The sequence below is a fragment of the Dyadobacter tibetensis Y620-1 genome (assembly GCF_000566685.1).
Lineage (GTDB): Bacteria > Bacteroidota > Bacteroidia > Cytophagales > Spirosomataceae > Dyadobacter > Dyadobacter tibetensis.
The window spans coordinates 461,372-519,042 of the sequence record NZ_AZQN01000003.1 but is presented as its reverse complement, the minus strand read 5'-3'; the positions used below and the strand labels follow the sequence as shown (position 1 = coordinate 519,042).

The window sequence follows — 57,671 nt, the reverse complement described above, 5'->3', positions numbered from 1 at the left end:
TTGCGCATCCTGCAAGGTTCCTCCATAAACCCCTATCTTCCTGAATCCTTCTAAAAAGTGTGTCAAGGGAATGACTTGGGCAAAGCTATCCACCCAGGCAGGCATGGCCGAGCGCGGCCAAGTGAACCCACTCAGTACAAATGCCGGAGTCGAGATAACCATCAACAACTCAGTAGCCTTTAGCTGGCTGGGAATGAGAATAGAAAATAGCATTCCTATAAACATGGCTGCCGTCGACAGGAGAATCACTAATACCAGCATGGCAGGATTAAACACGTTCACTTCCACTCTAAAAAATGGGAAGAAGCTACCTACTATTGTCCACATTATTGGAATAAACAAAAGGAATGGAGCTACCTTGAGAAATACATGATAAAAAGAGGACTTGCTCACGCCCACCAACTTAGAAAAATAGCGGTCTTCGAAATCGCGCGCAAAGACGAGCGCAAATGCAAGAAAAATTACCTGCTGCATTATCCCGGCAATCAATCCCGGCAACATAAAAGTCACATAGTTTCCTGTGGAATTATAGAGTTTATTAAAGTTCACCTTAAAGGGTTCATAACTTTGCTGAGCGCGCTCTGGAGAATACCCTTGTTTCTGCAAGCCCTGTATTTCCACGCCTGCATTAATGGTAGCCAAAACGGTCTGAATGCTCTTACTTGCAAAGTTAGCATTGAGTATATTCCCCATATTAAGGTCAACATGCAATTCCGGATAACGCTTTTGTAATAACTCAGCCTCAAAATTAGAAGGAATGGTCACCACAGCAGCATAACCCATGCCAGGCATCTCCTGAGCTAGCCCCTCCGGGCTTTTGCGCAAAGACACAATTTCCAAGGTTTCCGTATCTCCCAGGGCGTCTATAATCTTGTCGGAAGTAGGGCTTCCATCCTGGTCGACGACTACGATGGGCAAATCGAGTACCTTCGCTTGCTGGTAAACATATCCAAACAGAATACCGTAGAGGATGGGAGCACCAAAAAAAATGGCTACCAGCACATTATTGGAAAATATTCTTTTAAATTCTTGACCTAAAAGGCCTATAAAAGTCTTCATAATCGCTCATTTACTTCAGTAATACGGTAGAATTGATATACAGATTATCAGTAGACTCCGGTTTTAAGGGCAGCAACTTCAACTCATAAATAGCCTCCGTCAACCCATAAGTTGGGGAAGTAGTAGATACATCGGCATAGCGTGCCAGCTGCTTGATGGCAATCACTTTGGCAGCCACCTCCTGCTTGGTATAGGGATTCACCACAACCAGATCCTGGCCCGTTTTATACGCATTGATCTTAGACTCACTTACCGTAAACCGGAAATAGAGGGTGTTCGTCTGATATCCATTAAATAGGGTATATCCAGGGGTGGCCAATTCACCTTTATGAAGCGTAATGGTTTCTATAGACATGTCTGCCGGTGCAAGTATATACTTCTCATCAGCCGCGATGGTCACTTCGGACCGAGCCCCTCTGGCTCGAGACACCTGACCCTTAGCCTGTTCGATAAGCTCCTTTCGGGTCCCCCCTGCTACTTCTTTCTTCTTCGCTTGCAGGGCGCTCACCTGCGCCTTGGCCATATTAAGTTTCATTTTGGCCTCGTCATATTTTTGGGCTGGAATCAGCGAATCTTTAAACATATTTCCTACCCTCTGAAATGACTCCTCAGCAAAAGATAGCTGAGCTTTAGCCGCTTCCAGTTGACCATCAATCTGACCAACCTGATCGGAGGTAGCCCCATTATAGGCCATTTCTAACTGCGCCTGGGCCGCCTGTAAGGCACCGTCAGCCTGCAATAATTTCGCCCCTACCTCGGGAACATCCAGAAAGGCCAGGGTGTCTCCCGTTTTTACCTTTTGCCCTTCTACCACATAAAGCTCGGCGATGCGGCCCGTAACCTTACTCGTAACTGAAATGGTTTCAAATTTTACCTTTCCCTGAAGGTCTGTAACCCTATTGTCTTTGTTACCACAACTTACAAGAATAGTGGCAAGTGAGGCTGCCAGAACGGTCTTTTGTATCTTATGCATGGAATGATGTATCATGATTGAAATAGAATTCTTATTGAGAAATTGTTTGTAAGAGCCCCTTGGCTTGCATCAGATCTACTCCGGCTTTGCGCTGCTCATAGTAGGCCGTATAAAGATTAAACTCTGCCTTTTCGACATCATTAAGGGCTTCCACTACTTCCGTAACCGTGGTCAGACCGTTACGGTACTGCTTGTCCACAAATTCGTACATCTGTCTGGTTAATGAAACCTCTTCTTCGTTCATCTCAATCTTCTTATTGGCAGATGCTAATGAAAGCTTCGCCTTGGTCTGGCTAAGGGCGATCATTTCCTCGGCTTCCAGAAGCTGCTGCTCATATTTCATTTTCTCTGCGGTGGCCTTTCTGGCCTTATTTCTGGCCTCATTTCCGTCAAATAAATTCCATTTGACTCCTACCCCTACGTACCAATTGGGATCGAGAAGCGAAAGGTCGTTTTTTAATATTTCATAATGTCCGCGTGCTGCCACAGCCGGAATGTATTGACTCTTTTCCATTTTGATTTGATAATCGGTGGCCTTGATTACCTCTTCGAGTGCTAGTAGTTCCGAACGTCTGGAATCCTCGGCTTGCATGTCTACATACATCTTTTCGATTCGCGGTTCCAAACCCGTCAAGGTTGCCAGATTCTCTCCGGTTAACTGCTCTAAGGCCGCCAGAAGAAGACTCTTATTATTCTGCACGCCTACCCGCTTGGTCTCCAGCTGATGCCTGGCCAAGGCGACCTTGCGACGATCTAATGGCGTTGCCAATCCGTTTTCTACGGCACCATTTACAAATTTCTCCTGCTCTTTCAGATAGGCCTCTGAGCTATTCAATACCTTTTCTGATGCTACCACTAGCCCCAACTTGTCATAGGTATCAATAATCTTCATAACCAGCCCATTCTCTTCTTTGGTATTGGCATATTGCAGGGCTTTTTCCTTATGCTGGGTGGCCTTTAATGCATTACTAACTTTGGTCCCGCTAAATAGCACCCAGTCCATGTCCACAGCACTTTTGAAAACATTTCTGTCGAGCAAGGCCGGAATTTCGGAAGTAGGAACCCCTGCAGGAAGGGCCGTATTAAAGGGGACTCCTTTCGCTTCCTTAATAAGGAGCTTCTCAGTACCCGTCAGCAATTGTTCCAGGTTACTGTCAAATCGTATGTCCTGATCCAGGCGTGTATAACTCCCACTAACCGAAAATTTGGGCAAAAATGTATTCTTTGCCATTTGGGCATCCAGTTTATTCTGTTCGATGCTCAGATCATTTATTTTTATGGCATGGCTTTTGGTCTTCGCTCTGTCGATAAGCATAATGAGTTCCGGGTCCAGACTCTGGCCCTGCAGCTCAGTCCAGAGCGAACAGCTTATCAGGAGTGCCGAGGCCCAAATTGATACTTTTTTACTTTTCATCCTTTTCCAATTTAGTTTTTGGCTTCTGTTGATTACAAAAGTATAGCATAGCCTCACCATGTCTTTTGACCTAGATCAAAAAATGGATTGGAAACGAAAAGCGGAGACAGCCCCTCGTAGGCAGTCAAGGACAATGGATATCGATCCGAAGTAATAATAAGGAATCAATGTCCCTCAGGGAATACGCCCATTTCAAGCGAAACCCACGGGGACCGGATTTTACGGAACCAGATCCTAACGGTTGTGAAGGAGCATGTAATTATGTAGCGCGTCTATGAGCCACGATTCATGCATTTGAGCTAAATTATGGGGAAGTGCATCAATGGCAAAAAATTTCAATGCCAGAGTCTCTTCACTGGAAAATCTCTCTGGTAGGCTATGCTCCAGACGAGCCAAAAAATAAGTGGTAATATATTGAACAGTTCGTTCTCCGTAATGATAAGTCTGAGACTCAGGTGCAGAGTAGACCCCGATAAGGCTTAATATCTTGGCCTGATCCACTCCCGTTTCTTCATAAATTTCTCGGAGAACAGCCTCTTCTACACTTTCACCAAATTCTACGTGTCCGGAGATGACACCCCATTGGCCCACATCTCTGCGGTGCTGCAACAATATCTCGCCTTTCTCATTAAAAATCGCTACGGCAATTGCCGGAAGAATCACTTGAGTTCCTTGGGATGGGACAGGCATGGTAAATCAGGGTGTAAAGTATTCCTTATAGCAGTTTAAGATAGAGAACTCAATATAGTTAAAACCGGGAAAGAATCCCGGTTTTAACCTATGAAAACTTATAAACCATGGTTTACTAAATCGTCCTCGAAGAAAGTAACCTTTCCTGTAGCAATTTCGTGCATGCCTCCTATGATTCCTACTGAGCCGTCCTGAATCATTTCTTTCAGTATGGGGCTCCGTTCCATGATGGCCTCAACAGTTTGTCTGACATTGATTTCAGAAACCTTCTCTACAAATGCACTATTTTTCGAATTCCGGTTTTCCTTCTCCGTTTTTTCCGCTTCTACCGCTGGCTCAATTTTAGCCAATAAGCCTGTCAAATTTCCAAGTTCTACATGGTCACAGGCACCCTTTACAGCTCCACAGCTGGTATGACCCAATACTACAATAATCTTGGATCCGGCTACTTTACAACCAAATTCCATGCTACCTAATATATCCTCGTTGATTATATTTCCTGCAATCCGAACACTAAAAATGTCTCCTAGCCCCTGGTCAAAAATAAGTTCAGCGGAGGTCCGGCTATCGATACAGCTTAAAATCACCGCAAAAGGATGTTGCCCATCGGAGGTCTCGTTAGCCTGTTGCAGCAAATTACGGTTCAGTTTCAAATTTTCAACAAAACGCGTATTCCCCGATTTTAGTAATTCCAGGGCCATGGCTGGGGTGATGGCTTCCTGAGCTTCTTTGGTTAAGGTTTTCATATTTAATATTTTAAAATTTATGTGAGTAGTACCTACTAGCAAAGATAGCAACCGAATCGTTAATAATAGCATTACTATTACAAGTGAGGGATATCCTTTAATTAGATTTCTTTCAAACAGACTTTTGACGCTGGCGCAGTTACAAAAATAATTTAGCTTTGTGGCACCATTCTCTTACAGAACATTTGAAAAACGCCCAAGTCATGAACATAGTAGTACTCGACGGACATACCCTCAACCCAGGTGATTTGGACTGGGCACCTATCGAACGGTTGGGTAATGTTCAAATATACGAACGCAGCACCAAATTCCAGATTGGCGACCGCGCAAAAAATGCCAAAGCCATATTGGTCAATAAGGTGGTGATCAACGAGGAAATACTCTCGCAGCTACCCCAGTTGGAATATATAGGTGTAATGGCCACGGGATACAATAATATTGACATCGAAGCGGCCAAAGCCCGGGAAATTGTTGTCACCAATGTAAAGGCCTATGGACCCGCTTCCGTAGCTCAACATACTTTCGGCTTATTACTGGCTCTTTCCAATCATATCGAATTGCACAGTCAGAGTGTAAAGAGGGGTGACTGGGAGGATGCTGAAGATTTTTGTTACTGGAAAACTCCACTTACAGAATTATCAGGGAAGACAATGGGCCTGATAGGTCTGGGAGACATTGGATCGAGGGTAGCAGCTATAGCCAAGGCAATGGAGATGAAAGTAATTGCCTACCGGAAGACTCCTTCAAAAACTGATGAGAGCTTCATTGAAATGGTTACTCTAGACCGTCTTTTTGAGCAAAGCGACGTGGTCAGCCTGCATTGTCCTTTAACTGAAGCTACCACTGGTATCATTAATAAAGCACGCCTCGCTTCAATGAAGCCGAATGCCGTAGTACTTAATACCGGTAGGGGCCCCTTAATTAACGAGCAAGATTTGGCCGATGCACTCCGGGAGGGGCTAATAGCCGGAGCTGGACTAGATGTACTTTCTGCAGAACCACCCAAAACCGGAAATCCTCTCCTTACCGCTCCTAATTGCATCATTACGCCTCATAACGCCTGGGCATCTTTTGAGGCTCGCAAGCGTCTTATGTCTATGGTTGCCGATAATCTTTCCGCTTTTCAGAAGGGGGAGCCCATTAATCAGGTATAATCCTAAAGGCTCCCTCCACGATTTATTTTCTAAACTTTTTGATTCTGTGAAAGGTCATAAAGTTGGCATCATGATTATTATGTGCGCCGCCAAGTCCGTCATCAAAAGCGGTTCGAGACAAAAATAAGATGTCTTTTCCATCGAACAGCCAATCGATGTATTGGAACCCGTGGTGTTTTATATCTGGATGTTGCAATAATACGCGTTTATGATCCCAGCTATGTAAATCTGTAGAGAAATAGAGGGAGAGAGTATTTCGGATAGAAGCAGGGTTCCCTACCCCTACCTTTGTTTTTACCTCTGCGGGGATATTATTGGTGATCATCCAATACCCCTTGGATAATGGGTCATATCGGATCATAAATTTTTTGCTGCCACCCGGTAAAGGACGAAAATCGGAGGTCGGATCGAAGGTAGCCGTTTTCCCGTCCGGGGATACTTTTACAAATGCGGCTTTTTCTTCTAAGGAAGATCGGTCATCCACCCTTAAAATGTCCCATATAGTTCCATCCGGTTGGATCACCACGTTTCCTTCCAGCCACCCGCCAAAGTCCCCCCCCAAATAAGTGGAGTCGTAGCGTAAAATATTAGTGGAAGTCCAGTTGGAAGCCTTCAAAGGGTCCTTATCCAGTGGTATAGACATTACAAAAGGGCTGTAACGCTTACCCCATTTCAAGGGTGGCCCCGCTGCGTCTTCCATGGCCCGCCAAAGCTTTCCATCGTGGGATATAAATTGCATGGGCGCACAATGATATTGCCCCTCTTTCAAAAGGCCATTCTCCTCATCGACAGGATTGGTCCAGCTCCTACCCCCATCGGAGGACCGGCGTATGATCGTGTTTCCATGATGGCGGTTGGTTCCCATCAGAAACAACTGCCCCTGATGTACAAAGAGTTTGGACCAGAACTGTCCGTCAATTTCGGCAACCTGCTTCCAGGACTTACCTTTATCAGAAGAGCGAAAAATTCGCGAAATGGCGCTTACATGTTCTGTTGAGTTGGGTCCAAAAAAGTCATGAGAGGCTACATAATCCCCATTCGGAAGAATAGCCAGGCTAGGAGATCCTATATATTGGCCCGATGAGGCTGGGCTATGGGTCACTACTATGCCCGGAACTTTAGACAAATCAGGATCCTGAGCTTGTAAAGGGCCATAAATTAATCCAATCAATATTCCTAAGCAAGTGATAAATCGTAAATTCATGGGTTACTAATTTCCGTTAAACAAATATCAGCGCACCCTACCGACTCTGGCTGAGGGTAAGACCGCTACCAACTGTACGCTCGGCATAAGAGAATAGACTAAGAAAAAAACATAAATTTCGCTTCTGCCCTTTTAAGCTTTTAGGGTTTTCTTCCGGATCAGGTAATAAACAGGGATGCCTAATAATACGATTATTAATCCGGGCCAGGTGTATTCGGGTTTGTAAATAATGAGTAAAGTACAAAAGGCAGTCCCCATGACCATATAGATCAGGGGTAAAAATGGATAGCCAAAAGCCTTGTAGGGCCGTGGAGCATCGGGTTTCTGTTTTCTCAGGATAAAAATACCCGCAATAGTAAGCATATAGAAAAATACGACTACGAAGGATATCATATCGAGCAAATCGCCATATTTCCCACTGAGACACCAGGCGCAGGCGATAATGCATTGCACCCAGAGTCCAAAACCCGGAACAGAATTCTTATTGAGATCTCCCACTTTTTTAAAAAACAACCCATCTTTCGCCATAGAGTAGTAAACCCTAGCTCCCGACATGATCAGTCCATTATTACAGCCAAAGGTCGATATCATAATCATGAGGGCAATTACAACGGTGCCTGCCGTCCCGAATATCTCATTGGCCGCCGAAATGGCCACCCGGTCCTTATTAGCAGAGGCAATATCGGTCATACTGAGAAGGCCGGTGTAAGTAATGTTGGTAAGCACATAAATCACCGTAACAATGAGCGTGCCTAAACCCAAGGCCAATCCTATATTCCTTTGGGGATTTTTGATCTCTCCCGCAATGAAGGTGACATTATTCCAGGCATCGCTACTAAAAATCGACCCGACCATAGCGGCAGCGATGGCCCCGAGTGCGGCAATAACTGTATAAGAGGCGATGGTACCATCACGGTCCAGGCCTTGCAGCTCCCAGCTAGCCCGACTGTGCCAGTTGGCATCCCAAATTTCAGGCTTCATATATAATAGCCCAAACAAGATCAGCCCTAAAAGGCTAAGAATTTTGGTAAGTGTAAAAGTGGTTTGAATGACCTTCCCTCCATGGACACCTCGGGTATTGATATAGGTAAGCAGGGCTATGACGACAATGGACAGGAGCTGGGCCGATGAAACCTGCAAAATACCTAAATCGAAGGCGATCAGATCTTCGCTAAAAACAGGAAAGATATAGGCCGTAAACTTTGCAAACGCTACTCCCACGGCGGCAATGGTTGCCGTTTGAATTACTGTAAAAAAACTCCAACCATAAAGAAAGCTTACCAATGGATTGTACGCCTCCTTCAAATAGACATATTGCCCCCCAGCTTTAGGGTACATAGCACTAAGCTCGCCATAGCTCAGTGCCGCTGTGAGGGTCATAAATCCAGTGATGATCCATACCAGAACCAGCCAACCGGCACTACCGGTATTTCGAGCTATGTCTGAACTGACAATAAAAATACCAGAGCCAATCATACTTCCTGCCACAAGCATTGTGGCATCGAAAAGACCTAAGGTAGGCTTGAAGGACGGGTTAGGTTCGACCATAAGTTTATTTAGAATTTAGGATATCAAAGGGATGCCTTAAACTACACAATATTCTTGTAATGCCCATACACGATCGTAAAACCAGGACAAGCAAAAGCGTTTACTGGAATCGCCCGGGGTTATATATATCCAGACTAATGCAGGTAGAACGCCCGGCCGCCAGCTCGGCTACCAATTTACCCGTTGCCGGTCCCAGGCTTATGCCCATCATACCATGTCCGCCTGCAACAATCAAATTATTAATTCCTTTGGCTCGCCCTAAATAAGGGAGCCCATCCGGGGAACAAGGGCGGTAGCCATACCATATCTTTTCTGGGGCCGGAACCTCAGGATTAAGCTCTGGGTAGTAATGGGGCACGGCTTGCACGATCCCTTCTACACGACGCATATTGATGCGATGGTCCATAGCGCCCAACTCCATGGTTCCCCCATAGCGTATCCATCCGCCCAAGGGAGTTACGGCCACCTTGGCTTCTACCAGCAAGGCAGGATGTACCAGGGCAGGCCCTACCACGGGTTCGGTAATTGAATAGCCCTTGCCAGGCATTACGGGAATGTTCAACCCAGCCATGCGGGCAAGTGCCGGAAGCCATGCCCCTCCGGTCATGACCAGCAGATCGGTGTCATAGTTAGAATCGGCGGTGCTAACCTGCGTAACCCTTCCGCGATCTATCCGCACGCCCGCTACCTCAGCATGCGATAGTAACATAGCCCCTTTGCGCTCTAGATAAGCCCTCAGCTGGCTAGTCAGCACAGCAGGATTGAGATGTGCATCACAGCGATAATGCACCGCACCTAATACGTCGAGTTTCAGATGCGGCTCCAAAACCTGAACCTCTTTCCCATTCAGGATATCGATGTCCAGACCAAGCGCTCTGGCCTTTGCTCCAACTTGCAGTTCCTCCTGTGCAGCATGATCTGTTTTATAGAGCATAAGAATACCCTTGTTTTGTAAACTAAAGTCAAAATCGGGCTCAGCTTGCAAGTCCCGATACAAGCGCTGACTAAGCAAATGGTAATCTCGTAAGGGAGCTGAGGCTCTTTCAACCTTTGCTGCTGTAGCACTCCGCAAAAACCGCATCCCCCAAGTAAATAATGACCAATCCAGAGCGGGTTTTACATAAAAGGGACTTCTACTATCGAACATCCATCGGATACCCTTCGACACCATTCCAGGTGCTGCCAGGGGTATAAAATGACTCGGCACCAGCATCCCGGCATTACCTTGTGAGGCATTATCATCAAAGTCTCCCTTATCCATTAAGATTATCTGCCAACCATCCTTCAAGAGGTAGTAAGCAGAACTTAACCCTATAATGCCTCCGCCTATTACCAGTGCAGTGCCTTTGCTACTCATTCTCTTAGTTATATAATCGTTACTAAAGTACCTGAAAACCTAATGCATAGGGATCCTGCTCTTCATCGATAAAAATGGTGTTATATCCCGTCACCACGGCCCAGCCTTCTATAGCGGGCACGATGGCCTTCTTACCTCCCACGGTAGCCTCATTTTCTATGGTTCCCACGAACTTGGAGCCAATGATGCTCTCATGAATGAAATGGTCGCCGACATTCAACCTGCCCTGCGCATGCCACTGGGCCATACGCGCTGAGGTTCCCGTTCCACAGGGCGACCGGTCAATAGCCTTGTCACCGTAAAATACTGCATTCCGGGCAGTCGAAAGCGGGTCGATGACCGCCCCGGTCCATAACAGATGACTCAGACCATTAATATGCTTATTTTCTGGATGAACAAAGGAGTACGCTTCATTAAGTCTCTGGCGACATATTCTGCTCCAGCTTATGAGCTGGTCGGCCGTATAATCCTGAATACCCGAAAAATTACACTGTGGATCTACAATGGCATAAAAATTCCCCCCATAGGCTACATCGACGGTAAGCATTCCTAAGTCTGGGCACTCTACCGACAATTTTTCTGCGGCCAAATATGATTTTACATTTACTAATTTTACCGATTTAACTTTTTTTCCCTCCTGCTGATATTCCACCAGCACCAAGCCGGCCGGTGTTTCAAGACGCAATTTCCCCTGCACTTTCGGTGTCACGAGCCCCTCTTCGATTGCGATCGTGACGGTCCCTATCGTACCATGCCCACACATGGGCAGGCAGCCACTGGTTTCTATAAAGAGCACACCGATATCATTTTCCGGATCACTTGGCGGGAATAATATACTCCCACTCATCATATCGTGGCCTCGCGGCTCGAACATAAGGCCTTTCCTGATCCAGTCGAACTCCTTTAAAAAATGTAGCCTACGCTCCATCATATTAGCACCTAACAGCAGGGGGCCACCACCCGCTACCACCCTTACGGGATTGCCACAGGTATGAGCATCAATACAAAAAAAAGTTTTACGCATCTGTTCAAACGGGTTGCACGACTTATAGGTCAGTGATAAAGCCTTTCATTTTTACACTAAAACAAACCTTAAAAAGGGGCATAAAGTCTGCTTGTTCCAGCAAGCTTTATGCCCCCGATCAATCCGCCTCATCCAGCCTACTAGAAAGCTATCATCCTTAGCGCTTAACCGGCGATTGGGTTCGTTCATTATTTATGGTTCTAAAAATGCCTAAAGGATTGGCATCCTTCAGCTCTTCTGGCAACAAGGAGTCGGGCCAGTTCTGATAGCTGAATGGTCGGGTAAAACGCTTAATGGCATCGGCTCCTACGCTAGTAAACCGGCTGTCGCTGGCAGCGGGAAAAGGTCCGCCATGATGCATAGACTTAACCACTTCTACACCCGTGGGGAAGTTATTGAAAAGTATACGGCCGCATTTTACCTGAATTTGTGACACCAACTTTTCATGAGCTGAGAGGTCCGTCTCGGTACCGAATAGGCTACTGGTAAGCTGCCCTTTCAGACGACTAGCTACCTGCTCCATTTCCGCATTATCTTTACAGCTGACGATCAGAGCAAAGGGACCAAAAACTTCTTCCTGAAGATGGTCGTTATGCAGAAATTCGGCACCCATTACACGGGCCACCAAAGGCTTTCCCTGGCCCTGAGCAGCTTCGGAGGTCGCTTCGGCCACCACTTCCACCCCATCTTGGCTGGTTACCAACTCTTTATTATGAAGGTAATTTTTCGCGATCCCCTCATTTAGCATAGGGGCGGGTACCGAGCCCTGAATCTGTATGGTAAGCGCAGCTACGAAGGACGTAAGTTCAGGGCCATCAACGGCGACCACCAAACCCGGATTGGTACAAAACTGCCCTACCCCCAGGGTGAGTGAGCCTGCATAAGCAGATGCTAGTCCTTCCGGATCTTGCTTTAATTTTTCTGAAAGCAAAAATACGGGATTGATGCTACCCATTTCGGCAAATACAGGGATAGGGTCGGGGCGGTTGTTTCCCAGCTCAACCAAGGCCATTCCACCTTGATAGGAACCCGTAAAACCGACCGCTTTAATTACAGGATGGGTTACCAATAACTGCCCGGTTTCGTAGGAATTACTTAATAAATGAGCGAACATCCCTTTCGGATACCCTCCTTTTTCTACCCCTTTCAAGATGGCTTCAGCCATCAAAGTAGAGGTTTTGGGATGACCGGGATGGGCTTTAACGACCACCGGACAGCCGGCAGCGAACGCACTGGCGGTATCGCCTCCTGCTGTGGAAAATGCAAAAGGAAAGTTACTGGCACCAAAAACGGCTACAGGGCCCAGTGGGATGCTGGTCTTGCGCAAATCGGGCTTTGGTGGGGTTCGGTCGGCATTGGCGGTATCGATGCTGGCATCCAGGGCATCCCCCCGCTCCAAGGCATCTGCATAGCTTCTCCATTGAAATACAGTCCGTCCCTTTTCCCCTGTTAACCTACCCTCAGGCAGATTGGATTCGGCACCGGCAGCCTCGATTAGCTCAGGCCCTAGGGCCTCTATCTCCGCTGCTATGGCGCGCATCATAGCCACTCTTTTGCCTATGCTATAGCTTTTGCTCTCCATGAATGCCTCTTGGGAAGCTTGCAATATCATTTCTATTTCGTCTTTTCCAGGATTCATCTGAATATTCATTTTAGGTATTGTTAAAATAACCGTGACCATAATTAAAAGAGAAAACCACTCCTTAATTACCGCTCATTCTGGTTTCACTTCTAATATTACCTATAATTAACGTTTCGGACTACCACATCGTTCTTTGGTTTTGCACGCAGTGGGCAGCAAAAACTCGCAGCTAAGGTAAATTTAAATATGCCGGAAGTTTGGGCTGAGTTTTTATAGCTTCCTCGATGATAGCCATTACTGCCGCTCTTTCACGGCCCACCAGTGGCAAGCGAGGAACTCTTACTGCCTCATTGCCTATCCCCATGGCCTGAGCAGCCAGTTTGATATTTTGGACTAATTTAGGGTGAATATCCAGTTCGAGCAAGGGCAGATACCAACGATATATTTCCAGAGCTTCCTGAATTCGGCCCGCTTTCACCAAATTAAAGATGGCGACTGTTTCATTGGGGAAGGCATCTACAAGGCCCCCTACTACGCCATGAGCACCAAGCATCACCTCTTCCATGATCAGGGTATCTACCCCACAAAATATCTGGAAGCGGTCGCCAAAACGGTTGATCAGGCGTGTAACGTTGCTCACATCGCGGGTAGACTCCTTAATTGCTACCACGTTTCCTAGTTCTGCCAATTCCTCAAACATAGGTAAGGTAACTTCTATCTTATAATCTACAGGATTATTATAAATCATTATTGGTAAAGATGTAGCCTGCGCAATGGCTTTAAAATAGGCCACGGTCTCTTCATCATCCGCCTTATAACGCATAGGTGGCAGCACCATTAGCCCATCTGCTCCGTGCAATGGTGCCTGTTGGGCTATGGTTATCGCCTGAGCCGTCGACTGTTCTGCTATGCATAATACCACAGGTAGCCCCTTCAACACTTTTTTTGCCGTACTAACCAGCTCAAACTTCTCCTCATTGCTGAGCGTACTGGCCTCCCCTAGAGAACCAGCCACGATCACGCCCGAGATGCCGGCCTGCATCTGGGCCAGCAAATTTTTTTTAAACATGGCCAAATCCAGGCGATCGGCATCATCAAACGGGGTCAATAAGGCGGGGAAAATCCCCTGCCACTGGTGCTTTTGCATGTTCGTATGGTTTAGCTTCTGTTTATAATATCTTTCTTTGCAAATCTACGAGGTAGGCGGGTGATCAGAAAGGCTGGAATTAATCGATTCTTTACCGATTTTAACATCATGCCATATGGGGACTTAAAGGAGGCTTTTGCCTGTAAATCATTAATTATCCTTAATTTTGCCTATAGCTACCCGAAGGTGGTGCATACTATTCCTTACTTTTTTAAAAAATTTAAAGATTGATTATGTCAACTGAAATGAAATCTGGCCCGGTACGGGTGCTCGTAGTAGGAGCTGGAAACATGGGTGCGTCTCACGCCACTGCCTATCATACCCAAGAGGGGTTCGAGATCTGTGGCATCGTGACGCCCGGAAAGAGCAAAGAACTATTGAATAATAAACTGGGGGGAGGATACGCTCTTTTCAACGATTATGAAGCGGCCCTAACCGAAACCAAGCCTGATGCCGTATGTATCTCTACCTACCCTGACACCCATGAGGCTTACGCCATCATGGCTTTAGAAAGTGGAGCTCATGTGTTTATAGAAAAGCCCTTAGCAGCAACAGTTGAAGGGGCACAACGGGTGGTAGATGCGGCTAATAAAGCCGGAAAGAAATTGGTAATCGGTTATATCCTAAGACACCATCCCTCATGGGAGCGCTTTGTTGAAGAGTCGCATAAATTAGGCAAACCCCTGGTAATGCGTATGAACCTGAACCAACAGAGCCATGGATATATGTGGGGAGTTCATAAGAATCTTATGAAAAGCCTGAGTCCTATTGTTGACTGCGGCGTACATTATATCGATGTCATGTGCCAGATGACGCGCTCGAAGCCCCTGCGTGTCAATGCCATTGGGGCTCGATTAACAGAGGAAATCCCTCAGGGCAACTATAATTATGGCCAACTACAAATCTGGTTTGAAGATGGTTCGGTAGGATGGTATGAAGCTGGCTGGGGCCCCATGATCAGCGAGACAGCCTTCTTCGTAAAGGATGTAATCGGGCCTAAGGGTTCCGTATCCATTGTAGCCAAAGATGCTGGCGGAACCGGTAAATCATCTTCCGTAGAAGCACATACTAAAACAGAATCGATCAGGGTGCACCATGCTAAATTAAATCAGGCTGATGAATTCATGCAAGAAGACAGCTGGATTAACCTGGAAGATGAACCAGACCACCAGGAACTTTGTAACCGTGAACAAAATTACTTCTTAAAGGCTATCCAGGAAAATCTGGACCTTACAGACCATATGCAGGATGCAGTAACCAGCCTACAAATAGCATTTGCTTGCGACGAATCAGTACGCACGGGAAGAACGGTAGACCTAGTTTAAACAGATCATTAGCACAAAAGTAATAAGCCAATTCTCATCGCTCCTTCTTCCGTGAAGGAGTAACGGGAATTGGCTAATTTATTGGGCCCATTTCCTTTCCTAATCGGTAAGTCAAGCACATTGGAATCCCTAAAATAAAAGAAGTCACTTGGACTCCAATTCGGCCTGAGGGGCTATACTTCAATTAAAAAGAGTCGAGAGTAAGTTAGGTTCTCGATTTTTTGCTCTCATATCATCGACAAGAAACTAAAACATCTTGAAATTTTCCTAAAAAATTGATTATTACTCTAGGACTTGGTTACTTTGCCTTCTTGATTTTCTCGCAAGTGTGGCACAGAAAATAGACTTACCCTTGTAATTAACATACCATTATCACTTGCTTTTTAGTCCAGCACACTATTCAAAAGGACCCATCACCCGACCAATAATGCAAGAAGCAGAACTGGAATATTGGAGAGAGACTTGCAAAGGGAATTCCCTTGCTTTTGAAAAACTGTATAATTTTTATGCAGCCGATCTCTTCCGCTTTGGTTATAGGATATCATCGGATTATGATCTGGTTCAGGATAGTGTTCAAGATTTATTTTTACATCTATGGAGCAAACGCCATAGATTAAAGGAAGTGCAGTCACCCCGTTTTTATTTATATCGCTCCTTAAGGAACAAACTCATCCGTGCTTCCGAGTCCGATCGCTTCTTATTCAGCAAGGATGGCGAATTATCGGAAAAATGGTTTCCCAATGAAATGGATTTGTTGAGTAGCTGGATATCAGACGAGACCAGTCAATTTAATATTCAACGCCTTCAGGAGGCACTGCTACGACTGCCTATCCGACAGCAGGAAGCCATCCAATTACGCTACTATCATGATTTTAGTGCCGAAGAGATCGGAAAAATCATGGATATTAATGTCCAGTCGGTGCGTAACTTACTCAATCGGGCCATGCAACAATTGCGTGCCGACCTCCCCTTTTTCCCTATTTCCCTTTTGACTCTGGCCTTTTCCTAACCATGTGCCAGTTGAGAGCAAAACGGATGGGTGCACGGTGGACTTTGATTCTATTACAGGTAAATAGCAAAATATAACGACATTTACTTCTGTGATTTTCAGTCTTCCGGGAACAGCCGGTCATCTCCAATTATTTCCCGTCAATCTTACACTGAGGTAAGAACTGCAGTACACAAATCAAACTATTTTAATATTTTTTAATACTTTACTGAGTATGTTTTTAGAATTGGTGTATCTGTCTGTTTGTAGCAAACAGAAAAATGGATCGATTCGCAAACTTCACTTTACGGGATTTTATACAGGATGAGGACTTTATTCAGTGGGTCAAATATCCCACTGCCGAACGCAATGCTTTCTGGGAGGCCGTAAGAGTAGCGCACCCACAGCAGTCGCCAGTAATAGACAGGGCCATACTTTTGGTAGAAGGCCTTGCCACTTTTTATCCCGATGTACCCGAAACTGAGGTCGATAAAGGGCGACAGCAGGTACTGTCTCAGCTTCATGCTTCCCCGGTTTCGCCCATCCCGAGCAGACTCATTTATATGGCTCTTGCCGCGTCTATCGTCCTTTTCCTAGGCATATGGTGGCAGGGACAAGACCGAACTATACCTCTTCAAGATCAAATTACAAGGCTTTATCATGGCAGGAATGTAATCTTGAACGAAGGAACTGCACCTAAAACGGTGACTTTACCCGAAGGAAGTAAGGTCATTCTATCGGCAAATAGTAGGATTAATTACGAAATAAATAAAAAAGGGCAGCGGCAGGTATCACTGGAGGGGGAGGCCATTTTCGATGTTACCAAAAATCCAAATCAACCATTTCTGGTATATGCCAACGGCCTCATTACAAAGGTAATTGGGACCCGATTCAAAGTTTCAGCTTATAACGATGGCGCCGAGGTAAAAGTTGAAGTGAATTCAGGTCGGGTAAAGGTATATTCTTCGGAGCGAAGCAAGGGTGATCCCGAATCAGACGGTATTATTCTTACGCCCAATCAAAGCGTTATTTACCGCAAAAAGGATATGAGCCTTACCAGACAACTGGTAGAACGGCCTCAGATCCTGATCACACCAGACCTTCCTGGTAATTTCACTTATACCGATACGCCAATCTCCGAAGTTTTTGAAGGCTTGGAGAAGGCCTACGGCATAAAGGTTCATTACGACCCGGAGGTATTCAAGAATTGTCGGCTGAATATGGCACTCACCGATGAATCCTTATACGAAAAACTTGAATTAATAGGAAAGATTGTAGAAGGTCGCTATAACATTCTGGATGGCCAGGTCTATTTCATTGGTGCTGGCTGCAATGAAAATTAAAAATCAACAACATTTTAAAATCAAACGAAGCCTATGACAAAAAACTAAACTAAAAAAAGAACCGGCTATGCAGCAACATAACCGGTTCTGGAATTTTTGCGGAATAACAGGCAGCAACCAATTATTCCTAGCGATTAGTATTTTCCTAACACCAAATCTATTTCAATAAATGAAAAAAAAATTTCTAATCCAAGCCTTTCTATACCAGCTTATGAAAAGGTCACTACTCCAATTTACCCTAGCGGTAATATGCTCGGGTATAGCGCTCGCTCACACGATGAAAGCCCAGGGGGTACTCAGCCGCCCCGTGAAATTACACATCGAAAATCGCTCCTTTGACCGGACACTTCTCGCGATTGAGAAACAGGCGAAGGTGAAATTCGCCTATAGATCTACCCTGGCTAAGCCAGGCAATAAGTTTAGCCTATCGGCAACTGGAGAGCCTTTGTCCGAACTTCTGGATACTTTCCTAACCCCCCTTAACATGACCTATGAGGTAGCTGGAGAGCATATCGTCCTACGGAAAAAAAAGGTGGACAAGGAGGAAGCCCCATCGAAGCCTCTGCTTCAGGAACGTAGCCTGACAGGGACCATCACCGATGACAAAGGTGAGGTGCTCCCGGGTGTAAGTATACTGGTAAAAGGCACGCAGAGAGGCACACTTAGCAATGTGGATGGAAGCTATTCCATAGCCCTGCCTGATGGAGAAGTCACGCTGGTATTCTCATTTGTAGGTTACCTTAATTTCGAAACTCCTGTTAATAATAGGACAGTATTAGACGTTACCCTGAAACCCGACACCAAGTCCCTGGACGAAGTTATTGTAGTAGGGTATGGAACACAGAAAAAACGGGATGTATCTACGGCAATATCCTCGGTGTCCAGCAAAGAACTCAAAGACAAACCCTTGGCGAACTTTGCCTCAGCAATGGCGGGAAAAATGGCCGGAGTGAAAATTTCTAATTCTAATACTGCACCAGGAGGGGGAACGAGTATTCGTATCAGAGGAGTAAGTTCCATCAATGCCAGCAATAACCCGCTGATTGTAATCGATGGATTTCCCTTAAAAGATGGATTTAGCAAAGATGAGAACCCCTTAAATGGAATTAATGTAGCAGATATAGAATCAATTGAAGTATTAAAGGATGCCTCATCAAGTGCCATCTATGGGACACAAGCAGCCAATGGAGTCATCTTGATTACTACTAAAAAAGGAAAAAAAGGGAAACCCACTCTCAATATCAATGTTAGCCAGGGTTTCGACCGCATGATCAATAAAATCGACGTTCTGAAAGGGGATGACTTCTTACAGTATCTGGACGAAGCTCGGGCTAATGCCTATACCCTGGAAGACCCGAACTTTGGAACCAATAGTTTAGACGCTCCTTTATGGAAGTGGTCGGACAGTCCAGAAACACGGCTGGAAAATTGGAAAAAATATTCTAGCCATGCAGCGGCTATGGCCGCTCCCGGCAACCTCTTTCCTCGATGGATCACCGTAATCGATACCATATACAAAATGCCTTATAATACTGACTGGCAAGACTTGATCACCCGTACCGGAAAGGTAACGGATGTTCAGTTATCAGCATCAGGTGGAACCGACAATGTCAATTACATGATATCAGGCGGGTATTTTAACCAGAAAGGCATTGTCATGAATTCGGATTATAACCGGATTTCCTTCAGAGCAAATATCGATCTGAAACTCACCAATCGAATCCGCGCGGGAATGCTCTTAGCACCGACTCTGGAAAACTCAAATGTCCTTCCCAATATAGAAGGCAGCAGCAATACCAATCCTTTCTATAATGCCGTGGCCATGCCCCCCATTTGGAACCCCCGAGACGAAAATGGAGATCCGGTTTACTACGGAAACACCTTGCTCAATCCCTGGGACTGGAACTTCGCTTTCTATGTTAACCCTTTGCACCTTTTTATGAAGAAAGATGAAAGGAGAAATTTCAAAAACCTGTCCACCCTCTATACCGAAATCGACATCATTAAAGGCTTGAAATTCCGGTCGGAATTCCATACCGAATATCGCTATCGCGAACGAGACTTTTTCAATCCTAGTTCGGTGCCCACAGCTTCTCAAACTTTCTCTCGATCTCAGGGGATAAATCAAACCAACCACCGATTGTACTGGAACTCCCAAAACTTCCTTACCTACCAGAAAGAAATTAAAAAACACTCAATATCAGCAGTGGCTGGTTACTCGGTGGAAGAATCCAATTACCGCGATTCATATCTTAACAAATATGACTATCCAACCGACCTTATTCCTACCTTAAACCAAGCTCTCACCATACTGAATGCGCAAACCGACGCGCGCACCAACCGCTCCAGCGAGTCAATGATCGGTAGCTTTGGTAGGGTAATGTATAATTTTGCTGGAAAATATTATTTTACAGGAAGTATTCGCCGAGATGGATCATCTAAATTTGGGATGGATAAAAAATGGGGTGTATTCCCATCCGTATCCACAGCGTGGCGTATTTCGGACGAACCATTCTTCAAGCCCTTGCAGCGCTATATCAGCGACCTGAAAATTAGAGGAGGATGGGGAATAATTGGTAATGCCGGAATATCGAATTATCAGGCGCTAAGCACCCTTAGCTCTTCATCCTATGTATTGGGAGGCGGACCAGGCGTGGCCCCATCCTATACTGAGGGTAAAATTGCCAACCCTGCTCTGGGCTGGGAGTCTACTACAGACTGGGGCGCAGGAATCGATGCCGAATTACTAGGCAATCGCATCAGCCTTAGCGTCGATTACTTCTATCGTCTGACCGAAAATATGTTATTCAACATGCCTCTTCCTACCTTAACGGGTTTCGGTTCTTATATGGCCAATATCGGTGCCATGCGCAACAGGGGTTACGAATATTCAATTATGACGAGAAATATGGTCGGGGAACTCAAGTGGACTACCAGCGCCAACTTATCGTATTACCGCAACCGTGTGCTGGATATCGGGAAGGATAAGCGACCTCTGATAAATAACGATGGCTATACCACTGAAGGCCGCCCTATTGCAGGCATTTACGGGGCCAGTTTCCTGGGGCCTTACCGCGACTGGCAGGATGTAAAAACATCGCCCATTGTCAACGCTAATAACCCAGACTGGAGATACAGATCGAGCCCCGGAACGGCCAAACTTGCCGATGTCAATGGTGACGGGATTATCGATGGGAGCGACAACACCATTATAGGCTCAGCGATACCCGATTTCGTTTGGGGGATAACCAATAATCTGGAATATAAGGGCATCGACCTCAGCATTCAGGTAAATGGCACCCAAGGCGGAGATATTTCGATGCGGCAAATGGAGGCAATCTATGGAAGAGCCACCGGGCAAAACAATACTACCGTAGATTATTTCCAAAATTACTGGAGACCAGACAATATGGATGCAAAATATACCGCTCCGAGCCGTAAATCTTACGATGGTACCAATATGAGTGGCTCTCTGCTCTACAAAGGAACCTTCGTCAATATTCAGAATATTGCCTTGGGCTATACCCTCCCGCAACATATCATTCAGAAATTATCCATGTCTCGAATTCGGGTGTATACATCTATTATTAATGCCCTGTATATCACCAAATTTCCAGGCTACAATCCTGAAGCTAATTTTCAGGGAGACAATGCATTGTCTCAGGGTATCAACCGCGACTCTTATCCTATGGCCCGGTCCATTTCGTTTGGTGTGAACTTATCTTTTTAATTGATAAAGAAATGAAAAAAATATTCTCAATTATAGCCCTGTCTTTTTTGCTATTATCTTGTTCCGAAGATTTTTTGGACCGGCAACCAGAAGATACGCTGTCGCCAGGCACTTTTTATAGGAATCCGGCAGAAATTAAATCTGGTCTCGTAGGCTGTTATAAGGTACTTCAAAACATTTATAACCAGACTGACCTTCCCCTGATCATCGAACTGATGTCCGACGATGGAAAGGATCGGTTCCGGACAGGCGTTTGGCAGACCTTCAAGAAAACTAACTCTGATTCCCAGCCGGGCATATGGAATAACAACTTTAAAATGATAGCCAACTGCAATACGATTATTGGTATCATTGATAGGTATACTCCTAAAAATGCAGAAGAAGAAAAATTAGTAAAAGCCTATAAAGCGGAGGCCTCTTTTCTGCGTGCCTTAGCCTATTTTAATTTAGTAAGGATTTATGGTCCGGTTCCCATGGTTTCAGAAACCTTTACGGATCTCACAAAAGCATTTGGAATAGGTCGAACGCCTGTCAACGAGATTTATAATAATTTAATTATTCCCGATCTGGAATATGCTACGATAAATTGTCTGACCAAAACAGCACTGAAAGGAGAAGAAGCTAGGGCTTCCAAGGGAGCAGCATTAACGATGCTGGGCAAGGTTTATTTAACAATGAATAACCATCCAAAAGCGTCGGAAACCCTTAAAAGGCTCATCGTAGACAAAGAAGCGGGCGCTTATGCTCTGCTACCCGATTTCAAAAATGTTTTTCAGTCGACCAATAAATTCCATAATGAATCCATCTTCGAAGTGAACTTTAATATTGCGGCCGGTCAGCCCAGCTACTGGTTCCGCTGGGTCAATAATGACGTTGGCCTGATCTGGGGAGTGGGTGGAGCTACTAATTTACTGGTAGAGCATAACTTGATGAGAGAATTTGTGGATAATGGAGAGTCTGTTCGCTACAGCACGGCCATAGATTCAGGCTATATCGCTTCCAGTACTATTCCGGTGCAAGGCTGGGTGATCAAACATACCCCTCCTCCTGCCCAATTAAAGCAGTATAATAATACCGGTACCGATAACAACTATATTATCACCCGCTATGCTGACGCCTTGTTAATGTATGCCGAAGCCTTAATGGTTACAGGTAAAAAGGACGAGGCCTTAATTTATCTCAATCAGGTGCGTTCAAGGGTGAATATGCCCGCTGTGAAGGTAGAAGATTTAAATATGGACACCATTCTTCACGAAAGAAGAGTGGAACTAGCCTACGAAGGTCATAGATACTTCGACCTGGTAAGAACTGGAAAAGCGATCGATGTCCTGACGAAGGTACTGATGACCAAGGTAGATTACGACACGAATATTACCATTTCAGCCCCTATTCCACAAGAACAGCTGCTTTTACCTATTCCGGTGGCGGAAATCGAAAAAGACCAAACCTTACCACAAAATCCTGGCTATTAATATTTGTAAAGTAATAGATATGAAAAATAACTCGTTCAAAGCAGTCATAATGCTCCTGGGAGCAGTGATTTTCTCCTCCTGTCTGAGGGAAGACATCGTGGCCACTCCAGGTATCAAAAGCGTCAAGTACTATATGAATGATGCGCAAGGGAAGGACTCACTTATTGGCTCACCTGTAAAAGGGAAAACAGTAAAAATTGTAGTGGATACCGATGCTGACATGTGTTCAGTATGGCCCGGAGGCATCCGGGAAATCATGAAAAAGAAAATAAGCAGTGATGGAGGTGTAACCTTTGCCGACTCGATTGACATGTTTAACAATCCTGTCCTGGTGAAGAGTGATAGGTATACAGACTATGGTTTGATTGGGGCCCGGGGATTAAAAACTACCCTCTCCAGCGATGGATGGTACTGTAATTACACCTATCCCGATGCCGGAGATTTCAATCTGGTAGTTGTAGTGACCAATCATGGATATCAGGACAAACAATTTAAGCCGGCAGTAATAGATTTTGGCATGCTTTCCGTAAAGTAATCCATTACCAGCCCATAGCCCTGAACGGTAGACAGGGTTATGGGCTCTTCAAAATGGCATTAGGCCGAACATCAGAATACTGGCTAATGAGGTGTTGAGGGGCTATCTAATTGCCGGATTGAGCTGAATTAGCCCTACTACGTCTAAGTCCTGTAAAATACATCGATCTACTTATTATTTCTTCTTTTATAACCCGCATCTCTCCCCTGTGCCAGTCAGTACCTCTGCCTTCTCGGCAGAGCTAATAGACCATAATTGAAAATGAGAATTTAACATTTATATCATATTGCGCAAAACCGATCCTCCACAGTACATTCTCCTCAGCAAATAAAGCTTATCTCTTATAAATTCTTTATAAAACCTCAGAAAAGCCCGATTAATTCAGAGTTTTTATTTCATGCAAACGTTTGCAATAAAACGGTAAAATCATTCGGGTTTTGTTTTTGAAAATATTTTAGTTTATTTGGCACTATTCTTTAATTTTACTTAAAATTCTACCAATGAAACTTCCAATTATTCATTTAAACGTAGGATTTTAGTGCTAAAATTATAATGAAGACAAATACCATTAGCTTTTCTCAATCTAAATTTCTGTAAATTAATTATTCTCTCAATCCTAAATACCACCTTATGCTAAAACCTTTTTGCTAAACAGCTTTTGCTGCATTGAATCTTTAAAAAAATTTACTAACCATTACCTAACTATGACAAAAAAAATTACGCACAACTACTGGGGGGGAAGTCAGTTCATAAGGAGCAAATTTCTGCCGGCCATGCTGCTACTAGCCAGCCCGCTTTACGCAGCTCCCAGCCTTACACCCGCATCGGGAACTACGCTGACAACCAAGGCCATCGATAAAATAATTACAGGTAAGGTTACCGACTCCTCTACGGGAGACGCCTTACCGGGGGTAAATGTAGTGGTGAAAGGTACCAGCCAAGGTACTACCACTGGGGTAGATGGCACCTATAGACTCGATGTAGCGGACAACAGTACCACGCTCGTATTCAGCTTTGTAGGCTTCCTTAGCAAAGAGGTTACGATCGGCTCCAGATCAGTGATCAACCTGGCCCTGGACTCCGACACGAAGGCCTTGAGTGAAGTAGTCGTGATCGGGTACGGTACGGCTAAGAAGTCGGACCTTACCGGATCGGTAGGCACTGTAAAGGAAGATCAGCTTAAGGAGCGCCCGGCCCCTTCATTAAACCAGGCATTACAAGGTAAAATATCCGGGGTGCAGGTTAACGTCAACTCAGGACGTCCCGGGGGGCGCGGTAACGTGCGTATCCGTGGGTTTAGCTCCATCAACTCCTCCAACAACCCTTTATATGTTGTGGATGGTGTGATGTTACCTCAGGGAAATCAAAATCAGCAAAGTCAGGCCATCGATTTCATCAATCCGAACGACATCGTATCGGTGGAGGTCCTTAAAGATGCCTCCTCAACGGCCATATATGGTGCAAGGGGAGCCAACGGGGTAATCCTAGTGACGACCAAAAAAGGAAAATCGGGGGAAGGTTCGATTACCTATGGGGTCGACTTTAGTGTAGCCACTCCTGGCCCAAAAAGAGCAAAAGTACTCAATGCCCAGGAATATCTGGAGGTAGAAGATATTGCCTATAAAAATATGGAAAAATTTGACCCGTCAGGATGGGCAGCGGGCAAGTACTTGACGCATAATCCACAAGTAAGGCGTGCCGCTCTGCAAGCAAAATATCCTGAAATCTTCACCGTGCGTCCAGACGGGACTTACGCTCCCAATTATGATACGGATTGGTTCAAAGAAGCTACTCAGAGTAAACTTTCCCAAAATCATCAACTTGGTTTTAGCGGAGGAAACGAAAGGACTACGTATGCTTTATCTCTCAATTACCGGGATGATCAAGGGTTGATCAAAACTTCTTATTTAAAGCGATATTCTACCCGGTTTAGCATTGACGACCAGGTAAAGAAATGGTTAAAAATAGGAGCTACGCTCAGCTATAATAACCAAGCTGAAAATCTGGTAGATATCAATGATGCAGTTCCTCGTCAGATGGTGGAAGATTTCCCTTTCTTACCCGTAAAATACAAAGACGGAACATATGCTAATAACAGAGATTACCCAGGAGCGGAAGGTTCGTTCAGCTCAGTACACCGCCTCATGGGTCGCCAGTATATCCAGAATACCCAAACCACTTTAGGAAGTATCTATTCTAATATCACCCTGGCCCCCGGCCTTGAAATGCGCTCTGTATTAGGGGTAAATATTTTAAATCAAGAAATCAACCAGTCGGAAACTAGGACCCTGCGTATTGGTGAATCAGGATTAGCCAGTAAAAACAACCGCAAGGAACAGTTTTGGTCGTTTGAAAATTATTTGACTTATAATAAAACTTTCGACGGCATACACGCTTTAAATGCCTTACTAGGGATATCCTGGCAAGAAACCAATATAGCCACCACCGGGGCAAGCGTTAGGAATTTTTCTACTGATTATTTCGGATTTGACAACCTGGGTGCAGGAGCCACACTACCCGGCGTTTCTTCAGGAGCATCGCGGTTTGCTTTTAACTCCTATTTCGGTCGTATCAACTATACGCTTCTGGACAAATATCTGCTGACGGTAACAGGGCGGGCCGATGGCTCTTCCAAATTCGGAAACAATCATAAATATGCTTTCTTCCCTTCTGCAGCTTTAGCATGGAAAGTTTCAGATGAAGATTTTTTAAAAAGCAGTTCATTGATTTCCAACCTGAAATTGAGAACCAGTTACGGTTTGACCGGAAACTCAGAAATACCATCCTATTCGTCTCTGTCCCTGTTAAGCTCTAATTATGCTACTGTTTATGGGGATGCCAGAGTAAATGGTACAGGTATCAACAGGCTTGCCAATAATGACCTGAAATGGGAGAAGACAGCCCAGACCGATGCTGGTATAGAAATCAGCTTCCTAAAAGGCCGTATAGCCATTGAAGCCGACTATTATTACAGAAAAACCACTGATATGCTTCTGGATGCGCCCGTACCACGTACGAGCGGTTACGCGGTTATCCGCAAGAACATTGGCTCTATGGAGAACAAGGGATTTGAATTCACCTTAAATACCGTCAATATTGAAAGGGGCGCTTTTAGCTGGAACACAAGCTTTAATATCTCTCTAAACAAAAGTAAGGTACTTTCTCTGGCCACTCCCGCAGACATATTTGGAGTAGGTGGACCCGGAATTACCAACCAAACCAGTGTGATCCGTATTGGAGAACCGGTAGGAGCTTTCTGGGGGCTTACGCGTTTGGGAACCTGGAGCGAAGCGGAAAAAGATGAGGCAGCCAAGTTTACCAGCTATCGCGCTAGTCTTACCATGCTGCCAGGAGACATCAAATATAAGGATGTTAATAACGATGGCGTAATCACTGACGCCGACCGCAGTATTATTGGAAATGGAAGTCCAAAAGGCTGGGGATCCCTTACCAACACGATTCGTTATGGCAATTTTGACTTGATGCTCGATCTGCAATATTCCTATGGTAACGATGTAATGGACATGAACCTTCACGCTAGCGAAGACCGTGTATCTCTTGCCAACAGCTATGCCACGGTTCTGGACGCCTGGACTCCTACCAATCAGGACACTCCTATTGCACAACTTCGTGATACCAAAGCGGGTTATGTTACCAATGTAGACACCCGATGGATATTTGACGGCTCATTCCTGCGTGGTAGAAACCTCGTGTTGGGATATACCTTCCCATCCGACATGATCAATAAGATTAAGCTAAGCAGACTTAAGGTGTATGTATCGGCTCAGAATTTCTTCCTATTAACAAAATATCCTCATGGAGACCCTGAAATGACACCGATTCGTGGTGGAGACGGAGACAACGTATTTTCGCAAGGTATGATCTGGCACGGATACCCAAAACCATCCACCTTCACAGGGGGCTTACAAATCACTTTGTAAGAGGCTGATTTACTTATTTCAATAAAGACATATAATATGAAATTATACCATATCAAAAAACTTGGACTGGCCATGATCTCTGGGGTTATGATGCTGGCTCCTACGAGCTGCTCCGACTTCCTAGATGAAAAGGATCCTTCTAACCTGACACCCGATAGTTTTTATACTATCCCCGATCATGCCGAAGCTGCTATTGCCGCTACTTATTCCGACCTTCGGTTTTATGGAAGTGGGGCAGGAATCTTCTCGGCTAACTGGCAAATGCTGGAGGCTGTAACCGGTACGGCCACCACCGAAACCGGACAAAATTCCAATCTAAACAATTTGTACTCTCTGAGCTACGATGGTAATACTGAGCATATCAGCAACTGGTGGAACGGTTTGTACAAAATCATTGCGAATGCCAACCTGGCACTGGAGAAAATACCTGGTATTAAATTTGTTGCGCCGGCTACGGAAGCACAAAAAACCAAGTTAATAGGGGAAGCAAAATTTTTGAGAGCCTGGGCATACTTCAATGTGGTCAGACTATGGGGAGATGCCCCTCTTATTACTAAGCCTCAATCTGCTTCTTCCGAAGATTTCTTTCCACAAAGAACGCCTCAGGAACAGGTGTACAACCTTATCGTAGAGGACCTAAAAGCAGCGGAGGCTGCTGGATTGCCCGTCTTTGAAACCAGTGGACGTGCTTCGCAAATGGCAGTAAAAGCACTTCTTTCGAAAGTTTACCTAACCATGGCCGGTTTCCCTCTTAGTAAAGGAGCCTCTCATTACACTTTGGCGGCTGCCAAGGCGAAGGAGGTAATAGACTATTCGAAAGCGAATCCGTCGACTGTCAATTTGTTTGATAACTACAAGAAAATTCATGATGAGACGCAGAAAAATAAATTAGAGCATCTCTTTCAGATCCAGTACAATTCAACTGTGGCAAGTTTTCCGCTAAACGACTTTTTTCCCAATTTCAAGCCTGTCACTTTTGCAGGACCTGGCGGAACGGGAAGCACAGTACCTACTTTGTCGTTTTATAATTCTTTCGAACCTGGGGACCTCCGGACAAAAGATCAGGAAGGCTGGTTTTATACGAGCTATTATATGAACGGGAATGGCGAACCATTCGATCTGGGAGCACCCTATGTGTTTAAATATTTCAATATTGCTGCCCTAGGGGGTAAGGGAGTTAACCCTACCAAACTTAATAACCTGAATGTTAACCTCATTCGCTTTGCTGAAGTACTGCTGATCTATGCAGAAGCTCAAAACGAAGCCGGAGGACTTAACACAGAAGCATATGAAGCTTATAAACGCATCCGGGATCGGGCCCAGCTTACCACCCCAGCCATGGGAACTTTTTCACAGTCGACTTTTAGAGAAGCCGTTTGGAGAGAAAGATGGTATGAATTCTGCTACGAGGGTATCACCTGGTTCGACATGGTACGCCTTCGCAAGGTCTTTAACGAAAAAACGAAAGGCTTTGATAATTTCGTAGGCCATATCAACTTGAATATTGGAAGTGGGGTTGCATTAAAGGAAAAACATCTATTATTTCCTTTAGGCGTGCAGGAAATGCTAAACAGCCCTAACCTGCGACCGCAGAATCCAGGTTACGAGCAATAGTCCAAAAATAGATTACAAAAAAGCCCCAGTGAGAATTGCTTCACTGGGGCTTTGCTATTTTTCAGGGCTGGTTAATCTTCAAAAAGGTTGCCCAGTTTTCCGATCACCGAGCCACTTTCTTTATTTGAATTTGGTCCGCCAACGGCTAGGCGTTGTATCAATTTCGAGATGGGCATCGACTGAATCCACACGCGACCTGTCCCCTGTAAAGTGGCCAGGAACATGCCTTCCCCTCCGAACACCATTGACTTCAGACCACCTGAACGTTGTATATCGAAGCTTAGGGACTGCTCAAAAGCGACCACACATCCGGTGTCGACCCGCAAGGTTTCGTTATTTAGCTGACGCTCGATCATAACCCCACCGGCATGAACAAAGGCCATACCGTCACCCTTTAGTTTCTGAAGGATAAATCCCTCGCCACCAAACAGTCCAGACCCAAAACGTCTGTTAAAATGGATTTTCATACTCGTTCCCATAGCTGCACATAAGAAGCCGTCTTTCTGCACGATTAATTCATTTCCATAGATTTTCGAAAGATCGATCGGCATGATGGTACCGGGATATGGAGCTGAAAAGGCGACTTTTCTTTTGCCCACTCCCCTGTTGGTAAAATGAGTCATAAACAAGGACTCCCCAGTAAGAATGCGAGTCCCTGCCTGAAAAATTTTGCCCATAATGCTCTGATTGGCCTCAGAACCATCTCCCATTTTCGTTTCGAAATGGATTCCATCTTCCATAAATAGCATGGCGCCCGCCTCTGCTATAACTGTCTCCATAGGATCCAGCTCTATTTCAGCAACCTGGATATCATCACCAATAATCTTATAATCTATCTCGTGTGATCTCATTTTTTACAAAAAAAATTATGGTTTAAAAGCAGTTTACTTGCCTAAGCAGCGCAGTGCTCTTCCAGGAAGCATTATTCTTCTTCGTCCAAAAAAGCGTCGGTGTCTAAATCCTCATCCTCCTCAGGTTTGGCATCTCGACCAGGAATATCTTCACGATCTCTCAGTTTCTTGTCGTCAACATTCTTATTCAGAAACTCGTTGATACGATCCATATCATAACTGGTCGTAATTTCGCCAAAGGAATTGATTTTGATATCAAAGCCATCCAGATCCTTATGAACCCTGGGTTTTCCCTCGGTAGGTTTTGCGCTGCTGGTTTTCTTTTTCTTTGCCATCTCATGTCTGTTTAATGCTGGATATCACTTTTTCACTTACGGCTCAAAAAATTCATACCCTTATCCATTTCAATCATGACTCTGGCCTATCTGGTTATGAAATTACGAAAGCCATCAGGTAAGGGCAATAGATATTGAGTAAACGGTGCTTTTGAATTAGGCCAGGCGAATTTGGGCTGGTAAACGGTCGATAGCCCCTTTCAAGCGGCTGCATACTTCCTCCTTACCCAGTATTTCCATGGTCACCATCAGGTCCGGTCCGGTGCCCACCCCTGTCAAAGCCAAGCGAAGCGGCTGCATCACTTTCCCCATTTTAATGGACATAGCCCCTAATGTTTCTGAAATTAACGTTTTGATAGATTCCGCTTCAAAAGCAGCCTCATAGGACGTGAAGGCATCTGTTAGTCCAGAAATAGCGGCAACCGCCTCTTCATTCCACTTCTTGAGGGCCACATCCTGGTCATAGACCTGAGGAGCCGCAAATAAAAAGAGTGACTCGTTTACGATATCTTTGACAAAGGTCACCCGATCTTTAAGCAAATAAATAATTTTTGTTACCTGCTGATCCGAGATATTAATTCCCCTGGCATCAAATAATGGTTTTATCTCCTTAGCAAGTTCCGCCACTGGACGATCTTTCAGATATTGCTGGTTAAACCAGTTGGCTTTTTGAATATCGAATCGAGCGCCCGCCTTATGAACCCGCTCAAAGCTAAAGGCGTTTATCAAATCCTCCATGCTAAAAAGCTCTTGCTCCGTTCCTGCGTTCCAACCCAATAGGGCCAGGAAGTTGGCAGTTGCATCGGGGAAATAGCCTTCTTCCCTAAAACCTCTGGCTACATCACCCGTAACCGGATCGGTCCACTGCAGGGGAAATATGGGGAACCCACCCAAATCGGCATCCCGTTTGGACAGCTTACCGTTACCATCGGGCTTAAGTAATAATGGAAGATGAGCAAACTTAGGCATGGTAGACTCCCAGCCCAAATAGCGGTAAAGCAATACATGCAAAGGAGCAGAAGGCAACCATTCTTCTCCCCGGATCACATGGGTTATGCCCATCAGATGGTCATCTACAATATTGGCCAAATGATAGGTAGGCATGCCGTCCGATTTCAATAACACCTTGTCGTCAATCTGGCTGGAGTGAACCACCACCCATCCGCGAATCAGATCGTTGAATCGTATGTCCTCTTTTGGCATAATTTTCATCCTGATAACATAGGGATCTCCATTATCCAGGCGCCTCTGCGTTTCAGCCGGAGAAAGGGTAAGAGAATTGTTCATCTCCATCCGGGTAATAGCATTATACTGAACTGCGGCAACCTTGGCAGCTTCCAACCTCTTGCGCATTGCATCTAGCTCCTCCGCAGTATCAAAGGCATAGTAGGCCTTTCCCTCCGCAATAAGCTGGTCGGCATATTGTCGATACAAAGGTTTACGCTCCGACTGTCGGTACGGAGCATGAGGTCCGCCTTTTCCAAGCCCTTCGTCAATGGTAATTCCCAGCCACTCCAACGCCTCTAGAATATAGGCCTCTGCCCCAGGTACAAACCGGGTTTGGTCAGTATCCTCTATTCTGAGGAGCATCTGTCCGCCGGTCTGACGGGCAAATAAATAATTATATAGGGCGGTACGCACGCCACCGGCATGTAAAGGACCGGTGGGACTAGGGGCAAAGCGCACCCTTACAGGTTGATCACTCATTGGATTATTTGGTATTATAAGTATAGAAGTAGATACCACTGTACTCCCTGGTAGAAGAGTAAGGTGGTATCCATTATATTTTAAGGAAAGGCCTCTAATAGCCTTACTCTACGGCAATTACAGAAATCTCCACATTGACATCTTTGGGCAGCTTGGCCACCTGAACGGTCTCCCTGGCAGGAGGTTCACTAGTAAAGTAACCGCCATATATTTCGTTTACGGCGGCGAAATCATCCATATTTTTCAAGAATATTGAAGCCTTTACCACCTGAGAAAAGGACATTCCAGCCGCGCCAAGGATATGCCCGATTTGCTGCATCACCAAACCTGTCTCTGCCTGAATATCGCCCGACTTGGCAAGCTCAGCAGCGATCTGGCCTGACACATATAAAGTACCATTGCTTTTTACAGCCTGACTGTAGGGCCCTATGGGCTCAGGAGCCTTATCGGAATAAATTATTTCTTTCGCCATTTTTTAGTATTGATTTTAACAGTAGCCTATTACCCTGGTGGATTATTAGGCTGCTGGCACCTGAATTATGATCTGGCAAAATTATCAAAAATTACGGCAAGTATCGACTTTATTCTGTTTCAAAAAGCGCCCGCAACTCTTTGGCGTCGGCTGGCTTCATCCGTCCTGCTAGTACGAGCCGCAGCTGGCGTCGTCGTAGGGCGCTGTCAAATAAGTCAATTTCTTCAGGGCTTTCTGGTACCAAAGCGGGCACCTCAATGGGTCGGCCATTCTGATCTACGGCCACAAAGGTGTAAAAAGCACTGTTGGTACTGACCCGTTTGCCGGCAGGTATATCTTCGGCCCATACTTGCAGATGAACTTCCATGGAAGAATTAAATGCCCTGGTCACCTTGGCTTGCATGGTTACGATATTGCCCAGCCGTATAGGCTCCGTAAAAGACACATTGTCGACCGAGGCCGTTACAACAATGCGGTTGGAATGTTTCTGGGCAGCAATAGCAGCACAGATATCCATCCAATGCAAGAGGCGTCCGCCCATTAAATTATTCAAGGTATTGGTATCATTAGGAAGCACCATTTCTGTCATGGTAACATCCGACTGTTCTGGCTTCTTGGGATTGAGCATAGCGATAAGTTGTCTGTTAAGAAAAACCAAATGTCCTGATATTAGCCGATCGGAGTCATTTCATTCAGTACCACCTCTTGCACTGCCCCTTCAATAGCTTTTCCAAAATCAATGACATGAGAGGCTTGCATATGCGCTTGCCATAGCTCCCTGTTCGACCAGTTTTCATAGAACAGAAATAAGTTCGGATTCTCATTATCCTGATGCAGGACATAATCGATACATCCTTCTTCAGTCCTAGTAGTCGCAATAAGCTTGATAAGCTCTCCCTTTACTAATTCCAAATTTTCTTCTTTGGCCAATATGCGGGCCACTACGGTTAATTGCTGATTTGCCATGGGGCGAATATACTACTTGTGTAAAAGACTTTATTGTAACAGCATAAAAAAATAAGGATATTAGTCGATCCAGATGGATTTAGTATTTACAAACTCTTGTATACCATAACCTGATAGCTCCCGTCCATAGCCACTATTTTTGATACCACCAAAAGGCATACGAGGATCCGATGCCACCAGCTTGTTGACGAAACTGCTCCCTGCCTCCAACTGCAGAGCAACTTGCTCTCCGCGTTCCTTATTACTGGTGACTACTCCTGAACCCAATCCATACTGCGAATTATTGGCCAAGGCTATCGCATGTCTTTCGTCTTTGGCCCTGATTACTGAAGCCACTGGCCCAAACATTTCGTTGTCAAATGCTTCCATGCCTGGTTTGATATCGGCCAAAATTGTTGCAGGATAATAGGCACCAGGGCGATCGGGGATCACTCCTCCCATTATCAATCGCCCACCCTGCTCCACGGACTTAAGTACCTGCTCATGGAGTTCGTCGCGCAAATCGGCGCGGGCCATTGGTCCGTAATAACTACTTTCATCTTGGGGATCCCCCATTTTGGCTACCCTCATCTTTTCTGTGTATCGATCTAAAAAGGCGTCGTAAATCTGATCTACCACTACAAACCGCTTGGCGGCAATGCAGGTCTGTCCATTATTTTGTAAACGGCCCAATAGGGCAAGATCTGTAGCCATTTCCAAGTCGGCATCTTCCAGTATGATATAGGCGTCACTTCCTCCCAGCTCCATGACTGTTTTCTTCAGATTTTGCCCCGCAATGGAGGCCACCGAACGTCCGGCAGGGTCGCTGCCCGTGAGCGTAACGGCTACGATATTCTTATCTTCTATAATGTCTTTAATGTGTTTGGAATCCAAGTTCAGGTTTGCAAATGCTCCCTCAGGGAAACCTGCCTCTTTGAAGGCATTCTCCAAGGCACATGCGCAGCCCTGCACATTGGAGGCGTGCTTTAATATGCCCGTATTCCCCGCCATGAGCGCAGGGGCGGCAAAACGAATAACCTGATAAAATGGAAAATTCCAAGGCATCACTGCCAGCACCACGCCCAGCGGTTGAAAAGTAACGTAGCTCTTGGCAGCCTCCGTTTCGACAGGCTTATTGGCTAGTAGCGCTTCGGCTTTATCGGCATAATACCGACAGACCCAGATACATTTTTCTATCTCTTTTCGAGCCTGGCCAATCATTTTCCCCATTTCATTGGTGGCCAGCTGGGCATATTCCTCCTTGTGGGTCTCCAGCACATCGGCCAGACTGTGCATTAATCTGGATCGCTCAGAGAAGGGTTTCCCCTTCCATGAGTCGTAAGTATTTTTAGCAAGCTGTACTTTGGTTAGGGCTTCCGTCAGCTCAATACGTTGATATTCGCTAATTTTTTCGCCCGTTGCTGGGTTTATAGAGATCGTACTTGACATCGTATTTTCCTTTTGGTTTCAGTAAAGTGAGCAATAATTGTACCCAGTTAACCTCCAAGGTAATATTACATCCCAAAATTAAGAGGCTAAAACAACCAATTCCTGCGTTTGTTACTCCTAGAACTCAATTACAGTTTTTCCTATGGTCGTTCCTGATTCCTGCATCCGATGTGCTTTCTTCAAATGATCCACCGTAAAGCCCTGCAAGGTAGTAGTTAAAGTAGACTTCAATACGCCTGCATCTATCAAATCGGCTACTTCATTTAAAATCTCGTGCTGGCGTGCCATATCTGCTGTAGTATACATCGAGCGGGTGTACATCAGCTCCCATGAAAATGTAACACTTTTGGTTTTGAGAATATTCAGGTTCAATGGAGAGTTACTACCAGTAATGGACACGATATGCCCCTGTGGCTTGATCAGTTCGGCGGCAAGATCCCAATAGCCCTCCAGATCCACAAAGTCTAAAATATAATCGACTTGTCCGTGACCAATTTTTTCCAAATCAGCTTTCAAGTGGCGATGATTCACCACAAAATCGGCGCCTAGTCCCTCACACCATGCTACCGTTTCGGGACGCGAGGCCGTGGCTATTACAGTTAGCCCAGCCACTTTTTTCGCAATCTGAATGGCAATAGAGCCAACCCCACCTGCTCCGGCCAATATCAACACCGTCTTGCCCTTGTCGGTAGTAGAGTTTACTTTAATACGATCGAATAAAGATTCCCAAGCCGTAAGAGCGGTGAGAGGCAGAGCTGCTGCTTCCGCATTGGTTAAGGATGTCGGCTTGCGACCAACAATACGTTCGTCTACCAATTGATATTCAGCATTGCTCCCACTTCTGGTAAGATCCCCCGCATAGTACACCTCATCTCCAATTTGAAAACGAGAAACCTGATCCCCTATTGCTTCCACTACCCCAACTGCATCCCATCCAATTATCTTGGGCATATCCAAAACCGTATCCTTGGCTGCATTTTGCCGGATCTTAAAATCTACCGGGTTTACCGATATGGCAGAAATTTTCACCAGCAAGTCATATCCCGAGGCGATCGGTGTTTCCGTTTCAAAGGCTATAAAACTGTTTTCTTCCGTGATGGGTAACGATTGCTTAAATCCTATAGCTTTCATAATGCTTTGTTTTTAAAGTACTAAAGTGATGCTGCAAATGTAGGGGGGATACCCGGAGCATGCCATGTATCAAAATGGGTATTCTAGGTATAAAAAAAGGTTTGAAACTATATTCATAATAATATTTGTTTCAATAACAGTAAGTTTACCGCATTAAATGCCCAAAATAGCCAGATTATGTTCATAGAACAAACATATAAACCTTTTGAAATACAAATAGAAGAATTGGAGCAGTGGGAAAAGCGCCCGCATCAGCATAATTTTTTCGAATTGGTATACATCGACATGGGTAGTGGCTTACAGTGCATCAATCAGAGCGAGTTTGGCTACTCGACTGGGAATATTTTCTTATTACCTCCTTTGGATTGCCATTCGTTTAAAATTCAGGAAAAAACCAGGTTTTACTTTATCCGGTTTACTGACTTGTACTTCACCAAAGAGGCCCCGACTGGCAATTATAAGGAATGGTTTAAAAAACTATCGTATGTGTTATCGAACTACAACAGGGTAGCGGGCGATATTATTCAGCACCGAAGCTCACTTGAGCGTGAATTATTGATCAACCTCATCAAGCAAATACATCAGGAATGCCTCTCTAAGGACGGCTACTCCGAAAGCATTATCGAGAGCCTCATGGTGAGCATTCTGAACATTTTGGCTCGGAATATTGAAAAGCGATATGTGGATGCTAACCATCACAAGGATTACAAATTTGGAGAGATCGTCCGCTACATCCAGCATAATATCTATCAGAAAGACAAAGTCAGCCTGGAGCATCTTAGCGGCGAGTTTAGTGTGTCACCCACCTATTTCAGTGAGTATTTCAAAAAGCATTCGGGTTATACCTTTCAGGAGTATTTAATTAAGACAAAGCTCAAGTTAGCGGAGAGTTATTTTACGCATAGTGCCTACTCGATCAAGGAAATTGCCTATATGCTTGGCTTTACCGACTCGAGCCACCTGTCGAAAACTTTTAAGAAACATTATAACACCACGATTCAGCACTTTAAGCGCAGCAATCATGCGACCTAAAGCGCCCCTTATTTTAAGGAGTAAAGCATTTTAACTTTTTACGCTCCCTAGCCTGCTGGCGGTTACCTAGCAGATATTTTGCTCGAACTTGAAAAAACAGATAACTATCCTTCACCTCGGCACCACCCCGCATTCCGCCCACCTGCCGGGGAGGCAGGCCTATTTCAGGCGACCGATCGGAAAGCTGACGCGCTAGATCAGAGGCCAATGCATCGGGATCAGGATAAAATGTACTGACATCGTCCAGATAATCGGAGTTCACAAAGTTATTGCACAGCTCCAGGCCCAAACTTAGCCTCTCCGTTGTTTTAACCGACACCCCTATCCCTCCGGTGAACACCAATGGTAGACGGTTGTACTTTTCCCCTTCGGTCATCAGAGGGGCCAGGCTATACCAGTTGTCTCCTAGCTGCGCCTTGGGCGTCATAAAGGTAGCACCCAACCCCGCAAACAAATAGGGATTGATGGGTGCATGGCGGTTATAGCCAAATAAGTCGGCCTGAATACCGAGATTGATGTCCGGGTTACGGGTTCTGAACGAAAGGTTATTTTGGTAATTCTTGGAATATTGTTGATCGGCTTTTACCTGATAAAAACGTATCTCGCCTCGAGCACTAAAATTTTCGGTGAACCTAAACTGCCCTCCCAGAGAAATCGAAGGGCCAAGACCCAAGTGCTTCATATCGATCCCATCGCGCAGATCACCCATATAATAGGCTACTCCCAGCCCAGCAGTCACACTCATCAGGCCAAAAGGCTGAACATAGCGCTGGCCGGCATTGCCATATCCCTGCGAAAAGGTCTGGCTTGTAATACTATAGAGAAAAATAATGTAGAATAGTATGCGATACTTCATAGTGTATTTTCTAAGTCTGGACACAAATATGCGCCGGGTCAAGGTAAATTGCTACCTTTTTGTAAAATTATACATGGAATAAACTTTGTCACGACTTGTTTAGAATTGCAATCGGCAGTCGGCTATCTGCTATCGGCCGTCAAACTCTTCCCGAAAACGATTTTCGGGTTGATTGCTACTGCATATTGGTTATCATATTCATCATACAAAATCGGTCGTGACAAGGTCAAATATATCCATAACGAAGAAATATACTGAAGTTGGGTAAAGTTTGAAAATATATTATTGTTATAGGGCTTATACGAAATGACTTAACAATCATTTAGTTTAAATTTCATATAGCCACGTGAATAATCATTCGCAGCAATGAGAATATTACTAGGTAATAATAAAGTATCAAATTCTAAACTAAAATGATGAGTCTTCCAGAAGGGTTATAGTGCATATCTGCTACTGGTTACTTTCGATACCAAACTGATTGCCCAGCCAGTCAATAATAATAATGCCATAAAAGATGTCGTAATGCCAGGGCCCACAGCATCCAGCCTTGGAAAATTTGGAGATATCCCCGTCAGTTATTATACCGGTGTACCCAGTGTGAACATTCCCATTTACACGGTAACGGATGGCCCGATAAGCCTTCCCGTTTCTTTGTCCTATCATGCAAGTGGGCTTAAAGTGGGAGAACTGGCCAGTTGGGCGGGTTTCGGGTTCAGCGTCCAGGCAGGGCTGCCCAGGCATACGGCTTCACCTATGATTACTTGGACCGGCTCACCACTTCAAGATATTCTAATTACACCGCAGCAGGCGGTATCGATCCTGTGGATTACTATGGAGAGTCTATGAATTTTGACGTTCGGGGGAACGTTACTTCCATCACCCGCAATGGTATGGTGAAAGGCTCCAGCAGATACACAAATACCACCATTGACAACCAGGCATTGACCATACCAGCCGGTGGAAACCTTACCACACAAAGTACCGGCGCCAGCAGCATCCCGGCCAGTCATATCAATCTGGATGCACCGCACAACTATCTGAACCTGCCAAACAAATTTGATTTTGGCTCCAATAATACCATCGACTTGCTTTATGACGGATTGGGCAACAAGCTCCGTAAAACTGTTAAAACCTCAGGAACCACAACTATAACCCAGGATTATTTGGGCGGCATTGAGCTGAAAAACAATGTCGTGGAGGCGGTGTATAATGAAGAAGGACGTGCATTTAATAATGGCGGAACGTTTCGTTATGAATACGTGCTGCGTGATCACTTGGGCAATACTCGGGTAGTGTTTTCTGATAAAAATGGAAGTGGTAGTATTGATAACACCGAGATTTTAAGCGAAACACATTACTATCCCTTCGGGAAAAGTTTTGACGGTGCCTGGTATAGTGACTCAAATGCTTCAAAGTATCGTTATCTTTATAACGGGAAGGAGTTAAGCGAGGAATTTGATCTGAACTTTTATGATTATGGGGCTAGGTGGTTGGATCCGGGGATGGGGAGCTGGTGGGAGGTGGATCCGCTGGCAGACCAATTTCCAAGTCTGACTCCCTATAATTTTGCAGAAAACAATCCCATCAGGTTCATTGATCCTGATGGGATGGCTTCCCAAACAATTTATGACTTTGACGGCAAAGCACAAACTGTTGGAGATAATGATTATGCTGCATCGAGTGATAATGGGGGCTGCCCACCTAATTGTCCACAAACGATTGCAAAAGCGGATGCAACAGGGCGGGCTAGTTCAGTAACACCGCAGCTAGCCACTGGTGGAGTAACCTTGCCCCAAAGAGATCAAGGTACACTGTCCAATGCGGACTCCCGGCTTCTGCCACATGAACAGGCGGGGACTATTGGGATAATCATAGGATTGCAAACAATTGCGACTGAGACGGCGCTTGCTGCGGCGGGTAAATATGTAGTAGCATTGGTTAGAGGAAAAAGTCTAGGTAGCGGTTCACAAAATTTATATAGTGGAGTTAAACAAGCTTCGAATTATTTGCAAGAAATAGGCATTCCAAGATCTTATAGAAAGGAGATATTACAGAGTTTTGAGACAGAAACCATTTCATTAAGAATTGCAAATATGAATACATTTGGTCTTCGATTTTATGGTGGTGCAGCAAGTGAAAGTGGAAGGTATTTATTTCCTACATTTACAAGTTATACCAATAGAGTTGGTTTAGCATTGCCTGCCAAATGGAACACTATGTCGGGTATTTCACAATTTCAAATTGCTCCCGGCTCAACCTATATATATGGCAGGGCTGCGTCTCAGGGAGGTATTTATACAGGAGGAAGCTACCAAATGTACGTACCCAATTTAGGAAACTTAATAAAATAAAAATAATGACTGAAACTTCATTTCTTAATAAAAAGGAAAAACTAAAACAGTTTATTGATCTATGTTTGTCAAAAACAGATCAATTAGAAAGTTTAGAGCCCCAATTAAAAAAGTTGAAAGAAATACTTGAAAAATATAATTATGAAAACCGTATTGAAAGTAAGGGGACATTAACAAGAACAATTATTGATAGTCTAGAATTGCCTTACACATTAGGAGAAAAATTTATTTACTTTGATAATAGTATCACGTAGGTGAGGCAAATAGTGCCTTTTGTCAATCGTTCTTTGAGATACTGTATTACTATCCATTTGGGAAATCTTTTGATGGTGCCTGGTACAATGATGCTACAGCTTCAAAGTATAAGTATCTTTATAACGGGAAGGAGTTAAGCGAGGAATTTGATCTAAATTTTTATGATTACGGAGCGCGGTGGCTGGATCCAGGGTTAGGGAGCTGGTGGGAGGTGGATCCGTTGGCAGAGAAGTTTCCAAGTCTGACTCCCTATAATTTTGCGGAGAACAATCCGGTTTCCAAAATTGATCCGGATGGGATGGCTTCCCAAACAATTTATGACTTTGACGACAAAGCACAAACTGTTGGAGATAATGATTATGCTGCATCGAGTGATAATGGAGGCTGCCCACCTAATTGTCCACAAACGATTGCAAAAGCGGATGCAACAGGGCGGGCCAGTTCCGTAACACCGCAGTTAGCCACTGGTGGAGTAACCTTGCCCCAAAGAGATCAAGGTACACTGTCCAATGCGGACTCCCGGCTTCTGCCACATGAACAGGCGGGGGTTGAAGGGGTATCTTTGGGGTTGGAAATGGTGGGTGGTGAGATAGCAATTGTTAAAGTTGGGAAAATTATACGCTCGTTAAGGGCCGCTTCTAAGGCGAGCGAAATGGGATTCCGTTACATGACAGAAGGAGAATTAAACGCAATCCGAGAGACGGGATTGTTAAGAGGGGGACGACCTGGAGAGACGTTTTATACGAAAGATTTATATAAATCTGCGTCAAAAGTTCAACAGCGATTAGCATTGCCCAGTACACCAACACATCGTGTTGAATTTGAAATATTAAATAATCCTAACATAATACGAAAAGGAACAAAAGTACAATCAGCATTTGGGATGCCTGGGAAGGGTGCAGAATTTTTGACTACCGATCCTGTAAATGTAAGATTGATTAACTGGCAACCATTAGGACATTAAATTTCATGGAAAAAGCAAAGTATAAAATAGTGGTAAGCGAACCCTGGAATTTTGATGGGCCAGCTGGAACAAATCTAATAGTAGGAGAAATTTTTAAAGTATTTTCTCCATCAAAATTAATTTTTAAGTCAGACCATTTGATAAGCTTCGGAGACTTAAAAGGAGACATATTAATTCTGGTACCAAGGTATGAAGAACAGCTATTTATAGAAAATGGCTATGAATGTATTGTTGGAGGTGCATTATTCTTACTGACAGATTTCGAGCATAAGACTGAAAAATTTATGGAAGACAATAGTAAATATGTATTGATAGGCAAATTAGAAAAATATTAATTCCTATCGTTTAGTAATTTATCCACGCAGAGTAATGGCAAAAGCAGCATCCCAACTTCACATACTAATCTGGAGGCCCCGCATAACCATCTAAACCTGCCCACCAAGTTTGACTTTGGCTCCAATAATACCATCGACTTGCTTTATGACGGATTGGGCAATAAACTTCGTAAAACAGTTAAAACCTCAGGAACCGTAACACTGACCCAGGATTATCTCGACGGCATAGAACTAAAAAACAACACCGTAGAAGCGGTATATAACGAGGAGGGCCGGGCTTTTAACAATGGCGGGACCTTCCGGTATGAATATGCCCTGCGTGATCATTTGGGCAATACCCGGCCGGGGTGGCGCTCCACTGGTGTTTTCGGATAAAAACAATTCGGGTAGTATTGACAATTCTGAGATAATAAGCGAAACCCACTATTACCCCTTTGGAAAAGCGTTTGACGGTGCCTGGTATGGTGACTCAAATGCTTCAAAGTATCGTTATCTTTATAATGGTAAAGAGTTAAGCGAGGAATTTGATCTAAATTTTTATGATTACGGAGCTAGGTGGCTGGATCCGGGGATAGGATCATGGTGGGAAGTTGATCCGGCCAGTGAAGGAAATAGAAGATGGAGCCCTTATGCTTATGGGAATAATAATCCGGTAAGGTTTATTGATCCAGATGGAATGAGTGCTTTTGAATTGACCGGAAGCAATGGTTACGGGGTTACTGGTGCTGAGACTGACAATTCCACGGAAAGAGATATTTTGAACAGAAATGACGTTATAGCAAAATGTGAAACTTGTCCAAAAAATAAAACTTATGATATTTATCGGGATTCAGATGCACTGTTTACCTATGACAACAAAACTGGTATTGTGGTTAATGGAGATGGCAAAGGGGCAACCGTTTACGGAAAGCGAGAAAGCCAAGCAACAACAATAGGTCTGCCTTGGTGGTATAGTTTGGGGGCTTTTACCGAAAATATTCCTCAAATAAGCTTAAATAGCCTTAAAGTGGCCGCCACAATACCTTTGATGACATTAGCTTTTGTCTTGACCCCGACACAGGCTCAGGCTCCGGGTGTAAACCCAGAAATAAGATACTATGAATCCCCACCAACTGTTTTACCTGGATTTCCAGGAGCAAGAAAAGTTATACCAAAAGCTGGAAGAGCAAGATGGGTTACACCGGATGGAGATATTTTGGAATGGGATTCTCAACATGGTGAAATAGAGGTTTATGATAAGCGAGGAAAACATAAGCGAGTTGCCGATCCAAATTCAGGAGAGACAATTAAACCAAAAGTTCCAGGCAGAACAACACCAAATTAAGAATAAATAAAATGAAAATAGAAAGAGTTATTACTTCCTACAACAATATGGATGACAGTTTCCATGAAGATTTCAACGTAGATGATATCCCTTTTGAAGAGATAATATCTATATTTTCTCCAAAAGAAGATGATCCTTTGATGTATGACCCATACGAAATCAATTTAGAACAATCCAATTTGATTAATAAGTATATACCTTCCTTTGCTTTTGACTTTGGTAACTATTCATATTTCTTAGAATCATACTCAGTTAAAGAATGAATATATAAAACTACTTATAGCGGCGTTATTGACAACACCGAGATTTTAAGCGAAACGCATTATTATCCTTTTGGGAAATCTTTTGATGGAGCATGGTATAATGATGCAACGGCTGGGAAGTATCGTTATCTTTATAACGGTAAAGAGTTAAGCGAAGAATTTGATCTAAATTTTTATGATTATGGCGCGAGGTGGCTGGATCCAGGTATGGGGAGTTGGTGGGAGGTGGATCCGTTGAGCGAACAGGGAAGGCGGTGGTCTCCATACAATTATGCGTTTAATAACCCCATGCGGTTTATTGACCCGGATGGGATGTGGCCGTGGTCAGTCAATGTTCGGTCTTTTATTTCGGCATCATCTGCTGGGGGTGGTTTTTTCTATGGTGATGGGAGAGGTGCTTCTTTTACGGGTACTTCAAGGGTTTATTCAAACTTTACTGTTGATCCTACCAATAAAGTTGTAACCCAGCCTGTTTCAAGAAGTAACGAAACTATTTTCTATGGTGCTATGGTTGGGGCTACCTATATTTCACCCATAGTCCATAGAGGCTCACCAAAGGGGAAAAACGAAAATATTGCATTCTCAAATAATACGGCGTCCTTTGATTTTAGCCACTCGGGTAAAGACCCGATTACTTTTCAACCTCTAACACCAGCCTTAGATGTACATGCCGGTCTTTCGTTCAATGTGGATATGAAAAAAGGCACATTGAACATAACGGGTTCTTTCACTGGTGACCAATTCCCAAGTACAGAAGCGTTTATTACGGATCAATCGGGCAAAGGGAAACTGTTTTTAGGTGCCCAGATGGAACAAGGTGGACTCAAAGATTTGGTGGGAGATAACAAACAGCCTTTGTTTAATGTGAATATGCAAGTCAATTTTGATAGCAAAGGTAACTTTACCGGAGTAAGACAGGGTGACATAAACTATTCGGTATCAGACTGGAACAAAAAAGTGCAGGAGGGCTTTAACAAATGAAAAATTCATACTTCTTTTTAATTTCTCTCAGCCTATTCTTTTTTGGCTGCTATTCTGCCGATGAAGAAATTATTATTGTTCCTAAGGGATTTAAGGGCAACGTACTTATTATATTCAATCAGCCGTCAGGAGTACCCGCCCAATATGAAGGAGGTAAACGGCTCTATAAAATCCCTCCAAATGGAGTTTTGAAAACACAGTTGCCTTCCAATGATGGTTGGAGCAAGATGCCGATGTTTTATTACGAAGAAATCAATAAGAAAAATCTGCTGCCCTATTATCCAGTATTGAGAAATGTAAAAGATACAAGCGTTGTTTTTGCTTACGGCGGTACTGTTGGGTCTGTAATTAAGAACGTAAAGACTGACGAACTTTTGAAATTTATGGAATACCATGTGGGTAATAAGCGAGAAGTAGAAACTTCCTATAACGAAGTGCAAAAGTTAGATATACTTAAATTAGCAGAATAAGCCAAAGCCCCGAGAGATCGGGGTTTTGTTATTATAAGACCGCCACATTTTGATTAAAGAACTCTTTAAACTTCTTGTTGGTGAAAACATCTTTTGGTGAGCATTCTATCGATCAATTTAAAACGTATGTACCATCTTTGGGTATCTAATTCAATAACAGCGGCAATATCGGTCAGATAATCTGGCAGGTAAAGGGCAGGGCTGCCCAGGCTTACGGATTTACCTATGATTATCTGGACCGGCTTACCACTTCAAGATATTCAAATTATACCGCAGCAGGCGGTATCGATCCGGTGGATTATTACGGAGAATCTCTGAATTTCGAGTCGTGCGCGACCCCGGGCGTGGGGAAACGTTACTTCGATCACCCGCAATGGTATGGCGAAAGGCTCCAGCAGATACACGAATTCCATCATTGACAACCAGGCATTGACCATACCAGCCGGTGGAAACCTTACCACGCAAAGTACCGGCGCCAGCAGCATCCCGGCCAGTCATATCAATCTGAATACGCCGCACAATTATCTGAACCTGCCCACCAAGTTTGACTTCGGAACCGGCAATACCATTGAACTCTTGTATGACGGACTGGGCAATATACTTCGTAAAACCGTTAAAACGGCTGGAACAACGACTTTAACCCAGGACTATCTAGATGGCATAGAACTAAAAAACAACACCGTAGAAGCGGTATATAACGAGGAGGGCCGGGCTTTTAACAATGGCGGGACCTTCCGGTATGAATATGCCCTGCGTGATCATTTGGGCAATACCCGGCCGGGGTGGCGCTCCACTGGTATTTACGGATAAAAACGGAAGCGGCAGTATTGATCATACTGAGATCCTTGGCGAAACTCACTACTATCCTTTTGGAAAGGCCTTTGATGGTGCGTGGTATAATGATGCAACGGCTTCCAAGTATAAGTATCTTTATAACGGGAAGGAGTTAAGCGAGGAGATTGATCTAAATTTTTATGATTACGGAGCGCGGTGGCTGGATCCGGGTCTTGGTAGCTGGTGGGAGGTCGATCCAGCCAGTGAGGTAAATAGAAGATGGAGCCCTTATGTTTATGGAAATAATAACCCAGTTAGGTTTATTGATCCGGATGGAATGAGTGCTTTTGAATTGACCGGAAGCAATGGTTACGGGGTTACTGGTGCTGGGACAGGTAGTGCCACAGAGATGGGGAGTTTAAATCAACGCACCATTCAGGATTTAAATGGAAATAATGTTGTTATTGATGATAGTGATATTGCGGGATCTATTTCTATTGATACAAACAAAAAAGACGGTGATACCCAAAAGGAAAATTCTGATAAAAAAAAAGAATGGAGAACAAACCAATGAGGTTCCTAGAAGAAATCATAGATGGGGACTAGAGCCAAGAGCATTACGGTTTGAGAAAATGATGGCTCAATTTGGGATGTTTCCTGGATTTGGTCAAATAAGTGCACCAGCGAAAATGTTACCCGTAGCTTTTAGCAGATTTTCAAGATTTGAATATCATTTTGGTAAACATGCAATTGAATGGGGTGGAATAACAAAGGAGCGTATTACAAAAGAGCATTATCTTTGCTAGAAGGGCCTATTGGCGGTAAAATTGAAGATTTTACCAATAATGCTGGTTATACTTTTCGGATGAATATGCAAACGGGAGAATTTGGAATTATGCGTCCCAACGGAGTGGTAGAGACATTTTATAGAAGATTAAAAGATCCAGCCGCGTACTGGGCAGAACAGGTAGCTAAATATGGAAAGTAAAAAACAATGTATATGCTGTGGTTATCACTCCATCGAAGGTATTTCCGACATATGTCCTGTTTGCTTCTGGCAAAAGGATATCTTTCAGGAGAAATATATCGATGATGACGGCGGCCCTAATTTAATATCTCTAAGAATAAGTCAGGAAAACTTCAACAAATTTGGAGTTATAGACCAAAAATTCAAAAGTCTTGTTAGGCCTCCAAAGGAGGATGAATTATAAAGGTAATTTTACTATAAGAGAATTAGAAAATCTGTTTAATGAATATATAACTCCCTTTATAGAAAAATCAATGACAAGAGCCGTTGAAGCGGTATATAACGAGGAGGGCCGGGCATTTAATAATGGCGGCACATATCGGTATAAATATGTTTTAGAGATCATTTGGGGAATACAAGATTGGTATTTACTGATAAAAACAACTCAGGTAATATTGGTAATACTGAGATCCTTGGCGAGACACACTACTATCCTTTTGGAAAAACTTTTGAAGGTGCCTGGTACAATGATGCGACGGCTGGGAAGTATCGTTATCTTTATAATGGTAAGGAGTTAAGCGAAGAATTTGACCTTAATTTCTACGATTATGGGGCTAGGTGGCTGGATCCGGGAATGGGAAGCTGGTGGGAGGTGGATCCGTTGGCAGAGAAATATTATCACGATTCTCCGTATGTATATGCGGGAAATAACCCGATTGTGAATATTGATCCCAATGGAATGGATTGGTACAAGACCACAGACGGTACGATGCAGTATGACCCAAACATCAAAAGCAAGAAGGATGTTGGCGAAGGTCAGTCGTATGTTGGTAGAACTTACAACGATAAAACAGACAATGGATCAGTGAACTACAGAAAAGACGGTAGTATCATGTACAGTGACCAAACAGATGCTTATAACAGGATAGCGAGTAATTCAACAGTGGGAACAACCCATGAAGAATCGGCGGCTATACTTAAAAATGGCGTCCTGGTTTTGCCAAGTTATGATAACAACAGCACTACCGCTGATCCGGGAAAATACGGCTATAAATTTGAAGGCGGCAATTTGGTTGATGCCGTGGATGGGAAAACCAAAGAACTGGTAGCCATGGTACATACGCACCCGGATAAAGGAGGATCTGCAAGTCCAAGTAAATATTCAGTTGGCGGACCGACAGATGCTAAGTTCCAAGCGAAATACATACCAGGCAAAATGGGATATGTTTTTGGACACGACAATGGCCTGTATGGCATGGTAGCATTCAGGGACCAAAATGGAATTCTGAACGCAAGGATCTATAAACCAGCAGACCTGAATAACGCGAAGGTAACAGATGTCCTAAAATACAAGAGAATCGATCTTCGATATCACGGATCACAATTCAAATATATTAGCCCACGATAATATGAAATACCTTGTGCCAATAGTTTTATGCCTCCTAATATTAGGATGTGGTGAAACACAAAATCACAAATCGCCGATTAATTTAGATGCCAACCCAAAAATATCTAAGATTTTAGCTGAATTCTGTGAAATTGAAAATTGTCAAAACTGCTTAAAAGAATTATTTATTGACCGGATAAACCCTGACAGTACAATATTTACCGTCCGGGTTAGAGGGTACATGTCTGAATATAGAGCTGAACCACCCCCATTTTTCACCTTCAACATCAATGGAAATATCTTCTATGTGTATACTGGAGCTGAAAAATATCTGAAGCCTGATTCAACATTTAAAAGTTACATTGAAAGAGAAAATAAATGTGTCGAATCTATATGGACTATCTTTGAAAAAAACGGGAATTATGTTATTGATAAACATGGCAATGAGCCTTATGTGTATTTCCCAGATTCTTTGATAGTGAAAAATCCGAAATTTTTACCCCCTGATGGTAAAGTAGGTCATTGATACTTTCTTGGAATGAACAACAGCAAAGCCCAGCAGGTCCGGGATTTTTATGTAGCATATTGTCTTTTGGCATTAAAATCACGTATGAGCGCATCAATGACCATAAAAATCTGTTTCCAGTCAGCTTCGGGCCGGGCCGCGTTCGGTATTTTAGAAACCACCTCCTGCATCCGGTCCAGGATCGGCTTGTCGAGTTTCAGATCAGAACTATGAAAAGCCTGTAAAATTTCGAAAAATCTATTTAAATTATTACCCCTTTGGGTTGGAGATAGATAGGAACAGTCCTATTCAGACGCCTGCGACACGTAATGCCGTTAACCGATACAACTTCCTTGGGAAGGAAACGCAGGTTGCCTCCGGGTATATTGATCTGCAAGCAAGGTTTTACGATCCGACGGTTGGTCGGTTCATGGGGGTGGATCCGTTGAGCGAGAAATATTATCACGATTCCCCGTATGTATATGCGGGAAATAACCCGATTGTGAATATTGATCCCAATGGAATGGATTGGTACAAGACCACAGACGGTACGATGCAGTATGACCCAAAAATCAAAAGCAAAAAGGATGTAGGAGAAGGTCAGTCGTATGTTGGTAGAACTTACAACGATAAAACAGACAATGGAACTGTCAATTACAGAAAAGACGGCAGTATCATGTATAGTAACCAAACCGATGCTTATAACCGGATAGCGAGCAATTCAACAGCCGGAGGAACACACGAAGAAGCGGCGGCTATACTTAAAAATGGCGTCCTGGTTTTGCCAAGTTATGATAACAACAGCACTACCGCTGATCCGGGAAGGTATGGGTATAAATTTGAAGGCGGAAATTTGGTTGATGCTGTGGATGGAAAAACCAAAGAACTAGTGGCCATGGTTCACACGCACCCGGATAAGGGAGGTGAAGCAAGCCCAAGTTATTTAAATCTTGGCGGCGGTTCCGATGCAAGCTTCGGTGGAAGGAATATTCCAGGTAAGATGAACTTTGTTTTTGGACATGATAATTATTTGCGTGGAATTACTGCTGATAGGGCTACCGGGTCTTTAAGATATTCTATGTTTATTAGAGCAGATTTTCAAAATATACGTGTCTCGGAGGTTTTAAAAGGCCAAAGGATTAACCTACGCTATTACGGGCAACAATTCAAATATGTAGCACCAAACTCGAGGAAATGATGTCGAAATTTGTATTATTTCTAACAATGACACTTTTAGTTTGTTGTCAGAAACGAGCTTCCAAAGAAGCTATTGGAGTGACCCTTGATAAAAATTTAATTAAAATACTTACAGAAATATGTAACGAAGGGGACTATAAACAATGTGAAAACGAGATTTTTATAGATCGTATTTCTCCCGACAGTACAAGGTTTACTGTGAGGGTCGGAGGCTATATGGTCAAATATACTCCAAGACCGACCCCTGTTATGACAACCAATATAAATGGGATTGAATTCAAAGTTTATACGGGCGCTGAACAGTACATTATATATACAGATACATTAAAAACTGCAATAATGGAAAAGCGTCCCGATGGTTGTTCTACGGAAATTTCAACCATTATTGAGAAAAATGGAATTTATGCCCTTAAAAATTATGGAGGGGAACCGTTCAATTATTATCCTGATCATTTAATACCGGACACATTGAAATTTCTACCCCCTGATGGTAAAGTAGGTCATTAATACTTGCTTGGAATGAACAAATACAAAACACCCTGGGTCACCCGGGGCGTTTTGTTATTACAGTGCCGCCACATTTTGATTAAAGAACTCTTTAAACTTCTTGTTGGTAAGCATTTTATCGACGAGCTTAAAAATGTTAGATTTGGTATTTTAATCTGTCTTTACAAGCTGGTGGGTTTATACTTTGCCTATCGTTCTTTGAAATAATGAAATTACAGAAGTCTGCTCAGCTCCATCAACGGAACGGCGGCATTGAGCGGCACCGCAATGGGGGTCAACAGCATGACAACAGGCTTTGGCCTTCCTGCCTTTGCCGCCACCAATGACGACCTGTTCCGCCAGGAACTCCGATATAATACCAACACCACGGCAGTCGGTGCAACTTCCCAGAACAGCGGATACATTGGCCAGATGATCTGGCAGGTAAAGGGCAGGGCTGCCCAGGCATACGGCTTCACCTATGATTACTTGGACCGGCTCACCACTTCAAGATATTCTAATTACACCGCAGCAGGCGGAATCGATCCTGTGGATTACTATGGAGAGTCTATGAATTTTGAGTCGTGCGCGACCCCGGGCGTGGGGGAACGTTACTTCGATCACCCGCAATGGTATGGTGAAAGGCTCCAGCAGATACACGAATTCCACCATTGACAACCAGGCATTGACCATACCAGCCGGTGGAAACCTTACCACGCAAAGTACCGGCGCCAGCAGCATCCCGGCCAGTCATATCAATCTGGATGCACCGCACAACTATCTGAACCTGCCCACCAAGTTTGATTTTGGCTCAAATAATACCATCGAACTTCTTTATGATGGATTAGGCAACAAGCTCCGTAAAACCGTTAAAACCTCCGGAACCGTAACACTGACCCAGGATTATCTCGACGGCATAGAACTAAAAAACAACACCGTAGAAGCGGTATATAACGAGGAGGGCCGTGCTTTTAATAACGGTGGAACATTCCGGTATGAATATGTTTTAAGGGATCACTTGGGGAATACCCGGCCGGGGTGGCGCTCCACTGGTCTTTTCGGATAAAAACGGAAGTGGCAGTATTGATCATACTGAGATTTTGGGCGAAACACATTATTATCCTTTTGGGAAATCTTTTGATGGTGCATGGTATAATGATGCAACGGCTTCTAAGTATAAGTATCTTTATAATGGTAAGGAGCTCAGTGAAGAATTTGATCTGAACTTCTACGATTATGGAGCGAGATGGTTGGATCCGGGAATGGTGAGCTGGTGGGAGGTTGACAGATTTTCAGAGAAATATTACTCTCTATCTCCTTATTCGTTTGCCGGCGGAAACCCATTGAAATATATAGATATAAATGGGGATAGCTTAATATTATTCAAAAATGGGATGTATGTGGGAATTATGGACAATGGCAAAACGGAAATTACAGGTTTCAATCAAAAAAGCACGACTGGTAAAGATGGAAAAGAAACTTTCACAGGTGGACAAAGTTTTGGTTTTAATGATTATGCCGATGACATGGCGGGTATAAAAACAGGGAAATTAGAATTAAGATTTGTTGGTAACGATGAAATTAATAGTGCTATGGTTGAAAGTGGGGTAATGGAACAAGGCAACAGGGATAATGCATGGTCATATATTGAAAGGGAAAGCCGACCAATCGGTTTTGAAGGGGTATTATCTGATGGCAAAAGTAGTGGCAAAATGGATTATCAAAACATTACTCAAAGAAATTACAATAGTCTAAATGTTGTCGATGGTGTTGCATATAATAACCCTGATTATGGTAATTTCCTTTGGGGGCAAGGTGGAAAGCAATTAGGTTTTTCATACCGCACTTTGAGAGCAGCATCGCATATTAATAATGCTTTTAATAGCCGGTCTGATAATCCTGGCAAGCCATACCACGTTTTAGATTCACCAGGCGACCAAAGAGCAATAAGAAACGGTTATAATTATTGGATTAGAAAACCAAGAGGGTTGCACAGATGAAAAATTTTATAGCAATAATATTAATTTCTTTTCTTGGCTCTTGTAGTAGCCGAAAAGAAGAACCACTAGCTTTTATTCAAAGGTTTAATAATAAAGATTTAGGTATTCTTTTAAATGTTTCTATTGAAGCAAGAAATGAGAGAAATGATTCACTTCATTATTATTATTCTCATACTAAAATAGAAAATGAAACATTAACAATACCTGCTTTTGAGTGTTTTGATAATTTTTATAAAAGTGATAGTAGTACCTATAACAAAACTTTCATTAAACTCCTCAAATTCAAAGGGGTTAATGAAAATTCGCCATTCAATTACGCAAAAGAATATGCCAAAAAGTTGGACAAAATATACAGAGAATTGGGGGTAATAGATTTAGAATCAACACCTAAACTTGGACGTTTCATAGAATTTACGTTAGATGAAAGGTGCAAGGTTTATTACTTAGAAGATTCCAGCACCTTAACGCCTTATTGGAAAGACAAATTTAGTAAGTTGCAAAAGGTAGATGATAAGTGGTTTTATGAATGTAAGTAATAAAGCATGCTTATGATGTCCGGGGAAACGTTACTTCGATCACCCGCAATGGTATGGTGAAAGGCTCCAGCAGATACACGAATTCCATCATTGACAACCAGGCATTGACCATACCAGCCGGTGGAAACCTTACCACACAAAGTACCGGCGCCAGCAGCATCCCGGCCAGTCATATCAATCTGGATGCACCGCACAACTATCTGAACCTGCCAAACAAATTTGATTTTGGCTCCAATAATACCATCGACTTGCTTTATGACGGATTGGGCAACAAGCTCCGTAAAACTGTTAAAACCTCAGGAACCACAACTATAACCCAGGATTATTTGGGCGGCATTGAGCTGAAAAACAATGTCGTGGAGGCGGTGTATAATGAAGAAGGACGTGCATTTAATAATGGCGGAACGTTTCGTTATGAATACGTGCTGCGTGATCACTTGGGCAATACCAGGGTAGTGTTTTCGGATAAAAACGGAAGCGGAACCATTGATCATACTGAGATCCTTGGCAAAACTCACTACTATCCTTTTGGAAAAGCGTTTGACGGCGCCTGGTACAATGATGCTACGGCAGGAAAGTACCGTTATCTCTATAATGGTAAGGAGTTAAGCGAAGAATTTGATCTAAACTTTTATGATTATGGGGCTAGGTGGCTCGATCCAGGACTTGGATCCTGGTGGGAGGTGGATCCTGCCAGTGAGCTTTCAAGAAGATGGTCACCTTATGCTTATGGGAATAACAATCCAATACGGTTTATTGATCCGGATGGACGAGAGAGCTCGGCTTATGGTGGGTTTACGTCTTCGGCTGAGATGGCTGCGCAACACGCGGCTGCGAGTGAGCGGTTTGTACAGAAAGCCCAGGACGATGATAAGAAAAAAAGCAAGAGTAAAGAAGAAGGACCGGGACTTTTAGAAGATGGTGGACCTGTTCATTTGGCTTTTACAACGATGAATGAATTGAACCCGCTTGCTATTGGTGTCAATTCTATTAAAGCATATCTTACAGGCACCAATGTTAACGGTGAAGCAATGTCTAGTGGTGAAGCCACTTTTAACTTGGCCACTATTTTGCCGGTTGGTAAATTTGCAAAACTGGGGAAAGTAGGTGTATCGGTTGCTAAGAGTGCATATTACTCGGTAGCGTATGAAATGAGATTAGCAAATAATCTTTATCCAGGAAAGGGATATTATAGTCACTTTAAAGCAGCAAATACGGCCCTTAGCAATGCTATGTCTTCAGATGCGGCTTTTGCAAAATCAATGACAGAATTGGGTATATCAGTTCCTGTATCACCAACAGGAAATATTCTAGGGACTTCACCTGCGAATTGGGTATGGCATCACAATATTGAGTCTGGAGTAATGCAGCTTGTTCCCAAAGCACAGCACTCGACAGGCAGTACATTTTGGAATATTCTACACCCAGGGGGGCTTGGTGGTATGTCAATTTGGGGGAACAAATAAAATATCATTATTATGAAATTAGTTAATTTGATAGACTTTCTAATTAATCCAAAAAAGTTAGAAGTTTTGTACCGAGAAGAAGGATTAAATACTGATTCTGAGGCTTTATTAATCTATATGGAAAATTCGCTGGATATCGAATCTGAAATAAAATTTTTCGAAATAGAGGAAACTGACGACGATCTTGTTTTCGAAAAAGGCGATATTCAGTATGTTCAGCTCTTTCCAGTTGATCATGCAATAGACTTAATTGAATCTGATTTAGAATTGAAAAATAGAGGATATTCAAACCTGGAAATCGCTGAAAGGCTACTAGAATATAGGATAAAAGATGCATAATTTTGGTTGCAACTACGGATTCAAAGTATAAGTATCTTTATAATGGTAAAGAACTGAGTGAAGAGTTTGACCTTAATTTCTATGATTATGGGGCTAGGTGGCTGGATCCAAGGTTAGGGAGCTGGTGGGAGGTGGATCCGGCTAGTGAGGTTTCGAGAAGATGGTCACCTTATGCTTATGGAAACAATAATCCGGTTCGGTTTATTGATCCGGATGGACGGGAGAGCTCGGCTTATGGTGGGTTTACGTCTTCGGCTGAGATGGCTGCGCAAAACGAGGCGGCTAGTCAGAGATTTAGAGAGAAGAATGATGATAAGAAAAAAGGCAGGGAGCAAGAAAAGGAAAATTCCATAGAAGCAAAACTGGCAGCAGCTGGATGGAAACCCGGGCAACCAATGCCAGCCATTGATGGTATTGAAAGTGACCATACTATTGAATTTATGGTGATACCATTAGCCAAGCCGATAGAATGGTTAGCCAAGCCGCTTGTTGGGTTGATTAGAGCACAGTGGTTAGCAAGAGTTGCCGCTAAACGCGGAGTTGAGCTCACTGCGCATGGAGCAGAGAGAATAGCCGGTGCAGCGGCAACAAGAGGTGGGGTGCTTTCTTTGGAAGAAGTAGGTGCTATTAAATCACTAGTTAAAAATCCGATTATACAAGGCGATGGAGCAAAAGTTTTTATTCATGAAGTTTCGCCTGGAAAATTTAGTGGGTTTATAGAAAATCAAAATACAGGTAAGCTTATAACAACAATGAATAATTGGTCAAAAAAATCAATTAATAGAATGGGAAAAAATCATGGATGGTCAGTTGAATAATAATTCAGAAGTGATGTGTTGTTTTTGTGGAAATTATCTTCCTTTAAAAGATGCATTAGTATTAAGTATTTATCCTAATATTGAAAGTAAAGAGAGCCAACAACTCTTTTCTCATAAAAATCATTTTGTAGAAAAGATTTTTAAATCTATACCACTGCATCCTGATTTTTTTGAGGATGAAGATGTGTAGAAGCTAATTTACTGCTAAGACGAGCATTAGAATCTATTCCGTGGTCTCCCACAGATTTCCAAAGCATAGTTTGAATGCAAACTGATTTCGAGTTCATTTTACCATCGAAACTGGAAACTTCACAATGCGAAAAATCTGTAAAGACCACGGTTGAGAAACCAATTACTATCCTTTTGGAAAACGCAAATAGTTAAGATAGTTTGAGTAATGTATATTGGTTTTATAAGAAAATAAAGGTTCCTCGATGAAAATTTGTGGATCACCCAGTTACTCACCACGAGCTACATTTTTATTAAAATTAAATAGACTAAAAACTGATATGCAAAAATTATGCGTACTAATATTGTTTTTGTTTGTTTCCCGATTAGCATCGGCGCAAACAATATATTCATATGATACATCCGGAAATCGGATCAAAAGATTATATTCTTCACCTCCCCTCCCTGTCACATTAATAAGTTTTACTGCTAACAAAGAAGGCACAACAGCATTGTTGAATTGGCAGACATCCTCTGAAATTAATTCTGACCGTTTCGAAGTGGAGAGAAGCCAGGACGGTAAGAAGTGGATGGTTCTTGGAAGTGTTGCGGCAAATGGGGATAAAGCTTCTAGGTATGTATTTGTAGACAAAGTGCCTTTGGATGACCGAACGCGGCCCGGAGAAAACCTGTACCGGCTTAAAATGATCGATAAGGATGGTACATTTGCATACAGTCGCATCCAAAGCCTGGATTTTGGTTTTCAAACGGAAGCCAATGCGATTACTTTTTATCCCAACCCGGTTAAAGACCTGCTGAAAATAAAGGGTGCTAGCACCGGGAAAATACAGTTAATCAACAATGCGGGTAAAGTGGTTTACAGTGCTGACAATATACCAACAGAAGGGATTGAGATGAGCAATTTATCCGTTGGTGTTTATCTGGTCAAGATTTTAATTGCGGATGGATCTTTGATAACTAAGAAAATCGTAAAGCAATAACCCACCTTTTCCGCTACAAATGATCATCTTTTTCCGGCAGGAACTCAGATATAATACCAACACCACGGCAGTCGGTGCAACTTCCCAGAACAGCGGAAACATTGGCCAGATGACCTGGCAGGTGAAAGGCAGAGCGGCTTATAACTACGGGTTTACCTATGATTGCCTGGACCGGCTTACCACTTCAAGATATTACAATTACCCTGGAGCAGGCGGTATCGATCCTGTGGATTATTACGGAGAATCTCAAATTTTCGAGTCGTGCGCGACCCCGGGCACGCGGGATCGTTACTTCCATTACCCGCAAAGGCATGGAGAAAGGCGTCTCCAGACCGTGGTCTGTGTCTTCACAGACCATTAATATAAAGCAATTTACGCATAGAAGTGTATATTGTTAACATTTGAAACATCAGCCAAGCCAATTTCGAAACGCACGTATGGAATTTGATAGGGTTTATTTTTGGACGGATACAATTAAAGACTGGAAACTTCTGTTGAAACCAACAAAATATAAGGAAAGCATCCTTGCCTCATGGCGTTAATTAGTTAGTAGGGAAATGATTAAGATTTATGCATTTATATTCATGCCTAATCACCTGCATGTAGTTTGGGAAATGAAAGAACCAAACGGTAATAAAATGGCTCACGCAAGTTTCAACAAATTTACCAATCATAAGATTTTAAAAGATTTACAGTTAAACCATCCCAAAATTCTTCCTTTTTTTTAACTAAATGATAAAGAAAGACCTCATAGGATTTGGCAACGAGATCCTGTGGCGGTATTAATGGACACTATGACAAAATTGGAGCAGAAAATAAGATATATTCACTACGATCCATTCCATGAGCGCAGGAATTTGGCCGATAAGCCCGAAAACGATTTTCGCGTTGATTGCTACTGCCTATTGGTTATTAAATTCATCATAAAAAATCGGTCGTGACAAGGTCAAAAATATCCATAATGAAGATATATACTGAGGTTGGGTAAAGTTTGAAAATATTATCGTTGGTTCCAATTAGCGCCCAATTGGCAAGCCTTCTTAAAAAACTGAATTGCAGCTTAGAAATATCTATAAAAGCAAAAATACCCTTCTCTGAATCAGACCAACCTCATAGGTAGCAAACTAACTTTATTGGGTCAAAAAGGCTTATAAACAAGGGAAGTCGGCTTACGCCGACTTCCCTTGTTTATAAATAAAAACGGTTATTTCCGCTTTACAGAACTAGCACCCGAAGTATGTGATTGTATATCTTTAACCGTACCAGCATACCGAATGCTACTCGCTCCACTAGCATGGGCACGTAGTTTTTGCTGAGCAACCACATGGCCATTGCTGGCCCCAGACGCTTCCAGATTAACCTCTTCACAGACAAGCTCCTGTGCTTTTAGGGAGGATGCACCCGATATTTCTCCATTCAGCAGTGTGCAGGATCCTTTAAGGACTAATCCAGACGCCCCA

At 43.6% G+C, this 57,671-nt stretch carries 60 protein-coding genes (2 of these 60 running past the window's edge); 39 read left to right on the top strand and 21 right to left on the bottom strand.

All coding sequences use genetic code 11. The features are described from left to right. The 5 genes from X939_RS0109290 to X939_RS0109270 all read right to left on the bottom strand — a co-directional run. Positions 1–1,059, bottom strand: partial view of an ABC transporter permease gene (locus X939_RS0109290; protein WP_025762983.1) — the 5' portion only. Its footprint begins 126 nt before the window's first position; 1,059 of the gene's 1,185 nt are visible here — the first part of the coding sequence; its start codon is at positions 1,057–1,059; its stop codon lies beyond the left edge, outside the window. Positions 1,060–1,069: 10 nt separating this feature from the next. Continuing rightward, entirely contained in the window at positions 1,070–2,032 is a 963-nt protein-coding gene (locus tag X939_RS0109285) for an HlyD family secretion protein (protein ID WP_052353447.1), read from the bottom strand. A gap of 31 nt (positions 2,033–2,063) precedes the next feature. Continuing rightward, positions 2,064–3,446, bottom strand: coding sequence for a TolC family protein (locus tag X939_RS0109280; protein ID WP_025762981.1), 1,383 nt, complete (start codon positions 3,444–3,446; stop codon positions 2,064–2,066). 234 nt (positions 3,447–3,680) lie between these two features. Next, positions 3,681–4,136 (bottom strand): NUDIX domain-containing protein, encoded by a 456-nt coding sequence (locus X939_RS0109275; protein ID WP_025762980.1) that lies wholly within the window; start codon positions 4,134–4,136, stop codon positions 3,681–3,683. A 98-nt stretch (positions 4,137–4,234) separates the two neighbouring features. After that, entirely contained in the window at positions 4,235–4,954 is a 720-nt protein-coding gene (locus tag X939_RS0109270; RefSeq protein WP_084299392.1) for a carbonic anhydrase family protein, read from the bottom strand. Between the two features lie 131 nt (positions 4,955–5,085). Between X939_RS0109270 and X939_RS0109265 the strand changes: the two genes are divergently transcribed. Beyond that, entirely contained in the window at positions 5,086–6,036 is a 951-nt protein-coding gene (locus X939_RS0109265) for a D-2-hydroxyacid dehydrogenase (protein WP_025762978.1), read from the top strand. Positions 6,037–6,058: 22 nt separating this feature from the next. On the opposite strand, the gene X939_RS0109260 is transcribed toward X939_RS0109265, so the two are convergent. From X939_RS0109260 to X939_RS0109235, 6 genes are all read right to left on the bottom strand, one after another. Then, positions 6,059–7,240: a sialidase family protein gene (locus X939_RS0109260; protein WP_025762977.1), complete on the bottom strand. Its 1,182-nt coding sequence runs from the start codon at positions 7,238–7,240 to the stop codon at positions 6,059–6,061. Between the two features lie 132 nt (positions 7,241–7,372). Beyond that, positions 7,373–8,788, bottom strand: a complete 1,416-nt coding sequence (locus tag X939_RS0109255; protein WP_025762976.1) for an APC family permease — start codon at positions 8,786–8,788, stop codon at positions 7,373–7,375. Between the two features lie 100 nt (positions 8,789–8,888). Then, positions 8,889–10,145 carry an NAD(P)/FAD-dependent oxidoreductase gene (locus X939_RS0109250; protein ID WP_025762975.1) on the bottom strand — a complete coding sequence of 419 codons (1,257 nt, stop codon included), beginning with the start codon at positions 10,143–10,145 and terminating at the stop codon, positions 8,889–8,891. 22 nt (positions 10,146–10,167) lie between these two features. Beyond that, entirely contained in the window at positions 10,168–11,169 is a 1,002-nt protein-coding gene (locus X939_RS0109245) for a 4-hydroxyproline epimerase (protein WP_025762974.1), read from the bottom strand. 157 nt (positions 11,170–11,326) lie between these two features. Continuing rightward, positions 11,327–12,820 (bottom strand): aldehyde dehydrogenase (NADP(+)), encoded by a 1,494-nt coding sequence (locus tag X939_RS0109240; RefSeq protein WP_229236034.1) that lies wholly within the window; start codon positions 12,818–12,820, stop codon positions 11,327–11,329. 160 nt (positions 12,821–12,980) lie between these two features. Continuing rightward, positions 12,981–13,898 (bottom strand): dihydrodipicolinate synthase family protein, encoded by a 918-nt coding sequence (locus X939_RS0109235; RefSeq protein WP_025762972.1) that lies wholly within the window; start codon positions 13,896–13,898, stop codon positions 12,981–12,983. A 233-nt stretch (positions 13,899–14,131) separates the two neighbouring features. On the opposite strand from X939_RS0109235, the gene X939_RS0109225 reads away from it, so the two are divergent. The 8 genes from X939_RS0109225 (at position 14,132) to X939_RS0109190 (ending at position 28,846) form a co-directional block, all read left to right on the top strand. Next, positions 14,132–15,223: a Gfo/Idh/MocA family protein gene (locus tag X939_RS0109225; RefSeq protein ID WP_025762971.1), complete on the top strand. Its 1,092-nt coding sequence runs from the start codon at positions 14,132–14,134 to the stop codon at positions 15,221–15,223. A 427-nt stretch (positions 15,224–15,650) separates the two neighbouring features. Then, the gene (locus X939_RS0109220) at positions 15,651–16,232 is read left to right on the top strand and encodes an RNA polymerase sigma factor (RefSeq protein ID WP_025762970.1); all 582 of its coding nucleotides are present in this window, start codon (positions 15,651–15,653) and stop codon (positions 16,230–16,232) included. 260 nt (positions 16,233–16,492) lie between these two features. Continuing rightward, positions 16,493–17,554 (top strand): FecR family protein, encoded by a 1,062-nt coding sequence (locus X939_RS22260; protein WP_025762969.1) that lies wholly within the window; start codon positions 16,493–16,495, stop codon positions 17,552–17,554. 211 nt (positions 17,555–17,765) lie between these two features. Continuing rightward, positions 17,766–21,284: a SusC/RagA family TonB-linked outer membrane protein gene (locus X939_RS0109210; protein WP_198034385.1), complete on the top strand. Its 3,519-nt coding sequence runs from the start codon at positions 17,766–17,768 to the stop codon at positions 21,282–21,284. An 11-nt stretch (positions 21,285–21,295) separates the two neighbouring features. Continuing rightward, a complete protein-coding gene (locus X939_RS0109205) occupies positions 21,296–22,756 on the top strand; it encodes a RagB/SusD family nutrient uptake outer membrane protein (RefSeq protein ID WP_025762967.1) in 1,461 nt (486 codons plus the stop codon). A 19-nt stretch (positions 22,757–22,775) separates the two neighbouring features. After that, on the top strand, positions 22,776–23,291 hold the full coding sequence (locus tag X939_RS0109200; RefSeq protein ID WP_025762966.1) for a hypothetical protein: 516 nt from the start codon (positions 22,776–22,778) through the stop codon (positions 23,289–23,291). A 704-nt stretch (positions 23,292–23,995) separates the two neighbouring features. Next, positions 23,996–27,232, top strand: a complete 3,237-nt coding sequence (locus X939_RS0109195) for a SusC/RagA family TonB-linked outer membrane protein (RefSeq protein ID WP_025762965.1) — start codon at positions 23,996–23,998, stop codon at positions 27,230–27,232. 36 nt (positions 27,233–27,268) lie between these two features. Next, a complete protein-coding gene (locus tag X939_RS0109190; RefSeq protein WP_025762964.1) occupies positions 27,269–28,846 on the top strand; it encodes a RagB/SusD family nutrient uptake outer membrane protein in 1,578 nt (525 codons plus the stop codon). Between the two features lie 71 nt (positions 28,847–28,917). Here the strand turns inward: X939_RS0109190 and X939_RS0109185 are convergent, their stop codons facing one another. From X939_RS0109185 to X939_RS0109145, 8 genes are all read right to left on the bottom strand, one after another. Then, positions 28,918–29,697, bottom strand: a complete 780-nt coding sequence (locus X939_RS0109185) for a TIGR00266 family protein (protein WP_025762963.1) — start codon at positions 29,695–29,697, stop codon at positions 28,918–28,920. Between the two features lie 71 nt (positions 29,698–29,768). Next, a complete protein-coding gene (locus X939_RS0109180; RefSeq protein WP_025762962.1) occupies positions 29,769–30,032 on the bottom strand; it encodes a hypothetical protein in 264 nt (87 codons plus the stop codon). Between the two features lie 156 nt (positions 30,033–30,188). Beyond that, positions 30,189–31,739, bottom strand: coding sequence for a glutamate--tRNA ligase (gene gltX, locus X939_RS0109170; protein WP_025762961.1), 1,551 nt, complete (start codon positions 31,737–31,739; stop codon positions 30,189–30,191). Between the two features lie 103 nt (positions 31,740–31,842). Next, entirely contained in the window at positions 31,843–32,211 is a 369-nt protein-coding gene (locus X939_RS0109165) for a Rid family detoxifying hydrolase (protein WP_025762960.1), read from the bottom strand. 109 nt (positions 32,212–32,320) lie between these two features. Beyond that, entirely contained in the window at positions 32,321–32,839 is a 519-nt protein-coding gene (locus tag X939_RS0109160) for an acyl-CoA thioesterase (protein WP_025762959.1), read from the bottom strand. A 41-nt stretch (positions 32,840–32,880) separates the two neighbouring features. Beyond that, a complete protein-coding gene (locus X939_RS0109155; protein WP_025762958.1) occupies positions 32,881–33,177 on the bottom strand; it encodes a putative quinol monooxygenase in 297 nt (98 codons plus the stop codon). 60 nt (positions 33,178–33,237) lie between these two features. Further along, positions 33,238–34,605 (bottom strand): NAD-dependent succinate-semialdehyde dehydrogenase, encoded by a 1,368-nt coding sequence (locus X939_RS0109150; RefSeq protein WP_025762957.1) that lies wholly within the window; start codon positions 34,603–34,605, stop codon positions 33,238–33,240. Between the two features lie 117 nt (positions 34,606–34,722). Beyond that, positions 34,723–35,736 (bottom strand): zinc-binding alcohol dehydrogenase family protein, encoded by a 1,014-nt coding sequence (locus tag X939_RS0109145; RefSeq protein WP_025762956.1) that lies wholly within the window; start codon positions 35,734–35,736, stop codon positions 34,723–34,725. A 177-nt stretch (positions 35,737–35,913) separates the two neighbouring features. Between X939_RS0109145 and X939_RS0109140 the strand changes: the two genes are divergently transcribed. Next, entirely contained in the window at positions 35,914–36,768 is an 855-nt protein-coding gene (locus X939_RS0109140; RefSeq protein WP_025762955.1) for an AraC family transcriptional regulator, read from the top strand. 13 nt (positions 36,769–36,781) lie between these two features. Here X939_RS0109140 and X939_RS0109135 read toward each other — a convergent pair whose 3' ends face one another. Continuing rightward, positions 36,782–37,624: an outer membrane beta-barrel protein gene (locus X939_RS0109135; RefSeq protein WP_025762954.1), complete on the bottom strand. Its 843-nt coding sequence runs from the start codon at positions 37,622–37,624 to the stop codon at positions 36,782–36,784. A gap of 522 nt (positions 37,625–38,146) precedes the next feature. On the opposite strand from X939_RS0109135, the gene X939_RS23615 reads away from it, so the two are divergent. From X939_RS23615 to X939_RS23595, 29 genes are all read left to right on the top strand, one after another. Then, complete coding sequence (locus X939_RS23615; protein WP_131694715.1) at positions 38,147–38,470, top strand: hypothetical protein; 324 nt, start codon at positions 38,147–38,149, stop codon at positions 38,468–38,470. After that, positions 38,467–39,975, top strand: a complete 1,509-nt coding sequence (locus X939_RS0109125) for an RHS repeat domain-containing protein (protein ID WP_157493018.1) — start codon at positions 38,467–38,469, stop codon at positions 39,973–39,975. The genes X939_RS23615 and X939_RS0109125 overlap by 4 nt, the downstream gene beginning before the upstream one ends. Before the next feature lie 5 nt (positions 39,976–39,980). After that, positions 39,981–40,229: a hypothetical protein gene (locus X939_RS0109120; protein WP_025762951.1), complete on the top strand. Its 249-nt coding sequence runs from the start codon at positions 39,981–39,983 to the stop codon at positions 40,227–40,229. 38 nt (positions 40,230–40,267) lie between these two features. Beyond that, positions 40,268–41,194 carry an RHS repeat domain-containing protein gene (locus tag X939_RS23770; protein WP_084299390.1) on the top strand — a complete coding sequence of 309 codons (927 nt, stop codon included), beginning with the start codon at positions 40,268–40,270 and terminating at the stop codon, positions 41,192–41,194. A gap of 5 nt (positions 41,195–41,199) precedes the next feature. Then, positions 41,200–41,529, top strand: coding sequence for a hypothetical protein (locus X939_RS0109105; protein WP_025762948.1), 330 nt, complete (start codon positions 41,200–41,202; stop codon positions 41,527–41,529). Between the two features lie 138 nt (positions 41,530–41,667). After that, the gene (locus X939_RS23765; RefSeq protein ID WP_025762947.1) at positions 41,668–41,904 is read left to right on the top strand and encodes a hypothetical protein; all 237 of its coding nucleotides are present in this window, start codon (positions 41,668–41,670) and stop codon (positions 41,902–41,904) included. Further along, complete coding sequence (locus X939_RS0109095; RefSeq protein ID WP_198034384.1) at positions 41,849–42,853, top strand: colicin E3/pyocin S6 family cytotoxin; 1,005 nt, start codon at positions 41,849–41,851, stop codon at positions 42,851–42,853. The genes X939_RS23765 and X939_RS0109095 overlap by 56 nt, the downstream gene beginning before the upstream one ends. Before the next feature lie 11 nt (positions 42,854–42,864). Then, entirely contained in the window at positions 42,865–43,116 is a 252-nt protein-coding gene (locus tag X939_RS0109090) for a DUF7683 domain-containing protein (RefSeq protein WP_025762945.1), read from the top strand. Next, the gene (locus X939_RS22970; RefSeq protein WP_084299386.1) at positions 43,117–44,097 is read left to right on the top strand and encodes an RHS repeat domain-containing protein; all 981 of its coding nucleotides are present in this window, start codon (positions 43,117–43,119) and stop codon (positions 44,095–44,097) included. Then, positions 44,094–44,567 (top strand): DUF6843 domain-containing protein, encoded by a 474-nt coding sequence (locus tag X939_RS0109080; protein ID WP_025762943.1) that lies wholly within the window; start codon positions 44,094–44,096, stop codon positions 44,565–44,567. Before X939_RS22970 ends, X939_RS0109080 begins: the two co-directional genes overlap by 4 nt. A gap of 378 nt (positions 44,568–44,945) precedes the next feature. Beyond that, positions 44,946–45,377 (top strand): hypothetical protein, encoded by a 432-nt coding sequence (locus X939_RS23605; protein ID WP_025762942.1) that lies wholly within the window; start codon positions 44,946–44,948, stop codon positions 45,375–45,377. Then, complete coding sequence (locus X939_RS0109070; protein ID WP_198034383.1) at positions 45,322–45,915, top strand: RHS repeat-associated core domain-containing protein; 594 nt, start codon at positions 45,322–45,324, stop codon at positions 45,913–45,915. Before X939_RS23605 ends, X939_RS0109070 begins: the two co-directional genes overlap by 56 nt. A gap of 180 nt (positions 45,916–46,095) precedes the next feature. After that, positions 46,096–46,329: a hypothetical protein gene (locus X939_RS0109065; RefSeq protein ID WP_025762940.1), complete on the top strand. Its 234-nt coding sequence runs from the start codon at positions 46,096–46,098 to the stop codon at positions 46,327–46,329. Next, positions 46,319–46,552, top strand: coding sequence for a CPCC family cysteine-rich protein (locus X939_RS23305; protein ID WP_084299380.1), 234 nt, complete (start codon positions 46,319–46,321; stop codon positions 46,550–46,552). Before X939_RS0109065 ends, X939_RS23305 begins: the two co-directional genes overlap by 11 nt. A 162-nt stretch (positions 46,553–46,714) precedes the next feature. Further along, the gene (locus X939_RS0109060; RefSeq protein WP_198034382.1) at positions 46,715–47,716 is read left to right on the top strand and encodes an RHS repeat protein; all 1,002 of its coding nucleotides are present in this window, start codon (positions 46,715–46,717) and stop codon (positions 47,714–47,716) included. Between the two features lies 1 nt (position 47,717). Further along, entirely contained in the window at positions 47,718–48,221 is a 504-nt protein-coding gene (locus X939_RS22245) for a hypothetical protein (protein WP_044198867.1), read from the top strand. Between the two features lie 235 nt (positions 48,222–48,456). Next, on the top strand, positions 48,457–49,398 hold the full coding sequence (locus X939_RS0109045; RefSeq protein WP_084299376.1) for an RHS repeat-associated core domain-containing protein: 942 nt from the start codon (positions 48,457–48,459) through the stop codon (positions 49,396–49,398). Further along, positions 49,395–49,904, top strand: coding sequence for a hypothetical protein (locus X939_RS0109040; protein WP_025762935.1), 510 nt, complete (start codon positions 49,395–49,397; stop codon positions 49,902–49,904). The genes X939_RS0109045 and X939_RS0109040 overlap by 4 nt, the downstream gene beginning before the upstream one ends. Before the next feature lie 12 nt (positions 49,905–49,916). Then, positions 49,917–50,111: a hypothetical protein gene (locus X939_RS23600; protein WP_131694718.1), complete on the top strand. Its 195-nt coding sequence runs from the start codon at positions 49,917–49,919 to the stop codon at positions 50,109–50,111. A gap of 75 nt (positions 50,112–50,186) precedes the next feature. Next, complete coding sequence (locus tag X939_RS0109035) at positions 50,187–50,558, top strand: hypothetical protein (RefSeq protein ID WP_198034381.1); 372 nt, start codon at positions 50,187–50,189, stop codon at positions 50,556–50,558. Continuing rightward, positions 50,518–50,949, top strand: coding sequence for a hypothetical protein (locus X939_RS0109030; RefSeq protein ID WP_131694720.1), 432 nt, complete (start codon positions 50,518–50,520; stop codon positions 50,947–50,949). Before X939_RS0109035 ends, X939_RS0109030 begins: the two co-directional genes overlap by 41 nt. 34 nt (positions 50,950–50,983) lie before the next feature. Further along, a complete protein-coding gene (locus X939_RS0109025; RefSeq protein ID WP_025762932.1) occupies positions 50,984–51,883 on the top strand; it encodes an RHS repeat-associated core domain-containing protein in 900 nt (299 codons plus the stop codon). Then, on the top strand, positions 51,880–52,419 hold the full coding sequence (locus tag X939_RS0109020; protein ID WP_025762931.1) for a hypothetical protein: 540 nt from the start codon (positions 51,880–51,882) through the stop codon (positions 52,417–52,419). Before X939_RS0109025 ends, X939_RS0109020 begins: the two co-directional genes overlap by 4 nt. A gap of 53 nt (positions 52,420–52,472) precedes the next feature. Then, positions 52,473–53,885, top strand: coding sequence for an RHS repeat-associated core domain-containing protein (locus X939_RS0109015; RefSeq protein ID WP_025762930.1), 1,413 nt, complete (start codon positions 52,473–52,475; stop codon positions 53,883–53,885). 12 nt (positions 53,886–53,897) lie between these two features. Continuing rightward, positions 53,898–54,224, top strand: coding sequence for a hypothetical protein (locus X939_RS0109010; RefSeq protein WP_025762929.1), 327 nt, complete (start codon positions 53,898–53,900; stop codon positions 54,222–54,224). Between the two features lie 2 nt (positions 54,225–54,226). Further along, positions 54,227–55,042: an RHS repeat domain-containing protein gene (locus tag X939_RS0109005; RefSeq protein WP_025762928.1), complete on the top strand. Its 816-nt coding sequence runs from the start codon at positions 54,227–54,229 to the stop codon at positions 55,040–55,042. Further along, complete coding sequence (locus X939_RS0109000; RefSeq protein WP_025762927.1) at positions 55,023–55,232, top strand: hypothetical protein; 210 nt, start codon at positions 55,023–55,025, stop codon at positions 55,230–55,232. The genes X939_RS0109005 and X939_RS0109000 overlap by 20 nt, the downstream gene beginning before the upstream one ends. A gap of 244 nt (positions 55,233–55,476) precedes the next feature. Continuing rightward, positions 55,477–56,211, top strand: a complete 735-nt coding sequence (locus tag X939_RS0108995) for a T9SS type A sorting domain-containing protein (RefSeq protein WP_084299372.1) — start codon at positions 55,477–55,479, stop codon at positions 56,209–56,211. A gap of 158 nt (positions 56,212–56,369) precedes the next feature. Next, positions 56,370–56,609, top strand: a complete 240-nt coding sequence (locus X939_RS23595) for a hypothetical protein (protein ID WP_131694721.1) — start codon at positions 56,370–56,372, stop codon at positions 56,607–56,609. Positions 56,610–57,415: 806 nt separating this feature from the next. On the opposite strand, the gene X939_RS0108980 is transcribed toward X939_RS23595, so the two are convergent. Further along, positions 57,416–57,671: the 3' end of a head GIN domain-containing protein gene (locus X939_RS0108980; protein WP_229236033.1), read on the bottom strand. Its footprint extends 431 nt past the window's final position; the window shows 256 of its 687 coding nt (coding positions 432–687); the start codon falls outside the window, past its right edge — the gene reads right to left on this strand; the stop codon is at positions 57,416–57,418.

Coding starts and splice junctions, on each gene's coding strand:
- X939_RS0109285 (WP_052353447.1), bottom strand. CDS start 2,032: ATGCATAAGATACAAAAGACCGTTCTGGCAGCCTCACTTGCCACTATT.
- X939_RS0109280 (WP_025762981.1), bottom strand. CDS start 3,446: ATGAAAAGTAAAAAAGTATCAATTTGGGCCTCGGCACTCCTGATAAGC.
- X939_RS0109275 (WP_025762980.1), bottom strand. CDS start 4,136: ATGCCTGTCCCATCCCAAGGAACTCAAGTGATTCTTCCGGCAATTGCC.
- X939_RS0109270 (WP_084299392.1), bottom strand. CDS start 4,954: ATGCTATTATTAACGATTCGGTTGCTATCTTTGCTAGTAGGTACTACT.
- X939_RS0109265 (WP_025762978.1), top strand. CDS start 5,086: ATGAACATAGTAGTACTCGACGGACATACCCTCAACCCAGGTGATTTG.
- X939_RS0109260 (WP_025762977.1), bottom strand. CDS start 7,240: ATGAATTTACGATTTATCACTTGCTTAGGAATATTGATTGGATTAATT.
- X939_RS0109255 (WP_025762976.1), bottom strand. CDS start 8,788: ATGGTCGAACCTAACCCGTCCTTCAAGCCTACCTTAGGTCTTTTCGAT.
- X939_RS0109250 (WP_025762975.1), bottom strand. CDS start 10,145: ATGAGTAGCAAAGGCACTGCACTGGTAATAGGCGGAGGCATTATAGGG.
- X939_RS0109245 (WP_025762974.1), bottom strand. CDS start 11,169: ATGCGTAAAACTTTTTTTTGTATTGATGCTCATACCTGTGGCAATCCC.
- X939_RS0109240 (WP_229236034.1), bottom strand. CDS start 12,820: ATGAATATTCAGATGAATCCTGGAAAAGACGAAATAGAAATGATATTG.
- X939_RS0109235 (WP_025762972.1), bottom strand. CDS start 13,898: ATGCAAAAGCACCAGTGGCAGGGGATTTTCCCCGCCTTATTGACCCCG.
- X939_RS0109225 (WP_025762971.1), top strand. CDS start 14,132: ATGTCAACTGAAATGAAATCTGGCCCGGTACGGGTGCTCGTAGTAGGA.
- X939_RS0109220 (WP_025762970.1), top strand. CDS start 15,651: ATGCAAGAAGCAGAACTGGAATATTGGAGAGAGACTTGCAAAGGGAAT.
- X939_RS22260 (WP_025762969.1), top strand. CDS start 16,493: ATGGATCGATTCGCAAACTTCACTTTACGGGATTTTATACAGGATGAG.
- X939_RS0109210 (WP_198034385.1), top strand. CDS start 17,766: ATGAAAAGGTCACTACTCCAATTTACCCTAGCGGTAATATGCTCGGGT.
- X939_RS0109205 (WP_025762967.1), top strand. CDS start 21,296: ATGAAAAAAATATTCTCAATTATAGCCCTGTCTTTTTTGCTATTATCT.
- X939_RS0109200 (WP_025762966.1), top strand. CDS start 22,776: ATGAAAAATAACTCGTTCAAAGCAGTCATAATGCTCCTGGGAGCAGTG.
- X939_RS0109195 (WP_025762965.1), top strand. CDS start 23,996: ATGACAAAAAAAATTACGCACAACTACTGGGGGGGAAGTCAGTTCATA.
- X939_RS0109190 (WP_025762964.1), top strand. CDS start 27,269: ATGAAATTATACCATATCAAAAAACTTGGACTGGCCATGATCTCTGGG.
- X939_RS0109185 (WP_025762963.1), bottom strand. CDS start 29,697: ATGAGATCACACGAGATAGATTATAAGATTATTGGTGATGATATCCAG.
- X939_RS0109180 (WP_025762962.1), bottom strand. CDS start 30,032: ATGGCAAAGAAAAAGAAAACCAGCAGCGCAAAACCTACCGAGGGAAAA.
- gltX (WP_025762961.1), bottom strand. CDS start 31,739: ATGAGTGATCAACCTGTAAGGGTGCGCTTTGCCCCTAGTCCCACCGGT.
- X939_RS0109165 (WP_025762960.1), bottom strand. CDS start 32,211: ATGGCGAAAGAAATAATTTATTCCGATAAGGCTCCTGAGCCCATAGGG.
- X939_RS0109160 (WP_025762959.1), bottom strand. CDS start 32,839: ATGCTCAATCCCAAGAAGCCAGAACAGTCGGATGTTACCATGACAGAA.
- X939_RS0109155 (WP_025762958.1), bottom strand. CDS start 33,177: ATGGCAAATCAGCAATTAACCGTAGTGGCCCGCATATTGGCCAAAGAA.
- X939_RS0109150 (WP_025762957.1), bottom strand. CDS start 34,605: ATGTCAAGTACGATCTCTATAAACCCAGCAACGGGCGAAAAAATTAGC.
- X939_RS0109145 (WP_025762956.1), bottom strand. CDS start 35,736: ATGAAAGCTATAGGATTTAAGCAATCGTTACCCATCACGGAAGAAAAC.
- X939_RS0109140 (WP_025762955.1), top strand. CDS start 35,914: ATGTTCATAGAACAAACATATAAACCTTTTGAAATACAAATAGAAGAA.
- X939_RS0109135 (WP_025762954.1), bottom strand. CDS start 37,624: ATGAAGTATCGCATACTATTCTACATTATTTTTCTCTATAGTATTACA.
- X939_RS23615 (WP_131694715.1), top strand. CDS start 38,147: ATGCCAGGGCCCACAGCATCCAGCCTTGGAAAATTTGGAGATATCCCC.
- X939_RS0109125 (WP_157493018.1), top strand. CDS start 38,467: ATGAATTTTGACGTTCGGGGGAACGTTACTTCCATCACCCGCAATGGT.
- X939_RS0109120 (WP_025762951.1), top strand. CDS start 39,981: ATGACTGAAACTTCATTTCTTAATAAAAAGGAAAAACTAAAACAGTTT.
- X939_RS0109105 (WP_025762948.1), top strand. CDS start 41,200: ATGGAAAAAGCAAAGTATAAAATAGTGGTAAGCGAACCCTGGAATTTT.
- X939_RS0109090 (WP_025762945.1), top strand. CDS start 42,865: ATGAAAATAGAAAGAGTTATTACTTCCTACAACAATATGGATGACAGT.
- X939_RS0109080 (WP_025762943.1), top strand. CDS start 44,094: ATGAAAAATTCATACTTCTTTTTAATTTCTCTCAGCCTATTCTTTTTT.
- X939_RS23605 (WP_025762942.1), top strand. CDS start 44,946: ATGGCGAAAGGCTCCAGCAGATACACGAATTCCATCATTGACAACCAG.
- X939_RS0109065 (WP_025762940.1), top strand. CDS start 46,096: ATGGGGTGGAATAACAAAGGAGCGTATTACAAAAGAGCATTATCTTTG.
- X939_RS23305 (WP_084299380.1), top strand. CDS start 46,319: ATGGAAAGTAAAAAACAATGTATATGCTGTGGTTATCACTCCATCGAA.
- X939_RS22245 (WP_044198867.1), top strand. CDS start 47,718: ATGAAATACCTTGTGCCAATAGTTTTATGCCTCCTAATATTAGGATGT.
- X939_RS0109040 (WP_025762935.1), top strand. CDS start 49,395: ATGATGTCGAAATTTGTATTATTTCTAACAATGACACTTTTAGTTTGT.
- X939_RS23600 (WP_131694718.1), top strand. CDS start 49,917: ATGAACAAATACAAAACACCCTGGGTCACCCGGGGCGTTTTGTTATTA.
- X939_RS0109035 (WP_198034381.1), top strand. CDS start 50,187: ATGACAACAGGCTTTGGCCTTCCTGCCTTTGCCGCCACCAATGACGAC.
- X939_RS0109030 (WP_131694720.1), top strand. CDS start 50,518: ATGGTGAAAGGCTCCAGCAGATACACGAATTCCACCATTGACAACCAG.
- X939_RS0109020 (WP_025762931.1), top strand. CDS start 51,880: ATGAAAAATTTTATAGCAATAATATTAATTTCTTTTCTTGGCTCTTGT.
- X939_RS0109015 (WP_025762930.1), top strand. CDS start 52,473: ATGGTGAAAGGCTCCAGCAGATACACGAATTCCATCATTGACAACCAG.
- X939_RS0109010 (WP_025762929.1), top strand. CDS start 53,898: ATGAAATTAGTTAATTTGATAGACTTTCTAATTAATCCAAAAAAGTTA.
- X939_RS0109000 (WP_025762927.1), top strand. CDS start 55,023: ATGGATGGTCAGTTGAATAATAATTCAGAAGTGATGTGTTGTTTTTGT.
- X939_RS0108995 (WP_084299372.1), top strand. CDS start 55,477: ATGAAAATTTGTGGATCACCCAGTTACTCACCACGAGCTACATTTTTA.
- X939_RS23595 (WP_131694721.1), top strand. CDS start 56,370: ATGATTGCCTGGACCGGCTTACCACTTCAAGATATTACAATTACCCTG.